The sequence below is a fragment of the Roseicyclus sp. genome, assembly GCF_965662675.1.
In the GTDB taxonomy this organism is placed as follows: Bacteria; Pseudomonadota; Alphaproteobacteria; order Rhodobacterales; family Rhodobacteraceae; genus Roseicyclus.
Window position 1 is genome coordinate 1 of record NZ_CBFIIK010000008.1, and the last position, 51,747, is coordinate 51,747.

Genomic DNA, 51,747 nt, shown 5'->3' on the forward strand with positions numbered 1-51,747 from the left:
GGCGGGCACCGGGCGAGCCGCCCCCTACCCTGTTCGAGTTCATTCCCGACAACGCTATCGTGTTCGCCGACGAAAGCCATGTGAGCGTACCACAAATCGGCGGCATGTATCGCGGCGACTACCGGCGCAAGTTCACGCTGGCCGAACACGGCTTCCGGCTGCCGTCCTGCATGGATAACCGCCCCCTCAAATTCGAGGAATGGGACGCGATGCGCCCCCAATCCGTATTCGTTTCTGCCACGCCAAGCGCGTGGGAACTGGAACAGGCCGGCGGCGTCTTCACCGAACAGGTGATCCGCCCCACGGGCCTTTTGGATCCGGTCGTGGAAATCCGGCCGGTCACGATGCAGGTCGACGATCTGCTCGACGAGATCCGCCGCGTCGCGGCACGCGACATGCGGGTGCTGGTCACGACGTTGACCAAGCGCATGGCCGAGGATCTGACCGAATACCTGCATGAACAGGGCATCCGCGTGCGCTACATGCATTCCGACATCGACACGATCGAACGGATCGAGATCCTGCGCGACCTGCGGCTGGGGGCCTTTGATGTGCTGATCGGCATCAACCTGTTGCGCGAAGGTCTCGACATTCCCGAATGCGGGCTGGTGGCCATTCTGGACGCTGACAAGGAGGGGTTCTTGCGCTCCGAGACCTCGTTGATCCAGACCATCGGACGCGCCGCGCGCAACGCCGAGGGGCGCGTGATCATGTATGCCGACCGCATCACCGGCTCGATGGAGCGGGCGCTACGCGAAACCGATCGCAGACGCGCCAAACAGATCGCTCATAACGAGGCGCATGGGATAACGCCCGCCACGGTGAAAAAGAACGTCGAGGATGTTCTGGCAGGGCTTTACAAAGGCGATACAGATATGGCGCGCGTCACCGCCAAGATCGACAAGCCGATGGTAGGGGCCAATCTGGCGGCCCATCTCGACGGGCTGCGTGCCAAGATGCGCAAGGCGGCCGAGAACTTGGAGTTCGAAGAAGCCGCCCGCCTGCGCGACGAGGTTAAGCGATTGGAAGCAGTGGAGCTTGCCGTGGCAGACGATCCGCTTGCCCGCCAATCCGTGGTCGAGGACGCGGTGGAAGAGGCGGTCAAGATGAAAGGCCGATCAACCGCAGGGCGGCCGGGGCAAAGGGGCGGAAAGGCGCGACCGCGCCGTTAATCACCCCCCCGCGCCGCCCGGCACCACGGTCAGGCCAAGGCCCTGCCAGTTCTGCATACCGCCCCGGTAATAGCTGATGTTCTCGGCTGGAAAGCCCGCCTCGATCATCCGGCGCGCGGCGGTGGGGGATTGTCCGCACCACGGGCCGTTGCAGAACAGGACGACCTTTTTCAAATCACCCTCGCATATCCAGCCATCGAAATCGGGTTCGCAGCCCAATTCGCCCAAACGGTCCGCCGCCTCGGTATAGGGGACCGAGACCGCGCCGGGGATGGTGCCCGCCTCGAATTCGGGGCGGATGCGGCCATCCAGCACCAGCGTGTCCGGGTCTTGCAGCGCCGCGATCACCTCCAGCTCGCCGATGGGCGTGACACCGGGCGCAGGCACCATCGGTTGGATGCAGAAATTCGGGCAAGGCCGGGAGGTCAGCGTCCAATCACCCTCCAACCGGGCGGCATTGTCTTGGTTACGCGTGACCTCGACCATGCCCGAGGGCGTCGGCACGCTGGCCGAAAACATATCAGGCGTCAGGCCGACGGGATCGGCGGCAGCCGACAACGGAAGGGCGATCAGGCCCAGAACGAATACCAGATTTTTCATCATAACCTCCCTAGACTTCGTCCCTAGGGTCAAGCAGCAAGCGCCAACAGTCAACCTGCGGTTGGTCGCAGCCTTGCCAAACGCGTATTGCGTGCCATTTTGCGGATGATGCTGCGCATGATCCTGCCGATCTTGACGATTCTTGCCCCCCTGCCCGCCACCGCGTGGGAGGCAGGTCGCGCAGGCGCACTCTGCACCCTCAGCGATGCCACCGGCGATGTGGTGCTGACCCATGACCCGAACGGTCCGGTCTATACCATCACCGCGCGCCGCAGCGATCCTTGGCCCGAGGCGGCGATTTTCGGGATCACCTTTCTGGGCCAAGATGGGCTAACCATCACCACAGATCGCCATATCCGCTCAGAGGACGGGCGCGCCATCACGGTCACCGATCAGGGGTTCGGCAATCTGTTGGCGGGCATGCGCGGCAATGACACCGCGACGCTCTTCGCCGGGCCGGTCAGCAAGACGGTCTCGCTGGCCGGGGCCGCACCCGCGGTCGCAGCATTCGAGGACTGCACACCGCTGCCGCTGTCCTAGCCCGCGCGCCGAAAGGTCAGGTAATGCGGCACGCGCCCCTCGCGCAGGGCCTTTTGCTCGTAGCGGGTCGAGATCCAATCACCCCACGGGTTGCGCCAATCATCGGCGCCTTCGGCCAACCAGTCGAAACCATGGCGCGGCACCTGTTCCAAGGTCTGCCGGACATAGTCGGGAATATCGGTCGCCACGCGAAAGATCGCGCCGGGTTTCAGCACCCGGGCAAGGGGTTCAAGATGCTCGGGCGTCACGAAACGGCGGCGATGATGGCGCGCCTTGGGCCAAGGGTCGGGATAAAGCAAAAACGCCCGCGCGACCGAGGCGGGTGGCAGCACATCGAACATGTCGCGCACATCGCCGGGATAGACCTTGAGGTTATCCACGCCTGCACGGCGGATCTTGCCCAATAGCATCGCCACGCCGTTGATATAGGGCTCGCAGCCGATGATCCCGATGTCGGGGTTCAGCCCGGCTTGATGGACCATATGCTCGCCCCCGCCAAAGCCAATCTCGAGCCATGTCTCGCGCCCAACGAACATGGCCGCCAGATCGAGGGGATGGCGGCCGGGGTTCTCTTCCCAACCCACCGCGCCGGGGCTGAGCGCGTCGAGATCCTCTTGCAGATAGACCTCTTGGCTGTCGCGCAGATGCTTGCCACGGCGGCGGCCGTAGAAATTGCGCGGCGGGCGGTCGGGGTGGTGGATCTTGGGCAAGTCACATCCTCGGTCGGTCACAGCGCCGCGGTCTAGCCCGTTGGGGCGGCGGTCTCAATCCCCTGCCCTTCCTTTTGCCCGGCGGATGATTATCTATGTCAATCACAGCCAATGGAGGCCGCGCCATGTTCGGGCAATCCATCAAGCTTTTCGATCTGCTGGGCTTTCCGATCCGCATCGATGCCAGCTGGTTCCTGATCGCCGGGCTGATCGTCTGGAGCTTGACGACAGGCTATTTTCCCCAAACCCTGCCCGGCTTGGCGCCGATGGGCCATCTGGCCTTGGGCGTGGTGGCGATGCTGGGGCTATTCGCCAGCCTGATCCTGCATGAACTGGCCCATTCGCTTGTCGCGCGGCGCTATGGGCTGGGGATCGGGGGGATCACCCTGTTCCTGTTCGGCGGGGTCGCGGAATTGAACGACGAGCCGAAAAGCGCCGCTTCGGAATTCTGGATCGCGATTGCCGGCCCGGCGATGAGCGGCGCGCTGGCGCTGCTCGCCGGGCTGATCGCCGCCGCCCTCCCCGACACCGGGGTGCTTGCGGTGTTGGTGGGCTATCTGGCGGCGGTGAACCTGATGCTGGCGCTGTTCAACCTGCTGCCCGCCTTTCCGCTCGACGGGGGCCGCGTCTTGCGCGCATGGCTGTGGCATCGCTCGGGCGATCTATTGGCAGCGACGGCCAAGGCCAGCGGCACGGGGGTGGTGTTGGCCTTCGGGCTGATGGGCCTTGGGCTTCTCTCGGCGATATCGGGGGGCGGGATCGGCGGGGTCTGGCTGGTGATGATCGGCTTTTTCGTGCTGACCGCTAGCCGCGGCGCCTATCAGCAGCTTTTGGTGAAAGATGGTTTGCGCGGGCGCCATGTGGCCGATCTGATGACGACCAATCCGCATATGGCCCACCCCGGCATGCGCCTTGACGCTTTGGTCGAACAGGTGATGCTCGCCCATGCTATCAGCTTTGTGCCGGTGATCGCGGAGGGCCAGCTTGTCGGCCAGATCGACACGCGGATGGTGCAAGCCACTCCGCGCGTGGAATGGGGCCAGCGCGATGTGGCAAGCGTGATGGCGCCGGTCGATCCCGACTGCGTGATCTCACCCCAGATGACGGCGCAAGACGCGCTGGCGCGGCTGATCGCAGGGCCGGGGCGCAAGTTGATCGTGGTCGATCGTGGTGTGGTTTGCGGGGTGCTGAGCCTGCGTGACCTACTGGGTCATATCGCCGTGATGCAGGCCTTGGGTGGTGTCAGCCATTCGGTTCGAACGGGCAAGGCCATCGCCCCGCCCGTTCGAAAGCCGATGCTCAGACAGCAGCCTTGAGCGCCTCGACCAGATCGGTCTTTTCCCAGCTGAAGCCGCCATCGGCCTCGGGGGCGCGGCCGAAATGGCCATAGGCCGCGGTGCGCTGGTAGATCGGCTTGTTCAGCCCCAGATGGGTGCGGATGCCGCGCGGCGTCAGGCTCATCACCTTGCGGATCGCGGCCTCGATCCGGGCGGCGTCCACCGCGCCCGTGCCATGCGTGTCAGCATAGATCGAAAGCGGTTCGGCCACGCCGATGGCATAGCTCAGCTGAATGGTGCAGCGCCGGGCAAGGCCCGATGCAACCACGTTCTTGGCCAGATAGCGCGCGGCATAGGCGGCCGAACGGTCCACCTTGGTCGGGTCTTTGCCCGAGAAGGCGCCGCCACCATGCGGTGCCGCCCCGCCATAGGTGTCGACGATGATCTTGCGACCCGTCAGGCCCGCATCCCCATCGGGGCCGCCGATGACGAATTTGCCCGTCGGGTTGACCCACCAATTCGTCGCGGGCGTGATCCAGCCCGCGGGCAGAACCTCGCGGATATACGGCTCAACCACCGCGCGCACATCATCCGATGTCATCGCCTCATCAAGATGCTGGGTCGACAGCACGATCGAGGCCACCTCGACCGGCTTGCCACCCTCGTAGCGCAGCGTGAGCTGGCTTTTGGCATCGGGGCCAAGCGTCGGCTCTTGGCCGGATTTGCGCACCTCGGCCAAGCGGCGGAGGATGGCATGGGCATATTGGATCGGCGCAGGCATCAACTCGGGCGTCTCATCGACGGCATAACCGAACATGATCCCTTGGTCGCCCGCGCCTTCATCCTTGTTGTCGGAGGCGTTCACGCCCTGCGCGATATGGGCGGATTGTTCGTGCAAAAGGTTCGTCACCTCGACAGTCGCGTGGTGGAACTTGTCCTGCTCATAGCCGATATCGCGGATGCAGGCGCGCGCGATCTCGTCGATGCGCCCCATATACTCGGCAAGCTTCGCCTGATCCGACAGGCCGACCTCGCCGCCAATCACGACGCGGTTAGTGGTGGCGAAGGTTTCGCAAGCGACGCGCGCCTCGGGCTCTTGGGCCAAAAACGCATCAAGAACAGCGTCGGAAATGCGGTCGCAGACCTTGTCGGGGTGGCCCTCCGAAACAGATTCGGAGGTGAACAAATAATTATCTCGGGCCATTGTGTGAAAGCGCTCCATTGAAAAAGGTCCCCACGCCAGGAAGCCGTTGTGGGTCATAGCGCCCTTTACGGGCTCAGTCGCAGGTGCGCAATGGCGGCTTTCGCCATGACAGGGCCAAAATCGCGGATGTTGCCAAAAGGACGAGGAAGAATATCGGAGGATCGCCAATTCTTGCGTAAATCGATGGTGGCAAGGCCACGGGCAAGGGCGCATCCAAGGCACCGGCCATGTTCAGGGGCAGCATCGCGACAATCGCCCCGCGCGCATCGATCACCGCCGAAACGCCGGTATTGGCCGCGCGCAAGAGCGGCAAGCGCTGTTCGGCCGCGCGCAGCCGGGCAAGGGCCAGATGCTGGTAGGGGCCGGAAAAGCTGCCGAACCATGCATCGTTCGTGACCTGAACCATCCAATCGGGGCGCGCCGTTTGCGCCAGATCACGGGCAAAGATCGCCTCGTAGCAGATCATCGGAAAGACTTGGCCAAGCCTTGCACCCAGCGGCATCAGAGCGGGCCCCGCACCCGGCACATAGCCGCCATCCAATCGCTCGGCCAAGCCACGCAAGCCAAGCGCGTTCGCGACCATACCGCCCGGCATATATTCACCGAATGGCACAAGCCGATGCTTGTCATAGACTGCGTCCACGGCACCCAGACCATCCAACAAGGCCAAGCTGTTTCGCGGTTGAAACCCCTGAAACCTCTGCGCACCGACAAGCGTCATCGCGCCATCGGCAGCAGCGGCGATGCGCATACGCGCGATGCCCGAGTCCTCCAGCAACACCGGCAGGGAGGTTTCCGGCCAGATAATCAGATCGACGGGGGCCGCGCCGGCTTGCGCGCTCAGGTCGAGGGCGCGCTCGAAAAACACCGGGATCATGTCCTCGCGCCATTTCAAATGTTGCGGCGCATTGGGTTGAACCAAGCGGATGATGGGTGCGTCCCGAGCCGGGGGCGATGCAGCCGGCCGCGCCGCGTCAATCCAGATCGCTCCGATCAATGGCACCACCAGCACCAAAATGGCTGGCAGAGGGCGCGCCGGGCCAAGATAGGCCATACCCCCAGCAAGGGCCAAAACGATCAGCGTCAGACCATGCGCACCCGCGATCCCGGCCAGGGCCAAAAGCGGCGCGCCGATCAGCACGTGACCCGGATGCGCCCATGGAAAGCCAGTCAAGATGACCGCGCGCGCCATCTCGGCCAGAACCAACAGGCCGACCATCGCTGCAAGCCGCGCCCCCATGGCCGCAGGCATGATAAAGCGCAGCGCGATCCATGCCGCAGGCACCCATAACAGGGCCAAACCACCCGCCATCGCCCCCAAGGCGAAGGGCGCCATCCATCCGGTCGCCGCCGCGTCGACCATGAAGGGTTCGACCAACCAGTTGAGCGAGACCGCGAAATAGGAAGCACCGCCCAGCCACAGCAATACTGCCGCGCGCCGCAGGCTGGGTGCGGTGACAACCAAGCGCAACAGCACCGCAAAGGCGATCAATGTCACCAGCCACAAGTCGAAAGGCGCATGTCCCAGACCCGCGCTTGCCCCGGCCAGAACACACAGCCCAAGCCGCGCGACGGACGACGCCCCGCCGTCAGGGACCGTCGCCGCCACGGGTTTTGTCACTCAGCGGCCTCTTTCGGAAGGCGTACCCGCAAGCGCTTGATCCGGCGCGGATCGGCATCGATCACCTCGAACTCCACCCCCGAGGGGTGCGGTACCACTTCCCCACGCGCGGGCACGCGGCCCGACAGCAAGAACACAAGGCCGCCCAAGGTGTCGACCTCTTCCTCGTCATCGACCTCAGAGAGCGCGATGCCGATCTCTGCCTCGAAATCCTCGAGCGGCGCGCGCGCAAGCGCCAGCCATGCGCCAGAGGCCTCGCGCGTCCAAGGCTGGGCCTCTTCGACGTCATGCTCGTCTTCGATCTCACCGATGACCTGTTCGATCAGATCCTCGATCGTCAACAGTCCCTCGACACCGCCGTATTCGTCGATGACCAGCGCCATATGGGTGCGCTCGGTCTGCATCTTGGCCAGAAGGACGCCGATGGGCATGGAGGGCGGCACGAACAAAAGCGGCCGCAGCATGGTGCGCAGCGAAAAGCCAGCTTGCTTGCCGTTGAAGCCGAAACGCAGCGCCACATCCTTGAGATGCACAAGGCCCAAGGGGCTATCAAGTGTGCCTTCGTACACCGGGAGGCGGGTCATACCGCTGTCGCGGAACACCTTGACCAAAGCCGGCAGCTCTTCCTCGCAGGAAATCGAAACGACCTCGGCACGCGGGATCATCACATCCTCGACACGCATACGGCGCAGGTTTGACATGCCGAATTGCGGCCCTGCCGTTCCGTTCGCGCCACCCGCCTCAGGGTGATGATCGGTGTTGGAAACATCAGCTGCGGCGTCTTCGCCGGTGCCGAATAATCTGGCGAAAAAACCCTGCTTTTGCGGCTGCGGGTCTTCATCCTCTTCCTGCGCGCGATGCGCTGCGGGAGACGAGGGATCGGGGTTTGAGCTCATGGCTCCTTTCCAGACGGCACGAACCCAACGTGGCCCGCATCATCAATATGGGTCAGCGATACCCAGTCTGGCAAGGATGCGTGTCTCCAAACCTTCCATTAGGGCGGCATCAGCGTCGTTAATGTGATCAAAACCCAACAGGTGGAGCAAGCCATGCACCAGCAAATGGCTCAGATGGTGGTCAAAAGACTTCTCGGCCTCCAAAGCCTCGCGGGTCACCACACCAAGGGCAATCGCGATATCGCCAAGTTCGACCGGCGGGTCTTGGACAACGGGCGCAGGCAGATGCGGCATATCCCCCGCCCTGTCGGCTGCGCGATCCTCGGCAGGCCATGACAAGACATTGGTGGCCGCGGCTTTTCCGCGAAATTCGCCGTTCAGCATGGCGATACGCGCATCATCGCAGGCCAAAAGCGAAATGATGAAGCGGTCAGCCGGCAAATCGAGGGCTGCGAAGGTGGCACGAAAGGCCGCCGCCGCAAGCGGTTCGATGGCTGTCGCCTCCCAAGCGGGATCGTCGAAAAGGATATCTATCTCCATGGATCCAGCCCATGCACTGGCGCGCGGATGCGGTCAACACGCTCCGACGATCATCCAGCCGCATCCATCGCGCGGGCGGCGGCCCTGCCCGCGGCCCAAGCCCCGCCAAGCGTGGTGGCCATTGGTCCCGGCGCCGCCTCACCCGTGAAAAACAGCCGGTCTTGGATCGGCGTGACATAATCTTGGCGCGCGGTCGCAGCGCCGGGCCGCAACAAGGCCCAAGTGCCACCGCTGAACGGATCGGCACGCCAGTCATGATGATCATGCGCGATCGCCTCTTGCCCGGTGTGGTGGCGCAACACTTCCTGCGCGGCGGCGGCCAAAGCGCCCGGCCCCTCGGCCTGCAACGCATGCGCATATGCGCCCGCGAACAGGACCGAGGCCAAGGGCGCACGCGGATCGAGATGCAACAGCGCCCCTTGTCCCGCCACAAGTGCCGCTGGATCGACTGCGAATTCCGCAAGCTCCGGCACAACCCGGCTCATGCGCAGGCCGACTTTCACGAAATCGGCCGGCCCCAACGCATCGAAGGCTGCCAGATGAGGCAAAGGCAAGGAGGGCATGACCCGGAGCGCAGCTTTGGCCAGCACCATGGGCGGTATCGTGACCAAGACAGCGCGCGCGCGCAGCCGCCCGAATTCCCCCGCGACGGAGACATGTCCCGCAGCGTGCAAATCGATCTCGCGCACCACATGGCCGGTGCGGATCGGCAAGCCTCTGGCCAATGCCTGCAACAAGCCGCCGGGCCCACCCGATACCAGCGCATCAGCACCGCTTTCCATCATCGCGGCATCGCGGAGTGCGATCTGGGCCGGGTCGCCACCGATCGACAACGCCGATAGCCAAACCGCCGCATCCGTCCATCGCTCGCCCGTGATCAGCGTATCAAACCGGGTATCGGCCTGCGCCCGTGCCGCCGCGCGGTCGATCCGTGCATCAAGCGCTTCAAGCCCCGCGAACAGCGCCTCGGTCGCACCATCGTCGCCGCTGACCTGCATATTCCCGAAATCGCTCCAGATCGGGTCACTGCCTGCGCGGCGTGCCAGTGACAAAAGCGGGTTATCGCGCCCGTTGTGCAGCCATTGCGCGCCCCGATCCCACGGCAAGCCAAGCGCCTCGGTCGATGTCCATGCCCGACCGCCGATCCGGTCGCGCGCTTCCAGCACCACAATGCTATGGCCAAGACCCGACAGCATTTGCGCTGCCGCGATGCCAGCAGCACCTGCCCCGATGATGATGAAATCCGTATCGTACCCGGCTTGCGCCGCCGCAAGGCGCGGAGCGGCCAAACCGGCGACCGACGCAGCCAATGACTGGGCCAGAAAACGCCGCCGGGTCCGCATCGCGCGTCAGCCCTGCTGGCCGCCCGCGTCTGCGTCATAGGCTTCGATGATCTTGGCGACCATCGGATGACGCACGACATCCTTGGAGGTGAAGTAGTTGAAGGTGATCCCCTTGACCCCGCCAAGAATACGCTCGGCCTCGGCCAGACCGCTTGGCACGCCGCGCGGCAGGTCGACCTGACTCCGGTCGCCGGTGATCACCATGCGCGACCCTTGACCCAGACGGGTCAAAAACATCTTCATCTGCATCGCGGTGGCGTTTTGCGCCTCGTCGAGAACCACATAGGCATTCGACAGCGTCCGCCCCCGCATGAAGGCCAAGGGCGCGATTTCGATCGTCTTTTCTTCCATCAGCTTTTGCAATTGCTTGCCGGGCAGGAAATCATTCAGCGCGTCGTAGAGCGGCTGCATGTAGGGATCGACCTTTTCTTTCATGTCGCCGGGCAAAAAGCCCAGACGCTCGCCCGCCTCGACCGCGGGGCGGCTGAGGATGATCTTGTCGACAAGGCCGCCGATGAGCTGGTTCACACCAACGGCCACCGCAAGATAGGTTTTTCCTGTGCCTGCCGGGCCGATGCCGAAGGCCAGTTCATGTGCGAAAAGATTGCGCACATATTCCTGTTGCGCGGCGGTTCGGGGTTCGACGGTTTTCTTGCGGGTGCCGATCTCCAATGCACCGCGTTGGAACATCTCGATCTGGTCGCCCGCGCGCACGCCCGTGCCTTCATCCGAGCCGCCCAACCGGATCGCGGCGTCGATATCACCCGGTTCGACCGCGCGGCCCGACTCGAGCCGGGCATAGAGTTTCTTCAGCACATCCGCCGCCGCCTCGCGTGCATCGCCGAGAACGGCAAGCTGGTTGCCGCGATGCAACACATGCACCGAAAGCAGATGTTCGATCTGGGCAAGGTTGCGATCGAATTCTCCGCAAAGCTCGATCAGCAGACGGTTATCGGGAAACTCGATCGAAAGCTCGACCGGTGTGCCATCGGTGGGGGCCGCCAGAGGGGTAATCGCCAAATTGCGCTCCGGTTTGGTGTTGCGCCTAGCTTGACTGTGGCAATGCAGAGGACGCAACGCAACAGCTTGTGGTCGCTGTCATGAAACTTTCTTTATCCTGTGGTGCTTGGCGCATGAAAAACGGGCACCTCCCATGGCGAAGGTGCCCGCAAATCCCGTCGAATCGGCGCTTAGCGGTTCGCCGAACGCGGCACGCGGTCTGGGAAATCGCTGCCCGAGGTGATGTTGCCGATGATCGAATTGGGCGGCGCGACGGCAGTGCAGACAGGCAAGCCCGAAACCGGATCGCGGCGGCGCGACCAATACCCTTCGAGGCCGTCGTCGATCATCCAGATATGGCAGCCATCGGGATCGATATAGATACCCGCCTCCAACCGGCTGAGACTTCCGGCATCGCGGCCAAAATCTTCGGCAACGGCGCGCACGGGGGCGTTGCCCGTGGCGCGCGTGGTCCCCTCGAAGCTTTCGACGCAGCCCGAGACGAGAATGGCACAGCCCAGCAAGGCCGAGGTTTGCAGAACGGTTTTCATGACCCTCATCCCCTTACCGGTAGCACACGATTTCAACGCGGCGGTTTTTTTGCATGTTCGCGGCACTGTTGTTCGCTGCGACTGGCCGACGTTCGCCATAGCCGATCTCGCGGGCCACGCGTGCGCCCGCGCTGCGTGCGACATTGGCAACCGAGGCTGCACGACGCTGGCTGAGGCGCATGTTGTATTCATCCGATGCGCGGCTATCGGTATGGCCGTAGATCGCATAGGCAAAGGCGCCGGCAGAGCGGAAGAATTGTTCCAAATGCGCCCGGCCCGCATGGGTCAGCCGCGCACTGTCGGTATGAAACAGCACATCGCTATTGGCCACTGCGCAGGTATTCACATCCAGACACACCGGCATGCCGTTATGTGGATTGACGCGGCCCTCCATGTAACCCTCGACGCCGCCATCGGCGACCCAATGCATGCAGCCATCTGGATCGATCCACAGCCCGGGTTGTACCCGCCCGCTGACCGCGGCAGAATTTTGCGCCTGCACGGGGTTTGGCACCATCCAAAGCGCGGTTGCAACAATCGCCGCACCGCCCAATAGCCGCGCAGCAATGCCTGACAATCTGGTCATCAACTCAAGTCCCCCAGTTGTTTTCGCGTCAACCGGCGCCCATCGCATACAAAAACGCCACGCCAAAAGACAAACATTATGCGCAAAAGATAACATCACGTCCCCATAAGGGAAGCGGTTTCTTGCTGGTAGAGACACAGATTTGGAAACAATCCGCGTAATTTACGCTGGATATTGTGTCAAAATCGCCCAAAGCGGCCATTCGGCGGGCACCGAAATGCCATCTGCAGGGCGCCATCAGGGTTGTGCGGTCAAGCGCCCTGTCAGGGAATTGCTTTGCGTGGCGATGATTTCAACCGGTGCGATCTGGCCCAAAAGCGCCTCTGGCCCATCGCAATGCACGGCATGCAGATACTCGGATTTGCCGCTGAGCTGGCCTTCCTTGCGCCCCGGTTTTTCGAACAATACGTTGACCACCCGCCCAATCATGCCCTCTTGCGTCGCGCGTTGCTGGGCGGTGATCAAGGATTGCAGGCGTTGCAGACGCTCATCGGCGACATCGGCGTCAACGATCGCGCGCTCGGCGGCGGGTGTGCCGGGCCGTGCGGAATATTTGAACGAATAGGCCGCCCCGTAGCCGACTTCCGCCACCAGATCGAGCGTGGCCTGAAAATCGGCCTCGGTCTCGCCGGGGAAACCCACGATGAAATCGCCCGACAAGACCAGATCGGGCCTTGCGGCGCGGATGCGTTCGATCAGCCGGATATAGCTTTCGGCAGTATGCTTGCGATTCATCGCCTTGAGGATCGTGTCCGATCCCGACTGCACCGGAAGATGCAGATACGGCATCAGCTTTTCGCAATCGCCATGAGCGGCGATCAGATCGTCCTCCATGTCGTTGGGATGCGAGGTGGTGTAGCGGATGCGGTCAAGCCCGTCGATCCGGGCCATCTCACGCACCAGGCGCGCCAGTCCCCATTCGCCGCGATCGAGACCCGCGCCATGATAGGCGTTGACGTTCTGGCCCAGAAGCGTGATCTCGCGCACCCCGCGCGTCACCAGATCGCGCGCCTCGCGCAGCAAGCGTTCAGCCGGGCGGCTGACCTCGGCACCGCGCGTATATGGCACGACGCAGAAGGAACAGAACTTGTCGCAGCCCTCCTGTACGGTCAGGAAGGCGGTCGGCCCACGCATCGGGCGGCGATCTTGCGGCAGATGGACGAATTTGTCCTCTTCGGGGAAATCGGTGTCGAGAACCCGCTCGCCACGATCCACAGCCTGCATCATCGTAGGCAAGCGATGATAGGTCTGCGGGCCAACAACCAGATCGACCATGGGCTGGCGGCGCAAGATCTCTTCGCCCTCGGCCTGTGCGACGCAACCGGCGACCGCGATCTTGAGGTCGGGCTTGGCGTCATGCAGCGGCTTCAGACGCCCCAGATCGGAATACATCTTTTCCGCTGCTTTCTCGCGGATGTGGCAGGTGTTGAACAAGATCATGTCAGCGGCTTCTGCGGTATCGACCTGCTCATAGCCCTGCGCGCCCAGCGTCTCGGCCATGCGTTCGCTGTCATAGACATTCATCTGACAACCGAATGTCTTGACGTAGAGCTTTTTCGCCTCGGTCATCGCGTCGCCCGGCCCCGGCTGATAAGAATTCCTTGATGGCTGGCGTGTACACGGCAAGACGACTTGCTTCAACCGATCGCATCATTGAAAACATCGCCATGACGCGACACACTACGCTCAAGGGCAACCCACGCAGCTTCTCGGCCAGACAGGCACCATGAATTTCGACAATATCGAACAGTTCGCCACGGTCGTCCCGGGCAGTTTCGGCAAAGGTCCGGCCGCGATGATGATCGCCGAGGACGGGATCGAGGTGGCGTCGACCATCGCGCATCTGCGCAGCTTGGGCTTTCGCCATATCTTCGTGTTGGCTTCGCCCGATCTCGATGTGCCGCCGCTGATGGATGATATCGCGGTTCAGCTGCATGTGATCCGCGCGCGCACCCGTGCGCCGGGCGCCACGCAGGCGGCGGTGAATATCTTGATCGACAAGATGCCCGGCGAATGGCTGCACTACTGCTATAATGGCGAATACCTGTTCTATCCGTTCTGCGAGGATCGCAGCGTGGGCGAGATGGTGACATGGGTGATGGAAGAGCGGCGCAGCGCGATCCTGACCTATGTGATCGACCTCTACGCCCCCGATCTGCGCACCCATCCCAATGCGGTGTCGCTCGATAGCGCAATGCTGGACAGCTCGGGCTACTATGCCGAGGGGCGGCCCGACATCAACGGCCACCCCAAGGAACGGCAGCTCAATTTCTACGGCGGCCTGCGCTGGCGTTTCGAAGAGCATGTCGCCAAACCCAAACGCAAGATCGACCGTATCGCCCTGTTTCAGGCCATGCCCGGTTTGCGGCTATACGACGATCACACGCTCAGCGATGAAGAGATGAACACCTATGCCTGCCCGTGGCATCATTCGCTGACAGCGACGATCTGTTCGTTCCGCGTGGCCAAGGCGCTGCGTACCAATCCCGGCTCTCGCCACGATATCGCCGATTTCAGGTGGCATAAATCGACCCAGTTTCATTGGTCGTCGCTACAGTTGATGGAGCTGGGCCTGATGGAGCCCGGCCAATGGTTCTGACGCGATGACCACGCCCCCCAAGGCGTGGCGCGATCCGGCGATCTTGTCCTTCATGATCGCGGAAACCGTGATCTGGGCCGCGATCTTCTACAGCTTTCCCGCGCTCGTGCTTGAATGGCAGGCCGAATTCGGCTGGTCGGCCACACAGGCGATGGGAGCCTTCAGCATCGCGCTGGCGATGCAGGGATTGGCAGCACCTTGGGTCGGGCGCTTCATCGATCGCGGGCTGGCGCCATTCGGCATGCCCTTGGGCGCGATGGGCGCGCTTGCGGGCCTTGTCGCGCTGACCCAGATCAGCACGCTGTGGCAGTTCTACGCGGTCTGGACATGGCTGGGGCTGATGATGGGCTTTACGCTTTACGACGCCGCCTTTTCCGTCGTCACGCGCGCACGCGGCGCGCATGCCCGTGCGAGCATCACCGCGATCACGCTGGCGGCGGGTTTTGCCTCGACGCTGGCCTATCCGCTCAGCGCGGTGATGATCGAGACCGGCGGATGGCGGGCGGCGGTCTGGGTCTTGGCGGGGTTGGTCCTGATCCTCGTTCTGCCGCTGTTGTGGCTGGGGGCCAAACGGCTGGAGATGGAGGCGCAAACGCGCAACCCAAAACCGGCGGAGCGACCCAGCCTTGCCCCGTCACACATCATGCGCAGGCCCGGATTTTGGCCATTGGCAGGCGGTTTCGCGCTAACCGCACTTGGATCGGCGATCTTGCTGGCCCATCTGCTGCCGCTGATGGCCGCCTTGGGTGTGCCGACGGGGCTTGCGATCCTTGCGGCCGCGACGATTGGGCCGGCACAGGTGGCCGCGCGCATCCTCTTGATGCTAGCCGGTGCGCGGGTGTCTGCTTGGCAGGTCGCGCTCGGGGCCTTCATCATGTTAAGTTTCGCCGCCTTGGCCATGGGCGCAGCCGCGGTACTGCCGGTGCTGGCCTTGGTCTTCGCTGTGGCGCAAGGCATGGGCAATGGCGTGATCTCGATCCTACGCCCGGTCGTGACGCGCGATGTGATGGGCGAGGCGGGTTTCGGTGAAAGCGCAGGGGCGGTGGCGCGGGTCTCGCTTTTCGCTTTTGCCATCGCGCCGGGTCTCGGGGCCATTCTGGCCGATACCGCAGGCTATGGCGCGGTGATCATGTTGTGCGTGAGCGCACCACTTCTCGGGGCGCTTTTGCTGCGGCGATTGCCGCCACAGATCGGGGCATGATGGGCTGGCTGATCTTTCTCGCGGCCACCGGGGGCGGTGGCCTGATCGGCCACGCCGCCTTCGGCCCGGAGGGTGGCATAGTGCTGGGCTTGGCGACAGCACTTGCAGCAACACTTTTCCGCCGCCTCTTGCGGCGCTTGTTGTTGATCGCCTTCGTGGTCGGGGGCGCGGCCCTTTGGCTGGGGCTTGTTCCGCTTCCCACCTGACGCCACCGACCAAACAGAGAGGGCGACCCAGCCGGATCGCCCCCTTTTCTTGCATAAGAACGGCTCAGGCGGTTTGCGCCTCGATGACCTTGGATGCGCCCGTGGTGATCGCGATCTGGCGCGGCTTCAACGCCTCGGGCACCTCGCGCAGAAGATCGACATGCAGCATGCCGTTTTCATGGGTTGCACCCGTCACCCGCACATGATCGGCAAGCTGGAACCGCTTTTCAAAGGCGCGCGTCGCGATCCCGCGATGCAGATAGGTGCGATCCCCCGCCTCGGCGGCCTTGCGCGCGGCGACGATCAACTCTTGCTCACGCTGCTCGACGCTCAATTCATCCTCGGCAAAGCCCGCCACGGCGATCGAGATTCTATAAGCCCCATCTTGGGTCTTCTCGATATTATAGGGCGGATAGGTGCTGGCGGTGCTGTCTTGGGTCAGCACGCGGTCCAAAAGATCGGCCATACGGTCGAAACCGACGGTGGCACGGTAAAGCGGGGAAAGGTCATAGCTTCTCATTTGTCATCCTCCATTGAGCGACAACTGTCATGATGGACCGCCCGACAAGGGCACGGTCCTTGGGTTCATGGAACGGCCCGACATCGCGGCACCGCCCCGCTTTTCGAGGTAGGAAGTGGAAAAACCGCTTTCAAGCCCTGCTCAGGGCCGGATGAAGCGCGCGCTCAGATTACCACGCCCACCGTCACCTGCGACAGGGCGCAGGGCCACGCCGTTTCCGCCGCGCGGGCTGCGACCGGGCACGGTGCGCGCTGCCGCCATCAAGCCGGGCAAAAGCGCATCGACATCGACCGCGAAGGCGGCATCTTCCCCGTTCCATTGCCCCATTGCCGAGACAACCGCGACCACTTCGAAGCCGGAGGGGGTCTGGCGCAGGATCGGCGAGCCAGACGAGCCCTGCACAACCTTGCATGTCAGCGCGGTGATCGCCTCCTCGCGCCCGACGATCTCGCAATCCTCTTGGATCGAGGCATAGCTCTCGCGATCACGCCCGTAAGATACGATCGTGACCACATCGCGCAAATGCCCCTGAATGCCCGTGCGGATCGGCACGACCAAACCCGACAAGATCGGCTGATCCAATTCGAGAAGTGCAATGTCATGTGCGATCAACGACATCGGCGGAGGGCCCTGCGTGGACCGGAAATCACCCGGCACGAAGGAGCGCGTCACCCTGCGTGTCGCCTCGGGCCGCCCATTGCGCAGCCCGGCAGCGAAACTCAGCGCATCATCGGCGATCCGACGATTGTTATCATCATAAAGGCAATGCGCGGCTGTCAGCACCAGATCGGGTGCTACCAATGTCGCCGAGCAGAATGACACACCCGTATCCAGACGCCCGACCGCCTCCCATCCGCGCGCGGCATCGGCAGAGACCAAGGGGCGCACCGTACCCGCCCCCGAAATCTGCGGCAGCGATTGCGCCGTCACGACGAAAGGCACGCCCAAGGGCAGCAAGGCGATCAACAAGCGGGCAATAACAAGACGCATGGCAGGACCGGATCAGTAGACTTCACCGCGTCCTAGCGATCCGATTCGGCAGAATTGAGGCCGCTTTGCGCCAATTTATGCCTTAGCGCAGGATCGGCACCGCCAAGGCGCGCTTGCCCTCGGCATCCAACCCCGCAGGACGCGGCCCGCCCGTCGCCCAGTCGAGCAATTCGACCGTATGCACGATGGGGATCTCTGTGCCCGAGCCGATCTGCATCATGCAGCCGATATTACCCGCCGCGATGATCTCGGGCTGCGTCGCCTCGAGCGTCTGCACCTTGCGCGATTTGAGCTGCCCCGAAATCTCGGGCTGCATCAGGTTGTAGGTACCGGCCGAGCCACAGCACAGATGACTGTCGGCAGGCTCGACCACGCTAAAACCCGCGCGCTTGAGCAAATCCTTGGGATAGGTCTTGATCTGCTGGCCATGCTGCAACGAACAGGCTGCGTGATAGGCGACGCGGTGACCCATCCGTCCCTCGGGTAGGTCCAGCTTCATCAGCACCTCCGAGACATCCATCGCAATGGCGCTGACCGCAGCCGCCTCGGGGGCAAGGGCTTCGGTGCGGAACATATGCCCGTAATCCTTGACCGTCGTGCCGCAACCGCTGGTGTTGATGACGATGGCATCCAGCCCCCCGCCCGCCATCTCGCGCGTCCAGGCCCTGATGTTCTTGGCCGCCGTCGCATGGCTTTCCGCGGTCTTGCCCATGTGGTGGGTCAAGGCCCCGCAGCACCCCTGCCCCTCGGCGATCACCACATCGCAACCCAGCCGCGTGAGCAGCCGGATGGTGGCATCGTTGATATCGGTATTGAGCGCGCGCTGCGCACAGCCCGTCATCAGCGCCACCCGCATCTTCCGCTCACCCTGTGCAGGAAACACCTGCGGGTCGTCATTGCGGCTGACGGGCGGGATGGTCTTCGGCGCCATCGCCAGCATCGCCTTGAGCCGGGCATCAGGCATGAGGAAGGCAAAGGGCCGCCCGATCTTGGCCCCCAGAAGCGCCACCCGAAACCGCGTCGGATAGGGCAGGATCTTTGCAAGCGTCCAGCGCAGCACGCGCTCGAAAAGCGGGCGCTTGTAGGTCTGCTCGATATACTCCCGCGCGTGATCGACCAGATGCATGTAATGCACACCCGAGGGGCAGGTCGTCATGCAGGCCAGACACGACAGGCAGCGATCGATATGCTGCACCGTCTTGGCGTCCGCGGGCCGCCCTTTCTCGAGCATATCTTTTATAAGATAGATCCGCCCCCGCGGGCTATCCAACTCATCGCCCAAGACTTGGTAGGTCGGGCAGGTCGCGGTGCAAAAGCCGCAATGCACGCAAGAGCGCAGCACCTCGTTGGCGCGCTGGATCGCAGGTGATTTGAGCTGCTCGGGCGTGAAATTGGTTTGCATCGCGGCACTCTCAGATCAAGGACAGAAGGACAATGCTGAACACGCTCGACACGCCCAAGAACAAGGCGGTGAAAACGGCGCGCGCGGCCCAGACACGGGTGAAGCGGCCAAGATAAAGATGATAGAGCATCCCCGCCACGGCCGCCGAGACCAGCGCGATACCAACCCCGGCAAGCCCTGCCGCACTCAGCCCCAGCGCGCCATCTTCGAACAAGATCGCAACGAAGATCAGCACGACGGCCAAGACCAGCGCCGCTTGCGCCAAAAGCGCGCCAAGCTTGCGGTCGCTCATCAACACCAATCCGCCGAAAAGCGCGGCGGCGGGAAGAGCGGAAAGAACGGCTTCATTCAACAAATCGGATCTCCCTCAACCAGTCATCAGCCCGGGGTTCAAAATACCCCGCGGATCGAATGTCGCCCGCAGCCGCGCGGCGATTGCGGCAAGCGGTGCAGCTTCGGGCTGGAACGACGCGATGCGCCCGCGCGTCGCGGCATCAGCCCGGATCAGCATGGCATGGCCCGTGAAATCACCGAGCCGGGCGCGCAGATCACTGCCTTCGGGCACCAGCGCCCAGATCAGACCGCCACCCAGATCGAAGATCACATCGCCCCCGATCCGCGCGGCCAGCGCCGGCGCATCGGATGGCTTGACCGACACGCGCCAGACATCGCCCGCGCGCCCCGCAAATCCCGCCACATCGCGCACATCTCGCCAGATCGCGCAGACCATGGCCGCGTCGGTATTGACCGTTACCGCCCCGAAAGGGGCCATCAGATCCGCCAACCGCTCGGCCCGATAGGCGACGCTGGCAGCAAAGCCTTCGATCCTGAGAAGGGTTTGGCCAGTCTGGGAAAGATGCGCCGCACCATTCACCTCGAAAGGTGAGCCAAGTGCCGCGGCCATCGCCGCAACGGCGCGCGTATGCGACAGACCCGACAGCGACAAACTCGCCGCCGCCGCAGGCGCGGGCAAAACCTTGAAAGCCACCTCGCTCAACACACCCAGCGTGCCCCAGCTTCCCGCCATCAGCTTGACCAGATCATAGCCGGTGACGTTCTTCATGACCCGCCCGCCGTTCTTGATGACCGTGCCGCGGCCATCGACAAAGCGCAGCCCGATCAGGCTGTCGCGCGCCGCCCCCGCCTGAATGCGCCGCGGACCCGAGACATTGGCCGCGACCACGCCGCCGATCGTCGGCTCCCCTGTCGTGCCGAGCAAGACCCGGTGATCCATCGGCTCGAAGGGCAGGCGCTGACCCTCGGCCGCCAGTACGGTCTCGACCTCGGCCAAGGGCGTTCCCGCGCGCACCACGATGGTCAGCGCGCCGGGTTCATAAAGCTCGACGCCGCTGAGGGCCGCAACCGAAACGACCTCTCCGGCCACCGCACGACCGATCGCCCGTGTGCCGCCCCCCATGACGCGCAGCGGCCCGGTGGCGTCCGCCACGATCTCGCTCAACTCGCCTTCTGTCGCAGGGCTCAACATCGCACCCGTCCTTCTTTGCTTCGAAAATACTCTCGGGGGGAGCGCGAGGGGGGCCGACAGCCCCCCTCGCATGGGTCGGCGCCGTCAGGCGGCGACATCCCTTTCACGCCGCGCTTGTGATACGGCCAAGGGGAACACCTTGGCCGGGTTCAGCAACCAATCCGGATCGAACACATCCTTGACCCGCATCTGCGCCTCCAGATCCTCGGGGGCGAATTGCACGTTCATCAGGTCGCGCTTCTCGATCCCCACCCCATGCTCGCCGGTCAGGCAGCCGCCCACCTCGACGCAAAGCTTCAGGATATCGGCACCGAAAGCCTCGCACAGTTCCAGATCGCCGGGCTTGTTGGCATCGAACAGGATCAAGGGATGCATGTTGCCATCACCCGCATGGAACACATTGGCCACGCCCAGCCCATATTCCTTTGACATCTCGCCGATCCGCCGGAGTACATAGGGCAAGGACGACACCGGGATCGTACCATCGAGGCACATGTAGTCGTTGATCTGCCCCATCGCGCCGAAGGCCGATTTGCGGCCCAGCCAGATGCGCTTGGCCTCATCCTCGGATTGCGCCTCGCGCAGCTCGACCGGGTCATGGGTCTGGGCGATCTGCTTGATCAGGGCCAGTTGCTCGTCGATCTCGGCGGGGCTGCCCTCAACCTCGACGATCAGCAGCGCCTCGCACATCGGGTAGCCCGCCTTGGCGAAAGCTTCGGTCGCCTCGATGCAGGGTCGGTCCATGAACTCGATGGCCACGGGCAAGATGCCCGCCTTGATGATGTCCGACACGCAGGCCCCCGCCACCTCGGAGCTCGTATAGCCGATCAGCACGGGGCGCGCGCCTTCGGGCTTGCGCAAGATGCGCAGCGTGGCTTCCGTCACCACACCCAATTGCCCCTCCGATCCACAGATGACGCCCAGCAGATCATAGCCGCCCGCATCCAGATGCGCGCCGCCGATCTCCAGCACCTCACCCTCCATGGTGACCATGGTGACGCCGAGCAGATTGTTGGTCGTCACACCGTATTTCAGGCAATGCGCCCCGCCCGAATTCATCGCGATATTGCCCGCGATGGCGCAAGCAAGCTGGCTCGACGGGTCGGGGGCGTAGAAGAAATCTTCTTGCTCCACCGCGCCCGTGACGCTCAGGTTGGTGCGGCCCGTTTGCACGCGAATGAAGCGGTTATCATAATCGGTCTCGAGCACTTGGGTCATGCGCGCAACACCCAAGATCACGCTATCGGCCGTGGGTAGCGCGCCGCCCGCCAGCGATGTGCCGGAGCCGCGCGGCACCACCGGCACCCCCTCGGCATGGCAAATCTTGAGTGCCGCGGCCACCTCCGCGGTCGAGGCGGGCAGCACCACGGCCAAGGGCGGACAGCGATAGGCCGTCAACGCATCGCATTCATAGGCGCGCAACTCGGCCTCGTCGTGAATCACCGCAGCCTTGGGCAAAGCCGCCGCCAATCGCGCCACGATCCTGCTTTTGCGGGATAAAATGCTCACATTGGGTGCCGGCATTTCCATAGCGCGCCCTCCTCCTTGGCAATAATTGGTAAAAAATTATAACCAATCCGACCATATGGCAACGAAAAACTGCCTGAGACAAATCCGCGCCTTGCGCAAGCGCGCCGCGAGGGGGCAACTGGCCGCATGGAATGGATCAAGGTTCTTCACCTTTTGGCCGTGCTCGGCTGGATGACGGGCATTTTCGCGGTGCCGCGCGCGATCATCTTCTGGAAGCGCGAATATGCGCGGCTGGGTGAATTCGGGCCGACCGGCGATCTGACCATCCGCATCTACCGCTTTTCGCTCGGTCTGGGCGTCATTGCGATCGCCACGGGGCTTTGGCTGGGTTGGTATTGGGGCTATCCGCTTTGGGTCTGGTCCAAGCTTGGCCTCGTGGCGCTACTGGCGGCCCATTATGGCTGGACCGGGCGCTTGGTGCTGCGCGCGCGCAAGGGGGTGTTCACCGAAAGCGATTTCTGGCTGCGCGTCTTCAACGAGATCAGCGTGTTCGGCGCCATCGGTGTCTTGATCCTCGTGGTGTTCAAGCCGTTCTGATCCGACGCGCGGCCTGCAAGATGGCTGTGCTGGCCGCCCCAAACTCGCTAAGCTATCGGTGACCGGCACAGCCTGACCAAGGATGACCCTATGGAACCGCGCGCCCTGATGCCCGACCACCTGCGGCTTGTGGCACTCTTCGGTATCGTCGTGGTCAATGTGCAGTTCATGGCCTATCCCGCCACCCTCGGCTTTGCGGCGGCACAGGCTGGGACAGCCACCGACGATCTGGCCATATGGGCCGTCAACGGGCTGGCCCTATTCAAAAGCTACGGGCTGTTTTCGTTCATGTTCGGTGTCGGCCTTGCCTTCCAGATCCGGTCGGCCGAACGGCGTGCCCTGCCCTTCGGAACGCTCTACCGCAACCGGATGGTCGGGCTGGCGCTGCTTGGGGCGCTGCATGGGGTGCTGTTCTTTCCCGGTGACATCTTGCTGCTCTACGCGGCGCTTGGGGGTTTGCTGTATCGCTGGCGCAACTGGCCGGTGGCGCGGCTTGTCCGGGTCGGCGCGATCCTACTCGCCTGTCAAGTCGCCGTTGCCATCCCGCTACTGCTGCTTGCGCCCCAGACCGACCCCGAGATCCTCGCGCTCGAGCGCGCCATCATGACAGGCGGCACATGGCCAGAGGTGGTGATCGCCCGCGCGATATCCTTTGCCATCATCTTTCCGATCCTGCTGATGCTGCAAGGCTTCGCGGCCCTTGGCTGGTTCTGTCTTGGACTGGCGGCAGTGCGGTCCGGGCTGATCGACGATCCCCGGCACCCGCTCTGGGCGCGCGCGCGGCGGGTCTGCCTTTGGCCCGGCGTCCTGCTCAGCCTCGCGGGTGCGGCGCTTTGGCAATGGGGCGATGCGCGCATGGGCGAGGCGATCGTCGTGCTGGCCGCGCCGGTTGCAACACTGGGGTATCTTGGGCTGATCGCCGCGCTGCCCGCCGTATCGGGGCCGGTGATGGCGGCCTTGCGCGGGGTGGGTGCGTCCAGCCTCAGCATCTACCTTGGCCAGTCGATCCTGCTGTCGACGCTTTTCGCGCCCTATGGCGCGGGGCTTTGGGGCGCGGTCGGCGCGGCACAGGCCATTTGCATCGCGCTTGCGGTGACTTTGGCGCTGATGCTCGCCCTCACGGCATGGCGTCAGGTCTTTGCGCTGGGGCCGTTCGAATGGGTTCTGCGCCGCATTACCCAGCGCGGGATATCCCCCCGATGACGCCACGCGGCAAGAAACCCGCAGGGTGCACCACGCACGGCGCAGCGCGCCTTGTGCAGCAAGCCTTCAGCGCCGCCCTTCGCGCAGCCATCCCGCAAGGCTGAGTGCCGCCGCCAGCAACGTGAACAGCCATGCCGCGATCAGCGGGCGCACTGTCACATCTGTGGTCACATAGGCCTGCCGCGTCGTCAGCCCGATCCAGCCACGCCCGGCGGCATTGCGCCCCTCGGCCACGCGCCGCAGATCCGGCATCCCGTCTTCAAGGCGCATCACCGCACCAGCAAGCGGCGCGGTCAGCGGCGCGAGCAGCACGTCGGAGGCGATGGTCTGTTCGAATTCCCGTGGCGCAGCGGGGCCCAAGGCAATCACGGTTTCATGATCACCTTCTGCCAGCCGGTAAAGCCCTTGCTCGGCGGCCGTGATCTCGGCGGTGAAGCGTCCCGGCTCGGATTCTTGTAGCGAGAGCATGCTCTCGCTGCCATCGGGTGAGACCACCCGCAGGGTACCCACTGTATCGGCCAGCGTGCGGCGCGTGACGCGGATGGTCTGGCCATCGCTCACCGCGACCAGCGCCTCTTCCTCAAGCTCGGGCTCGCCCATCATCCAATGGGCCAGGCGGCGCAACATCTCGAGCTGCGGGCCACCGCCCTCATAGCCGCGATCCCAAAGCCATGCGTGATCCGAGGCCAAAAGCGCCACGCGCCCCTCGCCCACCCGGTCGAGCATCAACAGCGGCGCACCACCATTTCCCGTCATCACGGTCTGGCCGGATTGTTCGATCACCTCGACTTGCCGCACCCAGCGCCCCCAAGGCTGGTCACTGCCCGCCAAGGGCGCATGCGTCTGGGCCAGCCCCGCCGTCACGGGGTGGCGCGCGCCCAAATCGGAGATTTCGGGCAAGAACGGGGTTTCGATGACCCGCGCGGTCGGGCGGCCGGGCAGAATTTCGGCCAAGGGCGAGCGATAGAGCGAGGCGGCCGCCGCGTAATCGGGGCCTGCCGCCAGCAACAGCGCGCCGCCATCTTCGACATAGCGGCGGATATTGTCGAAATAGGTCAGCGGAAGGATGCCGCGCCGCTGGTAACGGTCGAAAATGATCAGGTCGAAATCATCGACCGATTCCATAAACAATTCCCGCGTCGGAAAGGCGATCAGGCTGAGTTCGGTCACCGGCACCCCGTCTTGCTTTTCGGGGGGGCGCAGGATGGTGAAATGCACCAGATCGACCGATGGATCGGCCTTGAGCAGGTTACGCCATGTGCGCTGGCCCGGATGCGGCTCGCCCGAGACCAGCAGGACCGACAGGCGGTCGCGTATGCCGTTGATCTGTACCACGGCGGCGTTGTTGCGCGCCGTCAACTCGCCCATCGCTTCGGGGATGGTGAATTGCACGACGTTCTGGCCCGCATGTTCCAGTGTCAGGGGCAACTGGAGGGTCTGACCCGTCGGAACGGCGAATTCACGGGCGGGTGCGCCGTCGATCGCGATCGAGATCTCGGCCCGACCCGCAAGACCCGCAGGCACCGCGCCCTGATCGTCGATGCGCAGGGTGATCATCAGTTCTTCACCGATAATCCCAAAGGCCGGGGCGGTTTCGATCACCAAACGACGGTCCCAATCATCATCGCGCCCGGTCAACAAGGCATGCAATGGCGCGGGCAGATCGGGGGCCAGCCCCGCATCGTGCAACTGACCATCGGTCACGACGATCGCCCCCGCGATCCGTGCGCGCGGCTCTTCGGCCAGCATGCGCGCAAGCTCCGTCATCAGGAGCGTTCCGGCGTTATCGGCATCATCGCCGACACGCCCGAGACGCATCTCCATCCCAAGTGCCGCGATCTCGACCGCGAGGGCAGCAAGCGCGACCTCGGTCTGATCGGGGCGATCGGCAATGCGCTGACTTGCGGATTGGTCGGCCACCACCAGTACGATATCGGCCAGCGGCTCGCGCTCTTCGGATTGCAAGGCGGGGTTCACAAGCGCCAGCAAAAGCGCCACCGCCGCCAAGGCGCGCAAAGGCCAACCCGCCAAACCGCGCCAAAGCGCCAGCGCGGTGATGAGCAAGCTCGCCCCGCCCAGCGCCCATATCAGCCACATCGGCACAATCGGATCGAAGAGGATCGTCTGCGCCATCGCTACTGCCCCAACCGTTCAAGCAAGGCAGGCACATGCACCTGATCGGATTTGTAGTTGCCCGACAGCACATGCATCACCAGATTGACCCCGAAGCGCAGCGCGATCTCGCGTTGGCGCTCACCGGTCGAGCCGCGCCCGATCGGGTAGAGGGGGCGGCCGAAATCATCCTGCGCCCAAGCCGCCGCCCAAGCGTTGCCACCGATCATCACCGGCGTCACCCCATCATTGAGATTGCGAAAGGGCATCCCCTCGACCTGTTCGGCGTCAGGCGGTGCCGCCTCGACCCAGACATCGCGCGAGGCGTGCCGCCCCGGAAAATCCTGCAACAAGTAGAAGCTGCGCGTCAGCACATGATCGGCCGGGATCGGTTCGAGCGGCGGAATATCAAGGGGTGCCGCCAGCGCGCGCAGGCGCCGCCCTTCGGGCGTGCCGGAGCCGAAGCCGCCGATATGGGCATCGCGTGTATCGAACACGATCATGCCGCCTGCACGCATATAATCGTTCAACCGCCGATAGGCCGTGGCTGATGGCAGCGGTTGATCCGCTGAAACAGGCCAGTAAAGCATGGGAAAAAAGCTCAACTCATCGGTTTCGAGATCAACCCCCATCGGCGCTGCGGGTTCGACCGAGGTGCGTTGAAACAGCGTGTTCGACAAACCCTGAAGGCCCGCGCGCGACATGGCGTCGAGCGCGGCATCCCCGGTGATGACAAAGGCAAGGCTCACCTCGGATGTGGCAAGAATCGCGATCTGATCTTGCGGTGAAAGCGCCTCGGCGTCTTGCGCGAATGCGCCTTGCGGTAGCATGCCAAGAGCCAAGATCACGACCGCCATCCCGCGCGCCAGACCTGAGAGCCGCCCTGCAAGCCAAAGCGCGGCAACCGCATCGAGCAGCAGCAAGATCAGCGCGGCACTCAAGAACGCGGCCATCAGATCGGTGGGTGTGGCCGTGACCAATCCCGCCACAGGCACCGAAAGCGGCCATGTCGCGGGGGCAAGCGCGGTCTCGGCCCCGATCACATTGCGCGCGATGCGCCGGTCATCAGCGGCATAAAGCCCCGGCAACAGCGTGGCCGAAACAGGCAAGGCAACCAGATCGGCGCCATCGACACCCGGCCGGTTGCCAGCATCGCGCAATTGCCCGAACCCATCGAGGACTTGATCGGGCGTCCAGATCGTGCCGGCGAGATCGGCAGCTTCAGGCGCGGCGGGGCGGGTCGACACCGCCAGCCGCTCGAGCATCTGCACGAACAGCCCCGAAAGCGGCAAGCTGGACCATTCGGCATTAGCGCTGACATGGAACAGCACCACCGCCCCCTGCCCCTGTCGCGCGCGCGTGACTAGCGGCGTGCCATCGCTGAGCGTGGCGATGGTGCGTTCGGCCAGCATCGGGTCGGGCTGGGCCATGACCTGCGCATTGACGGTGACATCGTCGGGGATCGGCAGCCCAAAAAAGGGCGAGCTATCGCCGAAGGGGCTGAGCGATTTGGGTTCACCCCAACTCATCGCGCCGCCGACGCTGCGCCCACCGGCGCGCAGGCGCACGGGCATCAACGGCCCCGCCACATCGCGCGCGATGTCGGAGGCGGCCAGCCGGGGCCCCGCGAAACGCAAAAGCAAACCGCCGTTTTCGACCCAAGCGATCAGCCCGGCCTCTTCCTCGGGTGATAGCGTGGCAATATCGACCAGCACGATCACATCGGGGCTGGCCAAAAGCGCATCGCCCAAGGCCGCCTCGATCAGATCGGCGCTGGGGGCAAGCGCTTGGCGCAGGTAATGCAGCGGCGACAAAAGCGCTTGCTGCTCATCTGTGGCCCCGCCCGCGATCAGCGCGACTTGGCGGCGTTGAAGCGCGTCATCGGTCAGCGCGATCGCACCCGCGCCACGCTGACCTGCAATCTCGAAGCGGGTGATCCGGTTGCGCAATTCGGGCGGTAGATCGAAACCCGCCACGGCGCTGGTGCCACCGACCGCAAAATCCGCTGGTACGCGCGCCAATTCCCGCGCGATCCCCAGCGGGTCGCGCCCATGGGCGATAATCTCGACGCCCAGCGGGGCGGCGGCATCGCGGCGAATGGCGGTGACCTGCAACATCCCATCGGCAAGCTGCGGCGGGCGAAGCGCGATCACATCGCGCGCGCCCTCGAACACCGAAAGCCGCCCTTTCTGCATCAAGGCTTGTGCCAAGCCATCCCGCTCGGGATGCGCGATCCCGTCCGATATCCACCATGTCTCGACCGATGCAGGCAGCGACTGCGCCCACGCGGCCGCGGCCACCATATCGGGCGCAAAGGGTGCCGGTACGAGCGAGGGCAGGCGCGGCAACACGGCATTGGCCGATTGCAACGCGACCTCACCACCGGGCAGATCGGTCAGCTGCACCAATGCGACGGGTCGCCCGGCGCGCGCGGCCTCGTCCAACAACAGCGCCGCGCGATCGCGCCGGGCCGACCAATCGGGTGCCGATGCCCAAGAGCTATCCATCAAGATCAAGACCGGGCCATCGCCCTCGCGCACAGGCTGCGGGTTCAGCACCGGACCGGCAAAGCCGATAATGACCGCCGCCAAAGCGGCGATGCGCAACAGCAAAAGCCACCACGGCGTCTTGTCGGTTTGGCTTTCGTCATCGCGTAGCCCCAAAAGCAAGGCGACACCCGGAAAGCGGCGGCGGATCGGCGCGGGCGGCACGGCGCGCAAGATCCACCACAAGATCGGCAGCGCCAAAAGCGCCAACAGCAAGAGCGGCGTGGTAAAGGCAAGTCCCGCTATCATGCCCGCACCCGCTCGAGCGCGCGATGCAGCCACAACAGCGTGGGCTCGGCGGGTTGGTCGGTATGGTGCAGATGATAGCGCCAGCCGGTGCGGCGGCAGATCTCTTGCAACTGGGTTTTGCGCGCAGTCAGACGTTCCAGATAGGCGTCGCGCAGGCCGCGCGCCTTGAGCGTCTCGAAACGGATCGCGCCAGTCATGGATTCGAAGACCGTGCGCCCATCATAGGGGAAACGCTCCTCATCGGGGTCGAGGATCTGCACGAGCGCGCCCTTCACCTCGCGGTCGGCGGCGCGGCCAAGGGCTTGCTCGACCATGGCGATGTCGCCGAAGAAATCCGAAAAGAACACGGCGCGGCTGCCCAAGGGCATGATCTGGGCTTGCGGGGTGCCGTGATCGATGTCGGCGTGCTCCTCCATCAAGGCGGTGGCGATGCGCATTGCCTGTGCGGTGCCACCCCGTGGCGCATCGGTGAGATGCGTCAGCCCCACACGCTCACCCCCGCGCAACGCGATGATCGCCAGCGCCATGGCCAATGTCTGGGCGCGGCGGCGTTTTTCGGGGCGTGATTTATGCCCGCTGAACCGCATCGAGGCCCCATCATCGACGCCGATCATGATCGCCTGTGCGGCCTGCCATTCCGTTTGCCGGATGAAATGGCCGTCTGACAGGGCCGAACGGCGCCAGTCGATCTGGCGATAGCTATCGCCCGCCTGTGCCGGGCGATATTGCCAGAACTCATCCCCACTGCCCGCGCGCTTGCGCCCATGCACACCCAAAAGCACCGTTGCGGCCAAATGCTGCGCATCGGCCAGCAACGCCGGCGCGGCGGAGGCGACGGCCTCCGAGCGCGAACGCAGGGTTTGCGCGGTATGGCGGGCGGGATCGCTCAAGCGGCCTTTCCGATCCGCGTAACATGATCTGTCACCTGATCGATGACCTGTTCGAGAACCGCACCCTCGGCACGCGCGCCATAGCTCAATGCCATTCGGTGGCTCAGGACCGGGCGGGCAAGGGCCGCCACATCCTCGGGCGATGGGGCAAGCCGACCATCAAGCAGCGCGCGCGCGCGCGCCGTCAGCATCAGCGCCTGCGCCGCGCGCGGTCCCGGCCCCCATGCGACGGTGCGGCGGACGATCTCGGGTGCCTCCTCGGCCTCGGGGCGGCAGGCGCGGACAAGATCAAGGATCAACTCCACCACTTTGTCGCCCACGGGCATGGCACGCACCACGGCCTGCGCCGCGATCAATTCTTCTGGGGTAAAGACCGCATGCGCACGCGCCGTGTCCGTGCCGGTCGTGGCCAGCAAGATGCCCCGCTCGGTCGCGCGGTCGGGATAGGCCACATCGATACGCACGAGGAAGCGGTCAAGCTGTGCCTCGGGCAAGGGATAGGTGCCTTCCTGCTCGATCGGGTTTTGCGTGGCGAGAACTTGGAACGGGCGCGGCAAGGCATGATGGGTGCCAGCGATCGTCACCTCGCGTTCCTGCATCGCCTGCAACAGTGCCGATTGCGTGCGCGGGCTGGCGCGGTTGATCTCATCGGCCATGAGCAGCTGACAAAACACCGGCCCCTCGATGAAGCGAAAGCTACGGCTGCCATCGGCACCGGTATCCAGCACCTCGGAGCCGAGGATATCGGCCGGCATCAGGTCGGGGGTGAACTGAATCCGGTTGGCCTTGAGGCCCATCACCGTGGCCAAGGTATCGACCAACAAGGTCTTTCCCAACCCCGGCAGACCCATCAACAAGGCATGCCCGCCCGACAGCATCGCGGCCAAGGCCAGATCGACCACATCGGTCTGGCCGATGATCTTGGTGGCGATGGCGGCCTTGGCCTCGGCCAGTTTTGCGCCCAGCGCTTCGATCTCGGCGACGCGTGTATCGGGGTCGGACATGGCATTGCTCCGCTGGGTATGTATATCGTTTGGTGCTAACAGACCTATTGCGCCGATCACAAATGGCAAAGCATGCAAAGGGACAAAAGATCGTGACAGATGCGCAAAGAACAGGCACCGACCAGCTTTTGCAGGCCGCAAAGCGTGCCACGCGCGACGGCGGCTTGCCGCCCATCCATCTGTGGAACCCACCGTTCTGCGGCGATATCGACATGGAAATCCGCCGCGACGGGACATGGTTCCACGAAGGAACACCCATCGGACGCGCGCCCTTGGTGCGGTTGTTCTCCACCATCCTCAAGCGCGAGGGGGACAGCTATTTTCTTGTCACCCCGGTCGAAAAGGTGGGCATCCGGGTCGAGGATGCACCCTTTGTGGTGCAAGATTTCGATGTCACCGGCAGCGGCCCGTCACAGGCCGTCACGCTGGTGACCAATGTGGGCGATCATGTGCCCGCAGGCCCCGATTGCGCCATCCGGGTGACGCGCGACGATCAAGGCGCCCCGCGCCCCTACGTCCATGTGCGCGCAGGGCTTGAAGCGCTGATCGACCGCAAGAGCTTTTATCGGCTCGTCGATCTGGGCGAGCCGCATGACGTCGCGGGCAAGGGATGGTTCGGTCTGTGGTCGCGCGGCATGTTCTTTCCGATCATCCCGCTAAGCGAATTATCCCAAGACGGCTGAGCGACGCCGCCTTCACGCCATCGAGGCGCTGCGTCCCCGCGCGGGCCTGAGGCGGGTCAGCTTGGACGAGGACAAAACCGCATCCAGCCGCGCCATCTCGGCCTCGGCACTATCGAGATCGCCCACCACCATGACCGGCACCGGCAAAGCGGCGATACGGGCGGGGTCGGCGATGATCTGGCCCGACACCAAGAACTGCGCATCGGGTCGCGCATTGCCCAGCGCCGCCAATAGGCGCCGCAAGGCACCGAAACTATGCTCACCCGAGCAGCTGAGCCCGATCACCGGCCGGTCGTCGCGGGTCAGGCGGGCCAGCAACTCGTCATGGGTGAGCCCGACGAGGAGGCTGATATCCCAGCCGCCACGCCGAAACAGATCCGCCGCCATCATCACCCCAAGCGTATGCATCTCGCCCGGAACGGCGGCGAAAATCGCGCCCAGCCCACGCTTGTCGTGCAGATTGGCGCGGCTGCCGGGCAAGCGACGCAAGATCGATTGAATACGTGCGGTCGCAAGGGCGACATCGGTAAAGGGAATGCGGTCGCGGTCCCACAACGTGCCAAGCCGACGGGCGGCAGGCGCAAGATGATCATGGCAAAGATCCTCGACCGAGATCCCCGCTTCGAGCAGGTCATCGACCAAGAACTGAGCGGCACAATCATCGGGGTCGCACAGCGCAAAGGCCATGGCCGCGGCACAAGGATCGCCGAGAATGGTCAATGCATCGCCCGAGGGTCTTCCGGCTTTGCTGTCATGACACAAACGCGCCAACGCCCTTTTGGCAAGATCGTCTAAGGCGCCGGATTGAAGCCCCTGACCCGGGGCCACCAGCGAAAGGAAATCGGTCGTTTTCTTCATCGCGGTCGTTCTTCTCGTATCACTGCGGAGTTGACGAATTTCCCATCCTGCCCGCACGCGCCCTTCCTTTGTATCCCAGTGTACACCGAAAAAAGTGTCAATCAAGGTTTACATAAATATTTTTAAACCAAGTTTACATGTCACCAGAAACGGCAAAGAAATAAGGATCATTGCGCCTTTCAGGTAAAGTCGAAGCGCGTGCCGCTGGTAAGTGTCGTGGGGCGACCGCGTCGCCGATGTGGCTTGCGGCTTGACCGTCTGAGGCGCTGAACCGAGCCGGCAAAGGGCCCGATGGGCGAATATCGTGTTGGAAGCCAAGGACGAATGGTCTAAATGCGATCCACAACAAAACTTGGGAGGTTACCATGAAACTGTTCAAAGCCCTTGCGGCCAGCACCCTTCTCGTTGTCGCGACGCCGGTCTTCGCGCAAGAGCAACTCTCTATCGCGACCGGCGGTACGGGTGGTGTCTATTTCCCGATGGGCGGCGGCTTGGCCGAGATCATCAACGGCAAGATCGACGGCTATTCCGCCACCGCCGAAGTCACCGGCGCCTCGGTCGAGAATATGGGCCTTGTGGCCACCGGCGACGCGGATCTGGCGATCGCCTTGGCCGATACCGTCCAGCAGGGCTATACCGGCACCGGTCGCTTCGAAGGCAATGCATTGCCGATGGTGCGCGGCTTGGCCTCGCTTTACGCCAACATGATCCAGATCGTGGCACTTGAAGGATCGGGGATCACCACGCTCGAAGATCTGCGCGGCAAGCGCGTGTCGGTCGGCGCACCGGGTTCGGGCACCGAAGTCAACGCGGCTGCGATCCTGAACGCCAATGGCATGAGCTATGACGATATTGACGAGCAGCGCCTGAACTTCAACGAGACCGCCGATGCACTGGCAAATGGCGATATCGATGCAGGCTTCTGGTCGGTGGGCGCGCCCACCTCGTCGATCTTGAACCTCGCGACCACCAACTCGATCGTGATGATCGAGCTGTCGGATGCAGAAATCGCAGCAGCACGCGCCGCCGACCCGATCTTTGCCCAGACCACGCTGGATGCGGGCATCTATGACGGTGTTGGCGCAACGACCGTTCTGGGTGTTCCCAACGTTCTGGTCGTGTCGTCCGAGATGTCGGATGATCTGGCCTATGCGATCACCAGCGCGATGTTCGAAAACATCGAAGACCTGCGCGCTGTGCACCCGGCTGCGAACCAGACCACAGTCGAGTTCACCCTGGCTGCAACGCCGATCCCGCTGCACCCCGGCGCGATCCGTTACTTCGAGGAAATCGGCACCGCGATCCCGGACGCGCTGCGCCCGTGAGCAAACGGCTCGGAGGGGGGCTTTTTGCCCTCCTCCTTCTGACCGCCACCTTTTCCGCCACCGCGGGCGAGCTTGTCGCCACGCTGGAAGACGGCACGGAAATCGCTCGCTTGACTGTGCCTGAAGGCGCTGGCTGGTGCGTGTTGTGGCACCACTCCGTAAAGGGCTTCGAAGTTTCCGACTGCTACGAGAACCGTGGCGGCCAGATGGTTCTGGTGCGCGCGCATCTGCCCGATTTCGCAGCGGGTCTCGATCACATCCCCGGCCGCGGGCGGCAGGTTTCGGATGGGCAAGGCGGATACTGGATCTTGGACATCGACGAAGCGGTTGCGGGTAACGCCTATGTCCTGCGCCCCGGTCGCGGCATCGTCGATCACCGTTTGCAAGTAGGCGACACGACCCTGTCGCTGTCGGCCATCGCGCCGCGCGCACGGGTCACGATCGCATTGATGGAAGGTACGAATTGATGGCCAGCGACATCTCGATCACGGCACAAAAACCCCAAGAGCCTTGGATCGTGCTGCGCGTCATCGCCGTTGTCGGCATCGCGCTGTCGCTGTTCCAGCTTTGGGCCGCGGGTGTGCAACCGCTGGGCCTGTTCTTTCAGCGCCCGATCCATCTGGGTTTCATTCTTGTCTTGTGCTTCCTGATCTACCCCGCCTTCGGGCGCGACCGCGCGCGCGGGGCCTTGGGCTGGGCGATCGACGGGTCGCTGATCGGGGCCAGTGTCGTGGTCGGCGCATGGCTGCCGATCAACATCGACATCATCGCCAACCAGATCTTTCCGCGCAGCATCGATGTCTGGATCGGCATCTTGACGATCCTCGTGGTGTTGGAAGGCGCACGCCGGGCCGTGGGCCTTGGCATGACAATCATCGGCGCGGTGTTCATCGCCTATGCCTTTGCCGGAAGCCGGGGCGAGTTGCCCTTTTTGGCGGATTTGATGCCCGGCATCATGAATCATCGCGGCTATTCGCTCGAGCGGGTGGCATCCCAGATGACCTTGGGCGCCGAGGGTATTTTCGGCATCCCGCTTGGTGTCGCCGCAACCTTTGTCTTTATCTTCGTGCTTTTCGGCGCCTTTCTCGAAGTGACCGGCGCGGGCAAGTTCTTCATCGATCTGGCCTATGCCGCAACGGGCAAGCAGCGTGGCGGACCGGCCAAGGCCGCGGTCATCGCCAGCGCGGGCATGGGCTCGATCTCGGGCTCGGCCATCGCCAATGTGGTGACCACCGGGGCCTTCACCATCCCGCTGATGAAAAAACTCGGCTATCGCCCCGCACAGGCAGGCGGGATCGAGGCCGCGGCCAGTACGGGCGGCCAGATCATGCCGCCGCTCATGGGGGCGGGTGCGTTCCTCATGTCGGAATTCACGCGCGTGCCTTCTGTCGACATCGTGCTGGTCTCGATCTTTCCGGCGATCTTGTATTTCGGGGCGGTTTATCTGCTGGTGCATATCGCGGCCGTCAAACAGGGCATGACCGGCCTTTCGAGCGACGAACTGCCCAATGTGCGCGACGTACTGGCGGGCGGCTGGCATTTCCTTTTGCCGCTGGTCGCGCTGGTCTGGCTTTTGGTGGCGGGCTATTCGCCGATGCGCGTGGGTTTTTACGCTATCATCGCCATCATCGCGGCGGCCAGCGCGCGGGCATTGTGGGTGTTCTACGCCAACGGCCCCACAGTCACAGGCTTCGTCGCGCTCTGCCGGCGTGGCGTGGCGCTGACGCTCGAGGCGCTGGAGCTTGGCGCACGCAACGCGGTCGCCGTTTCCATGGCCTGTGCTGTTGCTGGCATCATCGTGGGGGTCGTCGGTCTGACCGGGCTTGGGCTGAAATTCTCGGCCATGATGATCGCGTTTTCGGGCGGCAATATCGTCTTGGCGCTGCTCTTGGTGCTGATCGCAAGCCTGATCCTCGGGATGGGGCTGCCGGTCACGGCGGCCTATATCGTGTTGATCATTCTTGTCGGCCCCGCGCTGACACAAGAATTCGGCATCCCGCTTTTGATCGCGCATCTGGTGGTGTTCTGGTATTCGCAAGACAGCAACGTCACGCCACCTGTGGCACTGGCCGGTTTTGCCGGCGCGGCCATCGCGGGGTCGAAACCGATGGAAACCAGCATACAGGCATGGAAATACGCGAAAGGTCTGTATCTCATCCCGCTCTTCATGGTCTTCAACGAGGAAATCATCCTTGGCGGGCCGCTGCCCTTGGTGATCTGGAGCGGGGCCATCGCCATCATCGCGCTGGTGGGCTTTGCCGCCGCGCTGGAGGGGTTCTTGTGGCGCGCCATGCCGCTCTGGAGCCGCGTCTTGATGGTGCCGGGTGTGATCGCGATCTTCTGGCCCAGCCTGACGATCGAGGTGGCAGGCGTCATATTGATTGCGGCCCTGCTGGCACTCAACTGGTGGGGCAGCAAGACCGGCGCGGCACGCGGTTCAGCGGATGCCCTTTGATGCCATCGCCAAGCTTGACGGACATGGCACGGCCTAGACCGCAAGCAGGCCGGGCAAATCCTGCGCGTCATCTTGCGCCAATTCGCACGCGGCGATGATATCCGGCAGCCACCCGGCTTGCGACAAGCACACAGACCCACCGGGCACCGGAAGTACCAGACTGGACCCAAGGATGGCGCCCGCCGTCAGCTTTGCCCCAGCAAAATCGGCGACCTTCACCACAACCCCGGCAGGCAACGCGGCGCAAAAGGCAACGAGCTTGGATTTCTGCTCCTGCCAAGCCGCTTCGCTGAGCGCGGCATAGCGGCCGCAGCGGGCACGGATCGCGCCAATGATTTCTCCGTCGATCAAGATCAACCCTTGGGGCTGATGTGACGGGGCCGTGCTTTCAGGAACTTGTGCCCAGAATGACGGGCCGATCACCGCAGCGGCCGCCAAGCCCTCGCACGCCATGACCGCTGCTGTCTTTGACTGATCGGGAAGGGTTTCGGGCAGATAGATGAACCGCTGGGTCGGCATGTCTTGCCACATACGCGCGCAGACAGCTTCAAGGGCTGCGGCACGATGGAATTGGACAACCGCCGTATCGCCCGCGGTGTCGCCCACAGGCACAAGTGTCTCGACCTGATGTGCCAACCGCTGGGCCAAAACCATGTCGCCCGCACGCGATGACATTTCGGCTTGGGCGCGGAATTCGGCGATCAACGCGGCCTGGATGCTCTCGCGTTGCTGGTCACCACAGCCGGGGACCGCATCGAGGCTTGCCAGGTACCCCGCCAGACCGCCGCTGGACGCCATGATGCCGTCCATTGAAATGGTCAGCACCCGATCACGCAGCACGGATTTGCGAAAACGCAGATGCGCGTAGCCATCGCGCAAAATACGCGCGACGCTCCAGCCGCGTCTTTCTTGCCGATCGCTCTTCAAAATGAGCCAACCTTTGCCGAGGAGATACTCGTTTTCCGGCGGAAGGGTGCCGGGCCGCGCGCAACATGACGCCATGGCTTACGTCCGGCACCTGTGTGCGCCTTATGGTGAACGGAACACAACGCCTGCACATGCCCAATTTGGGCAGCAGGAGGTCGACAACATTCCACAAATCGCCAGGCCGAGGGTCTGGCGTCTGTCGCACCGGATCTTGCAGCGCCGCTTGTTCACCGGACGTATGCCCATAGTGGGCATGTCCAAAATGGGCATATGGGCCAGTTGTGCTTGGACCTTTGGCCGACCAGATGAAGTAAGAAAAACTTATAAGACCCCGTGCTTGGGGTGCCGGAAGGCTCCGTTGAACCGCAACTTTGCCGAAAAGCTCTCTAAGGGTATGCGCAATTGGATGATGACATTCACCCAAGACCAGATTGGTCGCACGCAAGGCTGCGGGCTGGTGCGCGTCGCGTATCGAATGACGATACAACCCCGACATCCCACGCCGCGAGACTCCCCGGCATTGCGACGGCCCAATCAGTAAACGTGAACCACCATGTCCGGTACGCCTGAGCGGAAAAGCCAACGGGAGCGGATAACGGAAGCCTTCGGGGTGATCTTTCCGATACATCTGGCCAGCTCAGCCCGGCTTTTGCATTCCGCGCGCCAGCACTTTCACGGCGATCTGGATAAAATGTTCATTGTATGTGTCATCCTCGCGTCCGAGGGTGATGCGGCTTGGCGCAAAATCGACTTGGAAAAGCTGGACGAAATACCGCGCATGGGGTGTACCAACACGGCGTCGATCGCGCTTTCGACGGGAATTCCGCGGGCGACGGTGCAGCGCAAGCTCGCCGATCTGGTCGATTGCGGTTGGATCGAGCGGCGCACCGATACCGGATGGAGCATGACGTTGAAAGCCGCACAAGATCTGCGCGGCCTGTCGCTGGAAACACTACGTCATTTGGAGGCGATCACCACCGCACTTCGCAAAAGCGAAGTCAGCTGACGCGCTAGCGTTGACAGATCACGATGGGTGGCACGGCCGCTTGCAGCCGATCCTTTACACTTGCGGGCGGTGTCATTTGCATGATCGCCGTGAAAAGGCGCTCGGCGTCATGTTGTGCTTGTTCCAATAGCCGCAGGCAGATCCGGCCTTGAATCTCGGCATCCTCACCATCCGATCCTTCGGGAAAAACCAAGATGATCTCATCGATCAGATGTTTGATCGATGTCGCCAAAGCATCGGGCCGTGCTGTCGTTTCCAAGGCTTGCATGTCCATTCCCTTCGAACGTCGTTCGCTTGATCAACCGATATCCGGGCCCGGCCCATCCGCTGTTCGCGCACCGAACATGACGGCATGTGCAGCCATCAAAGGCGCCGAATCGTGGGGTTATTGGATCATGCCAAAGGTTTACAATTCATGCGCGTGCCGCCCATCATGGGCAGCGGCAATCAGTCAGATAATAGGGGAAGTGGCGGACTGGGGAGGATTCGAACCCCCGACCCCTTGATTCGTAGTCAAGTACTCTATCCAACTGAGCTACCAGTCCGTGAGGGCGGGGTTTAAACGCGGCGTGGCAGCGTTGCAAGCGGAAAACCGGGCCGTTCAAGCCGCCAAACCGACCGGAATGCAAATGCGAAACACCGTGCCTGCGGGGCCGGTACGGATCAGTTCAAGCCGACCGCCATGGCCCTTGATCAACTCGGCGCAAATCGCCAGCCCAAGCCCAGAACCGCCCTTTCGCACACCGCCATGGAAGGGCTTGAACAGATGGTCCAGCGCCTTTTGCGGCAGACCGGGGCCGGTGTCGGACACCTCGATTTCCCAGCCGTCATCCCGATCGCGACCGGCAACATGAATGCAGCCCTCGCCACCTGTCGCGGCGATCGCCAGCCGCGCATTGCGCACGAGATTGGCCAAGACGCGGTAGAGCTGTTCAGGATCGGCGCGCAGGGTCAATGCAGGGGCGATATCGCAGCGATATTCAATCCGATCGCTGTCATCGGCGAGCTTTTCATTCTCGAAAACATCGTCGACCAAACCGCGCAGCCCGACGCGGGTCAACTTGGGGGCCGGTTCCTCGGCGCGACCAAAGGCCAGCGTCGCTTCGGTCAGATTGATCGCGCGATCAAGCGAGGCGACGAGGCGCGGCGCGATCCGCTGCACGGCGGGATCTTGCGAGACCTCGAGCCGGTCACCCAACATCGTGGCGACAGACAGCATATTGCGCAAATCATGGCTGATCTTGGCCACCGCCTCGCCCAGCTGCGCCAGCCGCTCGCGGTGCTTGAGCGCGCCGGTCAGATCTGTTTGCAGCTTGTGCAACGCCTCCTCGGCATCGCGCAATTCATGCACGCGCCCCTCGGGGCGGATGATCCGCGCCGCATCGCCCGGCGCTTCGGCATAGCGCGTCATGCTGGTGACCAGACGCTTGATCGGCGCCACCATCAACTGGCGGACCGCGATAAACAGCAACAGCGCGGTGAAGATCGAGATGACCGCCGACAACGCCAGAATGCGCAGCCCGTAATCGATCAGCGCCGCGCGCAGTGGCGCGGTTGGCATCGTGATCTCGATCAGCAAGCCCGCTTCGCGTACCGGCTGACCGATGACGCGGATCACCTCATCCTCGGGATTGACCATACGGGCCAGCGCATCGCGCATCAGCACCCAAGCCGTAGGGTCGCGCATGTCATAGCTTTGCGCGATCCGGGGCATGTGATCGGTCGACAAGATCAGCTGGCGCACCGCGTCGCGCCTGAGCACGACGTTGAGCACCTCGGCATTCTGCAAAAGCTCGACCTCGAGCGCGTCATCGATCATCCCATCGGTGGCGAGCAAGGCAAGCGAGGCGATCTGCGCCCGCTCAAGACGGGCCAAAAGGTATTCTTCACGAAACCGCGCGACCGAAGGCACAAAGATAAACACTTCGGCCAACATCACGAAGATGACCGTAAGGATCAGAAAACGCCCTGAAAGTGTATTCGCCACGCCAACCCCGGTCCGCCTGAACGATCATCGCGAGCGCTGCACGATTCGCACCACACGCTTGACCCATCGGCTTTCAAACAATCTAGGCGCAAAATAGGCACCCGCGACACGTTTGTTAATCTCTCCCAGTGTCGGATAGGGCGATATCATGCCGGCGATGGCCGACATCTTTAGGCGCGAGGCGATCGCAAGCGCCCAGATCTGGATCAACTCGCCCGCTTGCGGGCCGATGATGGTGGCCCCGACCGGGCGGCCACGCACGACCATGACCTTGGCGAAACCCTGCGCCTGTCCGGTGGCGATGGCGCGATCGTTATGGGCGAATTCCGCGCGCAGCACGCTTAGCCGCGCGCCATGGGCCTTGCGCGCCTCATCCTCGGTCAATCCGACCTGCGCCAGTTCGGGGTCGGTATAGGTGGCGCGTGGAATGTGATCGGCGCGCGCGCGCGCGCGCAGACCAAACAGCATCGGGCGGATGATCACCCCTGCCTGATAGCCTGCGACATGGGTGAATTGCGCGCCACCCGTGACGTCACCGATGGCATAGACGCGGCGATTGCTTGTGCGGAGCCCATCATCGACGGTGATCCCCTTTGGGCCATGCGCGATCCCGGCCAGATCGAGGCCCAGATCATCGACGACAGGCCGCCGCCCCACGGCCACCAAAAGATGCGTGCCGGTGATGCTGGCCCCGGCGCCAGTCTGCAGTGTGATCGCCCCATCCTTGCCGGTCGCGGATACCACCGCCGCGCCTTCGATGATGGTGATCCCTTCGGCGCGCAGCTGGGCCAAGACCAGCGCCGTCGCTTCGGGATCATCGCGGCCCAGCGCGCGCGCGCCCTCCAGCACGGTCACATCGCTGCCCAAGCGGCGATGGGCTTGCGCCATTTCCAGCCCGATGGGACCACCCCCGATGATGAGCAAATGACCGGGGCGCTCAAGCAGGCCAAAGATCGTCTCGTTGGTGTGATAGGGCACCGTGTCGAGGCCGGGGATCGGCGGCACGAAAGGCTGCGAGCCTGTGGCGATGACAAAGCGGCGCGCGCTGATGTGCTGGCCGGCTGCATCCAGCATGTCGGGCGCGGTAAAACGGGCGCGGGCGCGGATCACCCGCACGCCCAAGCCTTCGAAGCGCTCTTGGCTATCGACCGGGGCGATGCGGTCGATCACGGCGCGCAGATGATCCTTTGCAGCGGCGAAATCGGGGGCGGGATCATGGCCCGCCACGCCGAATGCCGATTGGGCCGTCTGATGGGCTTTGTGACCGGCGGCGAGCAGGGCCTTGGACGGCACGCAGCCTGTGTTCAGGCAATCGCCGCCCATCTCGCCCGCTTCGATCAGCACGACATCGGCCCCCATCTGCACCGCACCAGCCGCGACCGATAGCCCGGCGGCCCCAGCGCCGATCACGCAGATATCCGTTCTCAAAAGGGTCATCCGATCTCCCTTCCGCCGCGCATCGCCTTGAGGAGGACCGGCAAGAGCGCCAATGCGCATAGACCGAGAATGGGCAATAGGATCGACGGCGTGAACAACAAGCCCAGATCGGGCGCCGCCCCACGCGCGAAGACCTCGGACAGGCCCGCCCCGATGGAGGTATAGACCAAAGCCCCCGGCATGATCCCGAAAAAGGTGGAAATGACATAGCGGTGAAGCGGCACCTCGAGAAAGGCCGGCACCAGATTGGCGATGACGAACGGCACCGCCGGCACAAGCCGGATCAAGAACAGCATCGACCACTGATTTTCGTCGATCCCGTCCTTGATACGTTTGACCACACCTTCCGATCCTTCAAGTCGGGCCGCGAAGCTCGCACCGATGCTCGAGCGCGCGACCAAAAAGATCGCGCTTGCCCCCAATGTCGCGCCCAAGACATTGAAGATCGTGCCGGGAAAGGTGGCGAACAAGAACCCGCCCGTCAGCGTCGCGACACTTGCACCGGGCAGCGACAATGCCACGATCAACGCATATGCCAGCGTGAAGCCCAAAACGGTCGCGGCGTAATGGGAATCGCGCAAGGCCAAGAGCGCTTCGCGATTCGCGGCCAGCGCCTCGAAACTCAACAAATCGCCGTACCACCACCACCCAACTGCCGCAGCCGATGCGATTACGATCAGCGGCCATAGGCGGCGCAGGGGGGATGTGGCACGTGCGATCATCGATGCATCAACTTTTTGCTTTATCCGCGTTGCACCCATAGATGCGCCATCTGGCCGTTATGCGACAGGGGTGTCACGGCAGGTTGATCGGTTGTAACTTTGCCCGCAGCGTCGCAAAAGCCCGTCCGCTTGGACCAAGCAGGCAAAAAGCGCGCAAAATCCGCTGCGGGGGATGCGCTGTTTGTTGACAGCCCGTCCGGCTTTCCGTATCTGCCGGGCTCTATCAGAGATTCCCTCGGACCGTAGCGGCGCGTGCGTCACGCGACCCGGACCGATCGAACCACGGAGAAGACAATGTCGAAGCGGACCTTTCAGCCTTCCAACCTGGTGCGCAAGCACCGTCACGGTTTTCGTGCGCGCATGGCGACAAAGGGCGGCCGCAAGGTGCTCAATGCCCGCCGCGCCCGCGGCCGGAAGCGTCTGAGCGCCTGATCAAGGTCGGACCGATGGTCCCTGACACGCCTCCGCCGGGCGAAAGCCCGCCGGGGGCTTTTTCTGTTTTGCGCCAGCGGGCGGATTTCTTGGCCGCCGCCCGCGCCCAGCGCGTGCCGATGCCCGCCTTTTTGCTGCAAGCCCGCCTGCGTGATCCGTCAGAACCCGCCGAAACGGCGGTGCGCGTCGGTTTCACCTGTTCGAAAAAGGTCGGCAATGCGGTCGCACGCAACCGTGCCAAGCGCCGCCTGCGCGAAATCGCGCGCGCCGTCGTGCCAGTGGACGGTCAGCCGGGCTGGGACTATGTCTTGATCGGACGCGCCGATGCCACCGCCACGCATGGCTTCGACGCGATGAAGACCGATCTGGCCCGCGCCTTGCGAAAGCTGCATAAATGAGTCCCATGGCCTATATCGTATCTTTGCCCGTGCGGTTCTACCGCTTGGTCTTCAGCCCTTGGGTCGGGCATGGCTGCCGGTTTCAGCCAACCTGTTCTTCCTATGCGATGGAAGCGCTGGAAAAGCACGGCGCGCTCAAGGGAAGTTGGCTGACCGCGCGCCGCATCGCGCGCTGCCACCCATGGGGTGGCTCGGGCATCGACAACGTCCCCGATTGAACAGCCTCAGCGCTTTTCGAAGGTGATGATGACCTCGCCGATGGTGACGCCGAAGCGTTTCATGTAGGCGCGGTTCAGCAAGCGATCCTCGGAGAGCAGCCACATCCAGTCATCAAAGCTGACGCGCATGGTTTCATCGCCCGGAATGGGCAGATCGATGGTATATGCCCAGTTGAAAGTGTCGCCGCGTTCTTCGCCGAAAGCCTCGCCCACCACACCCGGCGCCGTGCCGCGCCATGTCTCGGGGCCGGTCTTGACCAAACTCCAAATCCGCTGTTCGGTCGACCCGTCCTCGTAGACGAAATCTTCTACAAGGGTAAGGGTATGCCCATCCCAAGTGCCGGCAATCGCCACCTCGAAACGTCGCCGCACCGTACCCAAGACGTCTTGAAACTGGCCATAGGCCACAAGGTCGCCGACGAAGAACTCCTCGAGGTTCAGCTGGCGGTCCGACAATTGCGGATCATCAAGTGCGGGCCGCCCGGCACAGGCCGACAAGAGCATGACACTGGCAAGGCCAAGGGCAAGGGCAACAAGACGCATGAGGGTTCCTTCCGGTTGATTGAAACAACTAAACCGCGCCCTGCCCGAGGCAAGCCCGCTTGACCTTGGCGCAGGCCACGCCCTATGGCGGGGCGACCGCCAAGGGGGCCGCCATGCTTGATGATGCCGACGATATCCATCCGCTGTTTCACGGGGCGCCTTCCAGCACCGAATTCAAGAAACTGCGCAAACGCATCATCCGCGAAACACGCGAGGCGATCGACCGCTACGGCATGGTCGACCGCAACCCCGCAGCGCCGCGCCAGAAATGGCTGGTGTGCCTGTCGGGCGGCAAGGACAGCTACACGCTTTTGGCCGCGCTGACCGAGTTGCAGTGGCGCGGGTTGTTGCCGGTCGATCTCTTGGCCTGCAATCTCGATCAGGGCCAGCCGGGCTTTCCGGCAACGGTCTTGCCCGAGTTCCTGAACCGCATGGGCGTGCCACACCGCATCGAATACGCCGACACCTATTCGATCGTCGTCGACAAGGTGCCGCAGGGGCGGACCTATTGCGCGCTCTGCTCGCGGCTGCGGCGCGGCAATCTTTATCGCGTTGCCCGCGAGGAAGGCTGCAGCGCCGTCGTCTTGGGCCATCACCGCGACGATATTCTGGCGACGTTCTTCCTGAACCTCTTTCACGGCGGCAAGCTGGCGACGATGCCGCCCAAATTGTTGAACGATGAGGGCGATCTGTTCGTCTATCGCCCGCTCGCGCATGTGGCCGAGGCCGATTGCGACGCGTTTTCGCGCGCCATGAACTATCCCATCATCCCTTGCGATCTGTGCGGCAGTCAGGACGGTCTGCAACGTCAAGCCATCGGGCGTATGCTGGAGGAATGGGAAACCAAGGCACCCGGGCGCAAGGGCAAGATGTTTTCAGCGCTGATGAATGCCCGCCCCTCGCACTTGCTGGACCCGGAGTTGTTCGATTTCGCAGGGCTAAGCCGGCACGATCGTAAAAATTCTCAGGATTGAGGCGCGCGGCGTTAAGAGCGCGTCAGGGTTTGAGCCCGAGGTTTGCACCGTGCCCGGTTTCTCAGGGCGATGGTGCAGGTCGAAAAGGTACGCAAACCGATGCCACATTTGGGCATGATGATGCTGGCGCGGTTGGCGACTACGCTGGACCGGGGCTTGAACCGGCTCGACACGATCGCTCTTTTCGCGATCATGGCCCTCGTCGCGATTTGGCTGGGCTTGGATGACATTGTCACGGCGATGGTCTTTGTGCTGCCCATCTTGTTGGCTCTGCGTATCTTGCTGGGCCGCGAAGCCGCTCCTGCGGCGGCGCAGGACGCGGCAACGCTTTTCCCTGCCCATGATGAGGGCCTTGCCGGTCGGGCGGCCCTTGCGGCGATGCTGGCGCGGGTCGCGCGGCGCGCGCATGATGACAGCGCGTGTATCTTGCTTGAACTCGATGATTGGGACCGGATCGCCGAGCGCTGGGGCAATGTTGCGGCCAATGATATCCTTTCAACCATGCGTGACCGCCTGATCGCCACGCTGCGCCATGACGACATGCTGGTGCATCTGGGTGCGGGACACTTCGGTGTGGCGTTGCACCCGATGCGTAGCGCGCCATTGGGCACGAGGATGCAGATTTGCGACCGCCTACGCGCCGCGGTGGCTGACCCGGTCGTCTTTGGCACCATGCAATTGCGACTGACCGCTTCAGCGGGCCATGCGAGCCTGCGCCATGATGGCGGCGGCCTGCCCGAGCCGACCCTGCGCGCGGCCGGGGCAGCGCTTGACGCTGCGCGGCACAATGGGCCCGATGCACAGCGCGCCTATGACGCGGCGCTGGCCGCCCCCGCAACCCCCAGCGCCCTGTCGCATGAGGTGGCATCGGCCTTGATCGCCGATGAGTTCCAGCCTTGGTTCCAGCCCCAGATCGCCACCCAAAGCGGCGTGATCGTCGGATTCGAGGCTTTGGCCCGCTGGCACCACCCAAAGCGTGGCATTTTACTGCCTGCACACTTCCTCCCCGCGATCGCCGACGCGGGGCTGATGGGCCGCTTCGGCCGCCGCATCTTGCATCATGCATTGACGGCCGCGCGGGGTTGGGATCAGGCGGGTCTGCGTGTTCCTTCCGTCTCGGTGAACTTCTCGGCCGACGAGTTGCGTGACCCCAGCTTGGCCGATCATGTGAAATGGGAACTGGACCGTTTCGACCTGCGTCCGGGACGGTTGACCGTCGAAATTCGCGAAACCGTTGCCGCCAACGCCCAAGATGGCGCGATCAACGACAATATCGCGGCCTTGCGCCGTCATGGGGTCAATATCGATCTCGACGATTTCGGCGTGGGCCAAGCCTCGATCGCTGCGATCCGCCGATTTGGCGTCTCGCGCATCAAGATCGACAGATCCTATCTTGCCGGGCTTGCCGATGATCCCGCCCAGCACGCAGCACTTGCCGCGATCTTGGCGATGGGGCGGCATCTGGGGATTGAGACCTTGGCCAAGGGCGTTGAAAGCGCCCCGGTGCAGGATATCCTCGACAAGCTAGGCTGCGACCATATGCAGGGCTTTCATATCGGTGCGGCGATGCCCTTTGACGCGACCCATGATTGGGCCACCCGCCACAATGCAACCCTCACCCGTGGTGCTCCCCAAAACCGCAGGGCCGGATAAGCCGACAGCCGCCGAGGCACCCGAAATACCGCGTCTTGCGCGCGCACCGCGCGGAAAAGGCCCCTTGACCTTTCGTGCCCCGATCTGTTGAACCCGCCAAGGCAGCAATTGCGGGAAAACTGAGTGATGGATGATCAGAACAAGAACCTGATCCTGGCCACTGGCCTAAGCTTTCTGGTCATTTTGGTGTGGTTCGTCCTTTTCCCGCCACCCACGCCCGACGTCGACCCCAACGCTCCGGCCAGCGTTCAGACCCAAGAGGGCGCAACTGGCACCGATATCGCCCTTCTGCCGCCGGCCGCGACCGGCGAGGGCGTGGCATCGGCCGATGCGGCCGCCGCCGTGACCCCGCCCGCGGCACCGCGCCTGCCGATCGACACCCCCGAACTGGAAGGCAGCATCTCGCTGATCGGCGGGCGGATCGACGATCTTTCGCTGCGCGGCTATTTCGAGACACTCGACGAAGGCAGCCCCATCGTGCGCCTGCTGGCACCCGTGGGCAGCGCCGATCCCTATTACGCGCTCTATGGCTGGGCACCAGCCGGCGATCTCAGCTTCGAGGATGTGCCCGGTGCGAACACCCAATGGCGCGTTGAACAAGGCGAGACCCTCACCCCCGACACCCCCGTCACGCTTGTTTGGGATAACGGCAAGGGCCTGATCTTCCGCCGTGTTCTGAGTATCGACGCGAATTTCATGTTCAGCGTCACCCAATCGGTCGAGAACACCGGCGCGGCTGCCGTGCGCCTTGCCCCTTACGGCATTGTCGCGCGCCACGGCCTGCCTGATGACTTGCAAAATTTCTTCATCCTGCACGAAGGCGTGGTGCGCAAGGTCGACGGGCAACTCGACGAATTGGCCTATGACGACATCCCCGATCTCGACGTTGTCGCCCGTGAAGGCGCCGCCGCCGAAGTGGTCGATGTCGTCGCCGATGGCTGGATTGGCTTTACCGACAAATACTGGATGACAACGCTGATCCCCGGCGCCGACCAACCATTCAGCAGCGTGACGAAATATGTCGCCAACGCCGACATCTACCAGACCGAGGCGCGCCTACCCGCCATGACGGTCGAGGCCGGACAAAGCGCTCAGGTTACCACCCAGCTTTTCGCCGGCGCAAAGGAATGGGAAACCATCCGCAACTATCAAAACGAGGGCGGCATCGAGCGCTTCCTCGATTCGATCGATTGGGGTTGGTTCTATTTCCTGACCAAGCCGATCTTCTGGCTGCTCCACAATCTCAACGTGCTGATCGGCAATATGGGTCTGGCAATCATCGCGCTGACGGTGATCATCAAGGCCGTGCTCTTCCCCTTGGCCTATAAATCCTACGCCTCGATGGCGAAAATGCGCGAATTGCAGCCGCAGATGGAAAAGCTCAAGGAACGCGTGGGCGACGACCGCCAGAAGATGCAGCAAGAGATGATGGAGCTGTACAAGCGCGAGAAAGTGAACCCCGCCGCGGGCTGTTTGCCGATCTTGCTGCAGATCCCGATCTTTTTCTCGCTCTACAAGGTGATCTTCGTCACGCTTGAATTGCGCCATGCGCCGTTTTTCGGCTGGCTCAACGACCTTTCGATGCCCGACAGCTCGTCAACCTTCAACCTGTTCGGCCTTTTGCCATGGGATGCGCCGGAACCCACCAGCATCCTTGCGCTGATCTTCATCGGGGTCTTGCCGATCTTGCTCGGCATCTCGATGTGGCTGCAGCAAAAGCTGAACCCGCAGCCGACCGATCCCACGCAGGCCGCGATCTTTGCATGGTTGCCTTGGGTCTTCATGTTCATGCTCGGCGGCTTTGCCAGCGGCCTGTTGGTCTACTGGATCGCCAACAACACGATCACCTTCGTGCAGCAATACATCATCATGAAACGGCACGGCTACACGCCCGACCTGTTCGATAATATCCGCGGCAGCTTCCGGCGGAAAAAGCCCGCCGACAAATGATCGGACATCTGGCCCAGATCTGGCGCCACCCGATCAAGGGCGTCGGGGCCGAGCCGCTGGCAAATGTGGGCCTGCAGCCTGACCGGCCCTTGCCCCGTGACAGGGCATGGGCCGTGCTGGAAGAGGGCGGCGAGGCGGCCGAGGGCTGGCGGTCTTGCCGCAACTTCATCCGCGGTGCCAAGGCCGCGACCCTGATGGCCGTACGCGCACGATGCGATGGTGACGCGATCCATCTGTCGCATCCCGACAGGCCCGATCTGACCATCACCCCCGGGGATGACATGGCCGGTCCGTCGCTGATCGCATGGCTCAAGCCCATCTACCCCACCGATCGACGCGCACCCGCCGCCTTGGTCAAATCTCCCGCAAGCGGCATGTCGGACGCGCCTTATGCGTCGGTGGCGGTCCTCAACCTCGCCTCGTTGCGCGCCTTGTCGCAAAAGCTCGGTCAAGAGCTTGATCCAAGGCGCTTTCGCGGCAATCTCTGGCTCGACGGGCTGGCCCCTTGGGAAGAGTTCGACCTTGTCGGCAAACGCTTGCGCATCGCCGAGGCCGAGCTCGAAGTGATCGAACCCATCACCCGCTGCCGCGCGACCGAGGCAAACCCCGAAACAGGAAAACGCGATGCCGCAACCCTCGCCGCACTTGAGGATGGTTGGGGCCATACCGACTTCGGCATCTATGCCATGGTCCGGCGCGCGGGCCGCGTGGCCACAGGCGACAAGGTAACCCAAGCATGACCACCCTGCCCTTCCCCCTCGCCCCCGAACCAGATGCGACCACGACCGAAGTGGGGCGCAAGCTATTCGCCGGCGGGGCCGAGTTCCTCAAAGGTGTCGTCGCGATGGACGGCCTGCCGCCCGCCGACCGGGTCGAGGTCTGTTTCGCCGGGCGCTCGAATGTCGGGAAATCGACGCTGATCAATGCCCTGACCGGGCGCAAGGCATTGGCGCGCGCCTCCAACACACCGGGGCGCACCCAAGAAATCAACTTTTTTACCTTGGGCCAAAGCCACTACCTCGTCGACCTGCCCGGCTATGGCTATGCCGAGGCACCGGTTGCCGTGGTGCAGAAATGGCAAAAACTGCTCAAGGCCTATCTGTCGGGGCGCGCCACGCTGCGCCGGGCCTTCGTTTTGATCGACACGCGCCATGGTGCCAAGCAGGTCGACGAAGAGATCATGGCCCTGCTGGACGGCGCGGCGGTGCCCTTTCAGATCGTGATGACCAAGGCCGACAAAGTCCGCCCGAAAGAGCGCGACGAGGCGCTGGCGCGCACGCGCGCCGCCTTGGTCAAGCACCCCGCCGCCTATCCAGAATTGATCCTGACCTCGTCGGAAATCGGCGAAGGCATCCCCACATTGCGCGCCACGATCGCGTCGATCGTCTGACGCCGCGGCTTTCATCTTTCTTGAAATACGCAATGCGAAGCTTCACACGCGGCCTTTGCTCGCCTAAGGATCGGGAACGTCAGCCATAGGCCCCGAGATGAAACAACGAGACATGACCCGCGATCACCTTGCCGTCGCCCGCACGCTGAGCGAGGCGCTCCCCTATCTGCAACGCTTCAACAACGCCATCGTGGTCGTCAAATTCGGCGGAAACGCGATGGGCGATGATGAAACCATGACCAGCTTCGCGCGCGATATCGTGCTGCTGCGCCAAGTTGGCGTGAACCCTGTCGTGGTGCATGGCGGCGGACCGATGATCAATGAACTCCTTGATAAGCTTGGCATAAAATCCGAGTTCATCGACGGCAAGCGCGTCACCGACGCGGCCACCGTCGAGGTGGTCGAGATGGTTTTGTCGGGGCTTGTGAACAAGCGGATCGTGCAGGCGATCAATGCGCAGGGCGGGCGGGCCGTGGGGCTTTCGGGCAAGGATGCCGAATTGATGGTCTGCGAGGCGGCCGATCCGAAATTCGGCTTTGTGGGCGAACCGGTCGAGGTCAATACCGAAGTCCTCAAGAACCTGTTCGGCGATGACATGATCCCCGTCATCGCGCCCTTGGGCATGGGCCGCAATGGCGAGACCTTCAATGTCAACGGCGATACCGCAGCCGGTGCCATCGCCGCCGCCCTCAAGGCTGACCGCTTGTTATTGCTGACGAATGTGGCGGGTGTGAAGAACGCCGAAGGCACGTTGGTGACCGAACTCAAGGCCGCTGAGGTCGAGGAGATGACGCGGGCGGGCGTGATCTCGGGGGGGATGATCCCCAAGACCGAGACGGCGCTTCAAGCCGTGCGCGGCGGTGTGCGCGCCTGCACCATCGTCGATGGTCGCGTGCCCAATGCGGTGTTGCTGGAGCTTTTCACCGAACATGGCGCAGGCTCGATGATCCGGGCCTGAGCGCCGGCAAGGGCTGTCGTGATCCTGTCGTGATCGTGTCGGGATCGCGTAGCTACACCCAAACCGCAAGGAGCGCGCGCATGGCAAGCCTCGCCGAGATCGACAGGGTGCTGGCGCCGCATCATCTGTCGGTTTTCGGCGGGTTCCATCCGGGCGCCGCGGATGACACCCCCGCAAGCTGCCGAACACTCCTGATGCTCGGCCCGCGCGAGCCGGGGTTTTGGGCGCATGTCATGGCCGAGGGCGAGTTTCACGATGGCGCACCTGATCCGCTCGACCGTTGGTCGCGCCGCGTGATCGGGCGCATCGCCTGCGATCTGGGGGGCAAGGCGCTATTCCCCTTCGGCGGCCCACCCTATCGCCCCTTCATCGCTTGGGCGCTGCGCACCGGCCGGGCATGGACAAGCCCGGTTGGGCTGTTGGTGCATGACCAGGCAGGGCTGATGGTGTCTTTCCGTGGCGCGCTGGCCTTGCGCGAAAGGCTGGCTTTGCCCCCCGCGCCCCCCGCGCCGCCCTGCACCGCCTGCACGCGCCCCTGCACAGATGCCTGCCCGGTTGGCGCGCTTGCCCCCGATGGCTATGATGTCGCGTCCTGCCACGCCCATCTTGCGACCGAGGCCGGGCAAGATTGCCGTGATCAGGGCTGCCGCGCACGCCGGGCCTGCCCTGTCAGCCAAGGTTACGGACGCCGCACGGAGCAGTCGGCCTTTCACATGCGGAGTTTTCACCCATGACCCTCACCTTGATCCTGACGCGCCATGCGAAATCCGGTTGGGATGACCCGATGCTTGCCGATCATGACCGACCGCTGAACCCGCGCGGGCGGGGTGATGCGCCGAAGGTCGGGGCATGGCTGCGCGCCAAGGGGTATGTGCCCGATGCGGCGTTGGTCTCATCCGCCCGGCGCACGCAAGAGACATGGGATTGGGTATCGGCGGAACTGGGCCGGGCGGTTCCGATGACGGTGATGCCTTCGCTCTACCATGCCGAGGCCGCGGTGATCCTTGCGCATCTGCGGGAACAAAGCGCGCCGCGGGTCATGGTCATCGGCCACAACCCCGGCATCGGGGACTGTGCGCAACGCATCGTGAATGCGCTGCCCGCGCATCCAGGTTTTGCCGATTACCCGACCTGCGCCACGCTGGTGGTCGATTTCCCCTGCGACGATTGGGGCGCGATCGGCTGGGGGATGGGTCACGCGGTCGATTTCATCGTACCGCGCGATCTGTAGGGGGGCACAGACCCCCCCCTCAGTGCCCGAGGATCTGGCTCAGGAACAGTTTGGTCCGGTCATTCTGCGGATTGTTGAAGAAGGCC

The 51,747-nt window shown here is 63.5% G+C and carries 52 protein-coding genes, 1 tRNA gene and 1 riboswitch; of the genes, 24 read left to right on the forward strand and 29 right to left on the reverse strand.

The window, feature by feature from the left end:
• Positions 1–1,172, forward strand: a 1,172-nt coding sequence (locus ACTG4J_RS03030) for a helicase-related protein (protein ID WP_439137024.1), incomplete at its 5' end; no start/stop codon positions are given.
• On the opposite strand, the gene ACTG4J_RS03035 is transcribed toward ACTG4J_RS03030, so the two are convergent.
• Entirely contained in the window at positions 1,173–1,772 is a 600-nt protein-coding gene (locus ACTG4J_RS03035; RefSeq protein ID WP_439137025.1) for a rhodanese-like domain-containing protein, read from the reverse strand.
• 108 nt (positions 1,773–1,880) lie between these two features.
• On the opposite strand from ACTG4J_RS03035, the gene ACTG4J_RS03040 reads away from it, so the two are divergent.
• Complete coding sequence (locus tag ACTG4J_RS03040; RefSeq protein WP_439137027.1) at positions 1,881–2,312, forward strand: hypothetical protein; 432 nt, start codon at positions 1,881–1,883, stop codon at positions 2,310–2,312.
• On the opposite strand, the gene trmB is transcribed toward ACTG4J_RS03040, so the two are convergent.
• A complete protein-coding gene (trmB, locus tag ACTG4J_RS03045; protein ID WP_439137029.1) occupies positions 2,309–3,022 on the reverse strand; it encodes a tRNA (guanine(46)-N(7))-methyltransferase TrmB in 714 nt (237 codons plus the stop codon). The genes ACTG4J_RS03040 and trmB overlap by 4 nt on opposite strands.
• 125 nt (positions 3,023–3,147) lie before the next feature.
• Between trmB and ACTG4J_RS03050 the strand changes: the two genes are divergently transcribed.
• Positions 3,148–4,338 (forward strand): site-2 protease family protein, encoded by a 1,191-nt coding sequence (locus ACTG4J_RS03050; protein ID WP_439137031.1) that lies wholly within the window; start codon positions 3,148–3,150, stop codon positions 4,336–4,338.
• Here the strand turns inward: ACTG4J_RS03050 and metK are convergent.
• From metK to miaB, 9 genes are all read right to left on the reverse strand, one after another.
• The gene (metK, locus tag ACTG4J_RS03055; RefSeq protein WP_439137032.1) at positions 4,322–5,503 is read right to left on the reverse strand and encodes a methionine adenosyltransferase; all 1,182 of its coding nucleotides are present in this window, start codon (positions 5,501–5,503) and stop codon (positions 4,322–4,324) included. The genes ACTG4J_RS03050 and metK overlap by 17 nt on opposite strands.
• A gap of 10 nt (positions 5,504–5,513) precedes the next feature.
• A riboswitch (SAM-SAH riboswitch) is annotated at positions 5,514–5,561 on the reverse strand.
• Between the two features lie 15 nt (positions 5,562–5,576).
• Positions 5,577–7,124 (reverse strand): apolipoprotein N-acyltransferase, encoded by a 1,548-nt coding sequence (gene lnt, locus ACTG4J_RS03060; protein WP_439137033.1) that lies wholly within the window; start codon positions 7,122–7,124, stop codon positions 5,577–5,579.
• Positions 7,121–8,020, reverse strand: a complete 900-nt coding sequence (locus tag ACTG4J_RS03065) for a hemolysin family protein (protein ID WP_439137034.1) — start codon at positions 8,018–8,020, stop codon at positions 7,121–7,123. Before ACTG4J_RS03065 ends, lnt begins: the two co-directional genes overlap by 4 nt.
• A 42-nt stretch (positions 8,021–8,062) precedes the next feature.
• Positions 8,063–8,560: an rRNA maturation RNase YbeY gene (ybeY, locus tag ACTG4J_RS03070; RefSeq protein ID WP_439137035.1), complete on the reverse strand. Its 498-nt coding sequence runs from the start codon at positions 8,558–8,560 to the stop codon at positions 8,063–8,065.
• A gap of 50 nt (positions 8,561–8,610) precedes the next feature.
• The gene (locus ACTG4J_RS03075) at positions 8,611–9,903 is read right to left on the reverse strand and encodes a flavin monoamine oxidase family protein (protein ID WP_439137036.1); all 1,293 of its coding nucleotides are present in this window, start codon (positions 9,901–9,903) and stop codon (positions 8,611–8,613) included.
• Between the two features lie 6 nt (positions 9,904–9,909).
• Positions 9,910–10,923: a PhoH family protein gene (locus ACTG4J_RS03080; protein WP_439137038.1), complete on the reverse strand. Its 1,014-nt coding sequence runs from the start codon at positions 10,921–10,923 to the stop codon at positions 9,910–9,912.
• 170 nt (positions 10,924–11,093) lie between these two features.
• A complete protein-coding gene (locus tag ACTG4J_RS03085; protein WP_439137039.1) occupies positions 11,094–11,453 on the reverse strand; it encodes a hypothetical protein in 360 nt (119 codons plus the stop codon).
• Positions 11,454–11,466: 13 nt separating this feature from the next.
• Positions 11,467–12,039: an OmpA family protein gene (locus tag ACTG4J_RS03090; protein ID WP_439137040.1), complete on the reverse strand. Its 573-nt coding sequence runs from the start codon at positions 12,037–12,039 to the stop codon at positions 11,467–11,469.
• 237 nt (positions 12,040–12,276) lie between these two features.
• The gene (gene miaB, locus ACTG4J_RS03095) at positions 12,277–13,608 is read right to left on the reverse strand and encodes a tRNA (N6-isopentenyl adenosine(37)-C2)-methylthiotransferase MiaB (RefSeq protein WP_439137041.1); all 1,332 of its coding nucleotides are present in this window, start codon (positions 13,606–13,608) and stop codon (positions 12,277–12,279) included.
• Between the two features lie 157 nt (positions 13,609–13,765).
• Here miaB and ACTG4J_RS03100 point away from each other — a divergent pair, with 157 nt between their 5' ends.
• Genes ACTG4J_RS03100 through ACTG4J_RS03110 form a run of 3 tightly spaced genes read left to right on the forward strand, consistent with a single transcriptional unit; the run spans position 13,766 to position 16,045 of the window.
• Positions 13,766–14,638 (forward strand): hypothetical protein, encoded by an 873-nt coding sequence (locus tag ACTG4J_RS03100; protein ID WP_439137042.1) that lies wholly within the window; start codon positions 13,766–13,768, stop codon positions 14,636–14,638.
• 4 nt (positions 14,639–14,642) lie between these two features.
• On the forward strand, positions 14,643–15,839 hold the full coding sequence (locus tag ACTG4J_RS03105) for an MFS transporter (protein ID WP_439137043.1): 1,197 nt from the start codon (positions 14,643–14,645) through the stop codon (positions 15,837–15,839).
• A complete protein-coding gene (locus ACTG4J_RS03110; protein ID WP_439137045.1) occupies positions 15,839–16,045 on the forward strand; it encodes a hypothetical protein in 207 nt (68 codons plus the stop codon). Before ACTG4J_RS03105 ends, ACTG4J_RS03110 begins: the two co-directional genes overlap by 1 nt.
• A gap of 64 nt (positions 16,046–16,109) precedes the next feature.
• On the opposite strand, the gene ACTG4J_RS03115 is transcribed toward ACTG4J_RS03110, so the two are convergent.
• The 6 genes from ACTG4J_RS03115 to ACTG4J_RS03140 form a co-directional block, all read right to left on the reverse strand.
• Positions 16,110–16,565, reverse strand: a complete 456-nt coding sequence (locus tag ACTG4J_RS03115) for an Hsp20 family protein (protein ID WP_439137047.1) — start codon at positions 16,563–16,565, stop codon at positions 16,110–16,112.
• Between the two features lie 141 nt (positions 16,566–16,706).
• Entirely contained in the window at positions 16,707–17,555 is an 849-nt protein-coding gene (locus tag ACTG4J_RS03120; RefSeq protein ID WP_439137049.1) for a trypsin-like serine peptidase, read from the reverse strand.
• A gap of 82 nt (positions 17,556–17,637) precedes the next feature.
• Entirely contained in the window at positions 17,638–18,957 is a 1,320-nt protein-coding gene (glcF, locus tag ACTG4J_RS03125; RefSeq protein ID WP_439137051.1) for a glycolate oxidase subunit GlcF, read from the reverse strand.
• Positions 18,958–18,967: 10 nt separating this feature from the next.
• Positions 18,968–19,249, reverse strand: coding sequence for a hypothetical protein (locus ACTG4J_RS03130; protein ID WP_439137052.1), 282 nt, complete (start codon positions 19,247–19,249; stop codon positions 18,968–18,970).
• Positions 19,250–19,324: 75 nt separating this feature from the next.
• Positions 19,325–20,440 (reverse strand): FAD-binding protein, encoded by a 1,116-nt coding sequence (locus ACTG4J_RS03135; protein WP_439137095.1) that lies wholly within the window; start codon positions 20,438–20,440, stop codon positions 19,325–19,327.
• A gap of 87 nt (positions 20,441–20,527) precedes the next feature.
• Positions 20,528–21,973 carry an FAD-linked oxidase C-terminal domain-containing protein gene (locus ACTG4J_RS03140; RefSeq protein WP_439137053.1) on the reverse strand — a complete coding sequence of 482 codons (1,446 nt, stop codon included), beginning with the start codon at positions 21,971–21,973 and terminating at the stop codon, positions 20,528–20,530.
• Positions 21,974–22,099: 126 nt separating this feature from the next.
• Here ACTG4J_RS03140 and ACTG4J_RS03145 point away from each other — a divergent pair, with 126 nt between their 5' ends.
• Both ACTG4J_RS03145 and ACTG4J_RS03150 read left to right on the forward strand, forming a co-directional pair.
• On the forward strand, positions 22,100–22,510 hold the full coding sequence (locus tag ACTG4J_RS03145) for a CopD family protein (protein ID WP_439137055.1): 411 nt from the start codon (positions 22,100–22,102) through the stop codon (positions 22,508–22,510).
• Between the two features lie 90 nt (positions 22,511–22,600).
• Positions 22,601–23,713, forward strand: a complete 1,113-nt coding sequence (locus ACTG4J_RS03150; protein WP_439137057.1) for a DUF418 domain-containing protein — start codon at positions 22,601–22,603, stop codon at positions 23,711–23,713.
• A gap of 66 nt (positions 23,714–23,779) precedes the next feature.
• On the opposite strand, the gene ACTG4J_RS03155 is transcribed toward ACTG4J_RS03150, so the two are convergent.
• From ACTG4J_RS03155 to ACTG4J_RS03170, 4 genes are read right to left on the reverse strand one after another with little or no spacing between them, the layout of a single operon-like run.
• Positions 23,780–25,846 (reverse strand): hypothetical protein, encoded by a 2,067-nt coding sequence (locus ACTG4J_RS03155; RefSeq protein ID WP_439137059.1) that lies wholly within the window; start codon positions 25,844–25,846, stop codon positions 23,780–23,782.
• Positions 25,847–25,848: 2 nt separating this feature from the next.
• On the reverse strand, positions 25,849–28,620 hold the full coding sequence (locus ACTG4J_RS03160) for a DUF4159 domain-containing protein (RefSeq protein ID WP_439137061.1): 2,772 nt from the start codon (positions 28,618–28,620) through the stop codon (positions 25,849–25,851).
• On the reverse strand, positions 28,617–29,510 hold the full coding sequence (locus ACTG4J_RS03165; protein ID WP_439137063.1) for a DUF58 domain-containing protein: 894 nt from the start codon (positions 29,508–29,510) through the stop codon (positions 28,617–28,619). Before ACTG4J_RS03165 ends, ACTG4J_RS03160 begins: the two co-directional genes overlap by 4 nt.
• Entirely contained in the window at positions 29,507–30,514 is a 1,008-nt protein-coding gene (locus ACTG4J_RS03170) for an AAA family ATPase (RefSeq protein ID WP_439137065.1), read from the reverse strand. Before ACTG4J_RS03170 ends, ACTG4J_RS03165 begins: the two co-directional genes overlap by 4 nt.
• Positions 30,515–30,576: 62 nt before the next feature.
• Here ACTG4J_RS03170 and ACTG4J_RS03175 point away from each other — a divergent pair, with 62 nt between their 5' ends.
• Positions 30,577–31,197: a DUF1285 domain-containing protein gene (locus tag ACTG4J_RS03175; RefSeq protein WP_439137067.1), complete on the forward strand. Its 621-nt coding sequence runs from the start codon at positions 30,577–30,579 to the stop codon at positions 31,195–31,197.
• A 12-nt stretch (positions 31,198–31,209) separates the two neighbouring features.
• Here the strand turns inward: ACTG4J_RS03175 and ACTG4J_RS03180 are convergent, their stop codons facing one another.
• Entirely contained in the window at positions 31,210–31,917 is a 708-nt protein-coding gene (locus ACTG4J_RS03180; RefSeq protein WP_439137068.1) for a cobalamin B12-binding domain-containing protein, read from the reverse strand.
• Between the two features lie 503 nt (positions 31,918–32,420).
• On the opposite strand from ACTG4J_RS03180, the gene ACTG4J_RS03185 reads away from it, so the two are divergent.
• The 3 genes from ACTG4J_RS03185 to ACTG4J_RS03195 are packed head-to-tail and all read left to right on the forward strand — an operon-like array spanning position 32,421 to position 35,835.
• On the forward strand, positions 32,421–33,380 hold the full coding sequence (locus ACTG4J_RS03185; protein ID WP_439137070.1) for a TAXI family TRAP transporter solute-binding subunit: 960 nt from the start codon (positions 32,421–32,423) through the stop codon (positions 33,378–33,380).
• Positions 33,377–33,847 (forward strand): DUF1850 domain-containing protein, encoded by a 471-nt coding sequence (locus ACTG4J_RS03190; protein WP_439137072.1) that lies wholly within the window; start codon positions 33,377–33,379, stop codon positions 33,845–33,847. Before ACTG4J_RS03185 ends, ACTG4J_RS03190 begins: the two co-directional genes overlap by 4 nt.
• Entirely contained in the window at positions 33,847–35,835 is a 1,989-nt protein-coding gene (locus ACTG4J_RS03195; protein WP_439137073.1) for a TRAP transporter permease, read from the forward strand. Before ACTG4J_RS03190 ends, ACTG4J_RS03195 begins: the two co-directional genes overlap by 1 nt.
• A 33-nt stretch (positions 35,836–35,868) precedes the next feature.
• On the opposite strand, the gene ACTG4J_RS03200 is transcribed toward ACTG4J_RS03195, so the two are convergent.
• Positions 35,869–36,762: a hypothetical protein gene (locus tag ACTG4J_RS03200; protein WP_439137075.1), complete on the reverse strand. Its 894-nt coding sequence runs from the start codon at positions 36,760–36,762 to the stop codon at positions 35,869–35,871.
• 553 nt (positions 36,763–37,315) lie between these two features.
• On the opposite strand from ACTG4J_RS03200, the gene ACTG4J_RS03205 reads away from it, so the two are divergent.
• Positions 37,316–37,768 carry a helix-turn-helix domain-containing protein gene (locus tag ACTG4J_RS03205; RefSeq protein WP_439137076.1) on the forward strand — a complete coding sequence of 151 codons (453 nt, stop codon included), beginning with the start codon at positions 37,316–37,318 and terminating at the stop codon, positions 37,766–37,768.
• A 4-nt stretch (positions 37,769–37,772) separates the two neighbouring features.
• On the opposite strand, the gene ACTG4J_RS03210 is transcribed toward ACTG4J_RS03205, so the two are convergent.
• The 5 genes from ACTG4J_RS03210 to ACTG4J_RS03230 all read right to left on the reverse strand — a co-directional run bounded on the left by ACTG4J_RS03210 (position 37,773) and on the right by ACTG4J_RS03230 (position 41,914).
• Positions 37,773–38,042, reverse strand: a complete 270-nt coding sequence (locus tag ACTG4J_RS03210; RefSeq protein ID WP_439137077.1) for a hypothetical protein — start codon at positions 38,040–38,042, stop codon at positions 37,773–37,775.
• Between the two features lie 194 nt (positions 38,043–38,236).
• A tRNA-Arg gene (locus ACTG4J_RS03215) sits at positions 38,237–38,313 on the reverse strand.
• A gap of 56 nt (positions 38,314–38,369) precedes the next feature.
• Positions 38,370–39,755, reverse strand: a complete 1,386-nt coding sequence (locus tag ACTG4J_RS03220) for a sensor histidine kinase (RefSeq protein ID WP_439137078.1) — start codon at positions 39,753–39,755, stop codon at positions 38,370–38,372.
• A 24-nt stretch (positions 39,756–39,779) separates the two neighbouring features.
• Positions 39,780–41,192 carry a dihydrolipoyl dehydrogenase family protein gene (locus ACTG4J_RS03225; RefSeq protein WP_439137079.1) on the reverse strand — a complete coding sequence of 471 codons (1,413 nt, stop codon included), beginning with the start codon at positions 41,190–41,192 and terminating at the stop codon, positions 39,780–39,782.
• On the reverse strand, positions 41,189–41,914 hold the full coding sequence (locus ACTG4J_RS03230; protein ID WP_439137080.1) for a TVP38/TMEM64 family protein: 726 nt from the start codon (positions 41,912–41,914) through the stop codon (positions 41,189–41,191). The genes ACTG4J_RS03225 and ACTG4J_RS03230 overlap by 4 nt, the downstream gene beginning before the upstream one ends.
• Before the next feature lie 294 nt (positions 41,915–42,208).
• Here ACTG4J_RS03230 and rpmH point away from each other — a divergent pair, with 294 nt between their 5' ends.
• From rpmH to yidD, 3 genes are read left to right on the forward strand one after another with little or no spacing between them, the layout of a single operon-like run.
• Positions 42,209–42,346 (forward strand): 50S ribosomal protein L34, encoded by a 138-nt coding sequence (gene rpmH, locus ACTG4J_RS03235; protein WP_168624034.1) that lies wholly within the window; start codon positions 42,209–42,211, stop codon positions 42,344–42,346.
• Between the two features lie 14 nt (positions 42,347–42,360).
• Positions 42,361–42,744: a ribonuclease P protein component gene (gene rnpA / locus ACTG4J_RS03240; RefSeq protein WP_439137081.1), complete on the forward strand. Its 384-nt coding sequence runs from the start codon at positions 42,361–42,363 to the stop codon at positions 42,742–42,744.
• Positions 42,741–42,962 (forward strand): membrane protein insertion efficiency factor YidD, encoded by a 222-nt coding sequence (yidD, locus tag ACTG4J_RS03245; protein WP_439137082.1) that lies wholly within the window; start codon positions 42,741–42,743, stop codon positions 42,960–42,962. Before rnpA ends, yidD begins: the two co-directional genes overlap by 4 nt.
• 6 nt (positions 42,963–42,968) lie before the next feature.
• Here yidD and ACTG4J_RS03250 read toward each other — a convergent pair whose 3' ends face one another.
• Complete coding sequence (locus tag ACTG4J_RS03250; protein ID WP_439137084.1) at positions 42,969–43,505, reverse strand: DUF3833 domain-containing protein; 537 nt, start codon at positions 43,503–43,505, stop codon at positions 42,969–42,971.
• A 113-nt stretch (positions 43,506–43,618) separates the two neighbouring features.
• Here ACTG4J_RS03250 and ttcA point away from each other — a divergent pair, with 113 nt between their 5' ends.
• The 8 genes from ttcA to ACTG4J_RS03290 all read left to right on the forward strand — a co-directional run bounded on the left by ttcA (position 43,619) and on the right by ACTG4J_RS03290 (position 51,661).
• Positions 43,619–44,479 carry a tRNA 2-thiocytidine(32) synthetase TtcA gene (ttcA, locus tag ACTG4J_RS03255; RefSeq protein WP_439137097.1) on the forward strand — a complete coding sequence of 287 codons (861 nt, stop codon included), beginning with the start codon at positions 43,619–43,621 and terminating at the stop codon, positions 44,477–44,479.
• A 99-nt stretch (positions 44,480–44,578) separates the two neighbouring features.
• Positions 44,579–46,132, forward strand: coding sequence for an EAL domain-containing protein (locus ACTG4J_RS03260; protein ID WP_439137086.1), 1,554 nt, complete (start codon positions 44,579–44,581; stop codon positions 46,130–46,132).
• Between the two features lie 126 nt (positions 46,133–46,258).
• Positions 46,259–48,082 carry a membrane protein insertase YidC gene (gene yidC, locus ACTG4J_RS03265; RefSeq protein WP_439137087.1) on the forward strand — a complete coding sequence of 608 codons (1,824 nt, stop codon included), beginning with the start codon at positions 46,259–46,261 and terminating at the stop codon, positions 48,080–48,082.
• Entirely contained in the window at positions 48,079–48,822 is a 744-nt protein-coding gene (locus tag ACTG4J_RS03270) for an MOSC domain-containing protein (protein WP_439137088.1), read from the forward strand. The genes yidC and ACTG4J_RS03270 overlap by 4 nt, the downstream gene beginning before the upstream one ends.
• Positions 48,819–49,472 (forward strand): ribosome biogenesis GTP-binding protein YihA/YsxC, encoded by a 654-nt coding sequence (gene yihA / locus ACTG4J_RS03275; protein WP_439137089.1) that lies wholly within the window; start codon positions 48,819–48,821, stop codon positions 49,470–49,472. Before ACTG4J_RS03270 ends, yihA begins: the two co-directional genes overlap by 4 nt.
• Positions 49,473–49,569: 97 nt before the next feature.
• Complete coding sequence (gene argB / locus ACTG4J_RS03280; RefSeq protein WP_439137091.1) at positions 49,570–50,430, forward strand: acetylglutamate kinase; 861 nt, start codon at positions 49,570–49,572, stop codon at positions 50,428–50,430.
• Positions 50,431–50,510: 80 nt separating this feature from the next.
• Positions 50,511–51,164, forward strand: coding sequence for a ferredoxin (locus ACTG4J_RS03285; protein WP_439137092.1), 654 nt, complete (start codon positions 50,511–50,513; stop codon positions 51,162–51,164).
• A complete protein-coding gene (locus tag ACTG4J_RS03290) occupies positions 51,161–51,661 on the forward strand; it encodes a SixA phosphatase family protein (protein ID WP_439137093.1) in 501 nt (166 codons plus the stop codon). The genes ACTG4J_RS03285 and ACTG4J_RS03290 overlap by 4 nt, the downstream gene beginning before the upstream one ends.
• Positions 51,662–51,747 lie beyond the last annotated feature (86 nt).

What these genes read in the sequence shown, in the direction of transcription:
- ACTG4J_RS03035 (WP_439137025.1), bottom strand. Translation starts at nt 1,772, where the DNA reads ATGAAAAATCTGGTATTCGTTCTGGGCCTGATCGCCCTTCCGTTGTCG.
- ACTG4J_RS03040 (WP_439137027.1), top strand. Translation starts at nt 1,881, where the DNA reads ATGCTGCGCATGATCCTGCCGATCTTGACGATTCTTGCCCCCCTGCCC.
- ACTG4J_RS03050 (WP_439137031.1), top strand. Translation starts at nt 3,148, where the DNA reads ATGTTCGGGCAATCCATCAAGCTTTTCGATCTGCTGGGCTTTCCGATC.
- metK (WP_439137032.1), bottom strand. Translation starts at nt 5,503, where the DNA reads ATGGCCCGAGATAATTATTTGTTCACCTCCGAATCTGTTTCGGAGGGC.
- ACTG4J_RS03065 (WP_439137034.1), bottom strand. Translation starts at nt 8,020, where the DNA reads ATGAGCTCAAACCCCGATCCCTCGTCTCCCGCAGCGCATCGCGCGCAG.
- ybeY (WP_439137035.1), bottom strand. Translation starts at nt 8,560, where the DNA reads ATGGAGATAGATATCCTTTTCGACGATCCCGCTTGGGAGGCGACAGCC.
- ACTG4J_RS03075 (WP_439137036.1), bottom strand. Translation starts at nt 9,903, where the DNA reads ATGCGGACCCGGCGGCGTTTTCTGGCCCAGTCATTGGCTGCGTCGGTC.
- ACTG4J_RS03085 (WP_439137039.1), bottom strand. Translation starts at nt 11,453, where the DNA reads ATGAAAACCGTTCTGCAAACCTCGGCCTTGCTGGGCTGTGCCATTCTC.
- ACTG4J_RS03090 (WP_439137040.1), bottom strand. Translation starts at nt 12,039, where the DNA reads ATGACCAGATTGTCAGGCATTGCTGCGCGGCTATTGGGCGGTGCGGCG.
- miaB (WP_439137041.1), bottom strand. Translation starts at nt 13,608, where the DNA reads ATGACCGAGGCGAAAAAGCTCTACGTCAAGACATTCGGTTGTCAGATG.
- ACTG4J_RS03100 (WP_439137042.1), top strand. Translation starts at nt 13,766, where the DNA reads ATGAATTTCGACAATATCGAACAGTTCGCCACGGTCGTCCCGGGCAGT.
- ACTG4J_RS03105 (WP_439137043.1), top strand. Translation starts at nt 14,643, where the DNA reads ATGACCACGCCCCCCAAGGCGTGGCGCGATCCGGCGATCTTGTCCTTC.
- ACTG4J_RS03110 (WP_439137045.1), top strand. Translation starts at nt 15,839, where the DNA reads ATGGGCTGGCTGATCTTTCTCGCGGCCACCGGGGGCGGTGGCCTGATC.
- ACTG4J_RS03115 (WP_439137047.1), bottom strand. Translation starts at nt 16,565, where the DNA reads ATGAGAAGCTATGACCTTTCCCCGCTTTACCGTGCCACCGTCGGTTTC.
- ACTG4J_RS03120 (WP_439137049.1), bottom strand. Translation starts at nt 17,555, where the DNA reads ATGCGTCTTGTTATTGCCCGCTTGTTGATCGCCTTGCTGCCCTTGGGC.
- glcF (WP_439137051.1), bottom strand. Translation starts at nt 18,957, where the DNA reads ATGCAAACCAATTTCACGCCCGAGCAGCTCAAATCACCTGCGATCCAG.
- ACTG4J_RS03130 (WP_439137052.1), bottom strand. Translation starts at nt 19,249, where the DNA reads ATGAGCGACCGCAAGCTTGGCGCGCTTTTGGCGCAAGCGGCGCTGGTC.
- ACTG4J_RS03140 (WP_439137053.1), bottom strand. Translation starts at nt 21,973, where the DNA reads ATGGAAATGCCGGCACCCAATGTGAGCATTTTATCCCGCAAAAGCAGG.
- ACTG4J_RS03145 (WP_439137055.1), top strand. Translation starts at nt 22,100, where the DNA reads ATGGAATGGATCAAGGTTCTTCACCTTTTGGCCGTGCTCGGCTGGATG.
- ACTG4J_RS03150 (WP_439137057.1), top strand. Translation starts at nt 22,601, where the DNA reads ATGGAACCGCGCGCCCTGATGCCCGACCACCTGCGGCTTGTGGCACTC.
- ACTG4J_RS03155 (WP_439137059.1), bottom strand. Translation starts at nt 25,846, where the DNA reads ATGGCGCAGACGATCCTCTTCGATCCGATTGTGCCGATGTGGCTGATA.
- ACTG4J_RS03160 (WP_439137061.1), bottom strand. Translation starts at nt 28,620, where the DNA reads ATGATAGCGGGACTTGCCTTTACCACGCCGCTCTTGCTGTTGGCGCTT.
- ACTG4J_RS03170 (WP_439137065.1), bottom strand. Translation starts at nt 30,514, where the DNA reads ATGTCCGACCCCGATACACGCGTCGCCGAGATCGAAGCGCTGGGCGCA.
- ACTG4J_RS03175 (WP_439137067.1), top strand. Translation starts at nt 30,577, where the DNA reads ATGGCAAAGCATGCAAAGGGACAAAAGATCGTGACAGATGCGCAAAGA.
- ACTG4J_RS03185 (WP_439137070.1), top strand. Translation starts at nt 32,421, where the DNA reads ATGAAACTGTTCAAAGCCCTTGCGGCCAGCACCCTTCTCGTTGTCGCG.
- ACTG4J_RS03195 (WP_439137073.1), top strand. Translation starts at nt 33,847, where the DNA reads ATGGCCAGCGACATCTCGATCACGGCACAAAAACCCCAAGAGCCTTGG.
- ACTG4J_RS03205 (WP_439137076.1), top strand. Translation starts at nt 37,316, where the DNA reads ATGTCCGGTACGCCTGAGCGGAAAAGCCAACGGGAGCGGATAACGGAA.
- ACTG4J_RS03210 (WP_439137077.1), bottom strand. Translation starts at nt 38,042, where the DNA reads ATGGACATGCAAGCCTTGGAAACGACAGCACGGCCCGATGCTTTGGCG.
- ACTG4J_RS03225 (WP_439137079.1), bottom strand. Translation starts at nt 41,192, where the DNA reads ATGACCCTTTTGAGAACGGATATCTGCGTGATCGGCGCTGGGGCCGCC.
- ACTG4J_RS03230 (WP_439137080.1), bottom strand. Translation starts at nt 41,914, where the DNA reads ATGATCGCACGTGCCACATCCCCCCTGCGCCGCCTATGGCCGCTGATC.
- rpmH (WP_168624034.1), top strand. Translation starts at nt 42,209, where the DNA reads ATGTCGAAGCGGACCTTTCAGCCTTCCAACCTGGTGCGCAAGCACCGT.
- rnpA (WP_439137081.1), top strand. Translation starts at nt 42,361, where the DNA reads ATGGTCCCTGACACGCCTCCGCCGGGCGAAAGCCCGCCGGGGGCTTTT.
- yidD (WP_439137082.1), top strand. Translation starts at nt 42,741, where the DNA reads ATGAGTCCCATGGCCTATATCGTATCTTTGCCCGTGCGGTTCTACCGC.
- ACTG4J_RS03250 (WP_439137084.1), bottom strand. Translation starts at nt 43,505, where the DNA reads ATGCGTCTTGTTGCCCTTGCCCTTGGCCTTGCCAGTGTCATGCTCTTG.
- ttcA (WP_439137097.1), top strand. Translation starts at nt 43,619, where the DNA reads ATGCTTGATGATGCCGACGATATCCATCCGCTGTTTCACGGGGCGCCT.
- ACTG4J_RS03260 (WP_439137086.1), top strand. Translation starts at nt 44,579, where the DNA reads ATGCCACATTTGGGCATGATGATGCTGGCGCGGTTGGCGACTACGCTG.
- yidC (WP_439137087.1), top strand. Translation starts at nt 46,259, where the DNA reads ATGGATGATCAGAACAAGAACCTGATCCTGGCCACTGGCCTAAGCTTT.
- ACTG4J_RS03270 (WP_439137088.1), top strand. Translation starts at nt 48,079, where the DNA reads ATGATCGGACATCTGGCCCAGATCTGGCGCCACCCGATCAAGGGCGTC.
- yihA (WP_439137089.1), top strand. Translation starts at nt 48,819, where the DNA reads ATGACCACCCTGCCCTTCCCCCTCGCCCCCGAACCAGATGCGACCACG.
- argB (WP_439137091.1), top strand. Translation starts at nt 49,570, where the DNA reads ATGAAACAACGAGACATGACCCGCGATCACCTTGCCGTCGCCCGCACG.
- ACTG4J_RS03285 (WP_439137092.1), top strand. Translation starts at nt 50,511, where the DNA reads ATGGCAAGCCTCGCCGAGATCGACAGGGTGCTGGCGCCGCATCATCTG.
- ACTG4J_RS03290 (WP_439137093.1), top strand. Translation starts at nt 51,161, where the DNA reads ATGACCCTCACCTTGATCCTGACGCGCCATGCGAAATCCGGTTGGGAT.